Origin of the sequence: Phytohabitans kaempferiae (assembly GCF_042433955.1) — a bacterium.
Taxonomy (GTDB): domain Bacteria; phylum Actinomycetota; class Actinomycetes; order Mycobacteriales; family Micromonosporaceae; genus Phytohabitans; species Phytohabitans kaempferiae.
In genome coordinates, this window is record NZ_JBHLUH010000046.1 from 1 (window position 1) to 57,380 (window position 57,380).

47 protein-coding genes, 1 tRNA gene, 4 pseudogenes and 2 CRISPR repeat arrays (1 of these 54 running past the window's edge) are annotated in these 57,380 nt (G+C 70.2%); of the genes and pseudogenes, 23 read left to right on the forward strand and 29 right to left on the reverse strand.

Annotated features, from left to right (window positions below; genetic code table 11):
- Positions 1–318: 318 nt before the first annotated feature.
- The 4 genes from ACFFIA_RS22300 to ACFFIA_RS22315 form a co-directional block, all read right to left on the reverse strand.
- Positions 319–759, reverse strand: a complete 441-nt coding sequence (locus tag ACFFIA_RS22300) for a transposase (RefSeq protein WP_377253559.1) — start codon at positions 757–759, stop codon at positions 319–321.
- A gap of 94 nt (positions 760–853) precedes the next feature.
- The gene (locus ACFFIA_RS22305; RefSeq protein WP_377253560.1) at positions 854–1,666 is read right to left on the reverse strand and encodes an ExeA family protein; all 813 of its coding nucleotides are present in this window, start codon (positions 1,664–1,666) and stop codon (positions 854–856) included.
- A complete protein-coding gene (locus ACFFIA_RS22310) occupies positions 1,666–1,845 on the reverse strand; it encodes a hypothetical protein (RefSeq protein ID WP_377253561.1) in 180 nt (59 codons plus the stop codon). Before ACFFIA_RS22310 ends, ACFFIA_RS22305 begins: the two co-directional genes overlap by 1 nt.
- Positions 1,842–2,042 (reverse strand): hypothetical protein, encoded by a 201-nt coding sequence (locus tag ACFFIA_RS22315; protein ID WP_377253562.1) that lies wholly within the window; start codon positions 2,040–2,042, stop codon positions 1,842–1,844. Before ACFFIA_RS22315 ends, ACFFIA_RS22310 begins: the two co-directional genes overlap by 4 nt.
- Positions 2,043–2,238: 196 nt before the next feature.
- Here ACFFIA_RS22315 and ACFFIA_RS22320 point away from each other — a divergent pair, with 196 nt between their 5' ends.
- From ACFFIA_RS22320 to ACFFIA_RS22330, 3 genes are read left to right on the forward strand one after another with little or no spacing between them, the layout of a single operon-like run.
- Complete coding sequence (locus tag ACFFIA_RS22320; RefSeq protein ID WP_377253563.1) at positions 2,239–3,486, forward strand: tyrosine-type recombinase/integrase; 1,248 nt, start codon at positions 2,239–2,241, stop codon at positions 3,484–3,486.
- A complete protein-coding gene (locus ACFFIA_RS22325; RefSeq protein WP_377253564.1) occupies positions 3,483–4,448 on the forward strand; it encodes a tyrosine-type recombinase/integrase in 966 nt (321 codons plus the stop codon). Before ACFFIA_RS22320 ends, ACFFIA_RS22325 begins: the two co-directional genes overlap by 4 nt.
- Complete coding sequence (locus tag ACFFIA_RS22330) at positions 4,448–5,455, forward strand: tyrosine-type recombinase/integrase (RefSeq protein ID WP_377253565.1); 1,008 nt, start codon at positions 4,448–4,450, stop codon at positions 5,453–5,455. Before ACFFIA_RS22325 ends, ACFFIA_RS22330 begins: the two co-directional genes overlap by 1 nt.
- Here the strand turns inward: ACFFIA_RS22330 and ACFFIA_RS22335 are convergent.
- The 3 genes from ACFFIA_RS22335 to ACFFIA_RS22345 form a co-directional block, all read right to left on the reverse strand.
- Positions 5,401–6,702, reverse strand: coding sequence for a DDE-type integrase/transposase/recombinase (locus ACFFIA_RS22335; RefSeq protein ID WP_377253566.1), 1,302 nt, complete (start codon positions 6,700–6,702; stop codon positions 5,401–5,403). The genes ACFFIA_RS22330 and ACFFIA_RS22335 overlap by 55 nt on opposite strands.
- Before the next feature lie 62 nt (positions 6,703–6,764).
- The gene (locus ACFFIA_RS22340; RefSeq protein ID WP_377253567.1) at positions 6,765–7,184 is read right to left on the reverse strand and encodes a helix-turn-helix domain-containing protein; all 420 of its coding nucleotides are present in this window, start codon (positions 7,182–7,184) and stop codon (positions 6,765–6,767) included.
- Positions 7,185–7,517: 333 nt separating this feature from the next.
- Positions 7,518–8,750 carry an ISL3 family transposase gene (locus tag ACFFIA_RS22345; RefSeq protein WP_377253568.1) on the reverse strand — a complete coding sequence of 411 codons (1,233 nt, stop codon included), beginning with the start codon at positions 8,748–8,750 and terminating at the stop codon, positions 7,518–7,520.
- Positions 8,751–8,981: 231 nt separating this feature from the next.
- On the opposite strand from ACFFIA_RS22345, the gene ACFFIA_RS22350 reads away from it, so the two are divergent.
- A protein-coding gene (locus tag ACFFIA_RS22350) for an IS3 family transposase (protein ID WP_377253569.1) occupies positions 8,982–10,177 on the forward strand; the annotation gives its coding sequence in 2 pieces (ribosomal slippage) (positions 8,982–9,234 and positions 9,234–10,177; 1,197 coding nt in all).
- Here ACFFIA_RS22350 and ACFFIA_RS22355 read toward each other — a convergent pair.
- Positions 10,141–10,839 (reverse strand): hypothetical protein, encoded by a 699-nt coding sequence (locus ACFFIA_RS22355; protein ID WP_377253570.1) that lies wholly within the window; start codon positions 10,837–10,839, stop codon positions 10,141–10,143. The two genes, ACFFIA_RS22350 and ACFFIA_RS22355, sit on opposite strands and share 37 nt — an antisense overlap.
- 126 nt (positions 10,840–10,965) lie before the next feature.
- On the opposite strand from ACFFIA_RS22355, the gene ACFFIA_RS22360 reads away from it, so the two are divergent.
- Positions 10,966–11,208: a hypothetical protein gene (locus tag ACFFIA_RS22360; RefSeq protein ID WP_377253571.1), complete on the forward strand. Its 243-nt coding sequence runs from the start codon at positions 10,966–10,968 to the stop codon at positions 11,206–11,208.
- A gap of 147 nt (positions 11,209–11,355) precedes the next feature.
- Positions 11,356–11,748: an RNA polymerase sigma factor gene (locus ACFFIA_RS22365; protein ID WP_377253572.1), complete on the forward strand. Its 393-nt coding sequence runs from the start codon at positions 11,356–11,358 to the stop codon at positions 11,746–11,748.
- Here the strand turns inward: ACFFIA_RS22365 and ACFFIA_RS22370 are convergent.
- A pseudogene (locus ACFFIA_RS22370) lies at positions 11,642–12,112 on the reverse strand (helix-turn-helix domain-containing protein); the annotation flags it as partial. The gene ACFFIA_RS22365 and the pseudogene ACFFIA_RS22370 sit on opposite strands and share 107 nt — an antisense overlap.
- A 463-nt stretch (positions 12,113–12,575) precedes the next feature.
- On the opposite strand from ACFFIA_RS22370, the gene ACFFIA_RS22375 reads away from it, so the two are divergent.
- Together ACFFIA_RS22375 and ACFFIA_RS22380 are read left to right on the forward strand one after the other, a co-directional pair.
- Positions 12,576–13,430: a helix-turn-helix domain-containing protein gene (locus ACFFIA_RS22375; RefSeq protein ID WP_377253573.1), complete on the forward strand. Its 855-nt coding sequence runs from the start codon at positions 12,576–12,578 to the stop codon at positions 13,428–13,430.
- Positions 13,427–13,627, forward strand: coding sequence for a DUF397 domain-containing protein (locus ACFFIA_RS22380; RefSeq protein ID WP_377253574.1), 201 nt, complete (start codon positions 13,427–13,429; stop codon positions 13,625–13,627). Before ACFFIA_RS22375 ends, ACFFIA_RS22380 begins: the two co-directional genes overlap by 4 nt.
- Positions 13,628–13,661: 34 nt before the next feature.
- Here ACFFIA_RS22380 and ACFFIA_RS22385 read toward each other — a convergent pair whose 3' ends face one another.
- The gene (locus ACFFIA_RS22385; RefSeq protein ID WP_377253575.1) at positions 13,662–13,859 is read right to left on the reverse strand and encodes a DUF397 domain-containing protein; all 198 of its coding nucleotides are present in this window, start codon (positions 13,857–13,859) and stop codon (positions 13,662–13,664) included.
- A gap of 126 nt (positions 13,860–13,985) precedes the next feature.
- Here ACFFIA_RS22385 and ACFFIA_RS22390 point away from each other — a divergent pair, with 126 nt between their 5' ends.
- The 4 genes and pseudogenes from ACFFIA_RS22390 to istB all read left to right on the forward strand — a co-directional run bounded on the left by ACFFIA_RS22390 (position 13,986) and on the right by istB (position 20,910).
- Positions 13,986–14,516, forward strand: a complete 531-nt coding sequence (locus ACFFIA_RS22390; RefSeq protein WP_377253576.1) for a DUF6879 family protein — start codon at positions 13,986–13,988, stop codon at positions 14,514–14,516.
- On the forward strand, positions 14,513–15,385 hold the full coding sequence (locus tag ACFFIA_RS22395) for a helix-turn-helix domain-containing protein (RefSeq protein ID WP_377253577.1): 873 nt from the start codon (positions 14,513–14,515) through the stop codon (positions 15,383–15,385). The genes ACFFIA_RS22390 and ACFFIA_RS22395 overlap by 4 nt, the downstream gene beginning before the upstream one ends.
- A 57-nt stretch (positions 15,386–15,442) precedes the next feature.
- Positions 15,443–18,523: direct repeats of the CRISPR family, unit length 28 nt; unit sequence GGACCATCCCCGCGTGCGCGGGGAGCAC.
- 190 nt (positions 18,524–18,713) lie between these two features.
- Positions 18,714–20,110: pseudogene (istA, locus tag ACFFIA_RS22400) on the forward strand (IS21 family transposase).
- The gene (gene istB, locus ACFFIA_RS22405; protein ID WP_377253578.1) at positions 20,110–20,910 is read left to right on the forward strand and encodes an IS21-like element helper ATPase IstB; all 801 of its coding nucleotides are present in this window, start codon (positions 20,110–20,112) and stop codon (positions 20,908–20,910) included. The pseudogene istA and the gene istB overlap by 1 nt, the downstream one beginning before the upstream one ends.
- A gap of 117 nt (positions 20,911–21,027) precedes the next feature.
- Positions 21,028–22,277: direct repeats of the CRISPR family, unit length 28 nt; unit sequence GGACCATCCCCGCGTGCGCGGGGAGCAC.
- 524 nt (positions 22,278–22,801) lie between these two features.
- On the opposite strand, the gene ACFFIA_RS22410 is transcribed toward istB, so the two are convergent.
- The 3 genes from ACFFIA_RS22410 to ACFFIA_RS22420 all read right to left on the reverse strand — a co-directional run bounded on the left by ACFFIA_RS22410 (position 22,802) and on the right by ACFFIA_RS22420 (position 25,642).
- Entirely contained in the window at positions 22,802–23,137 is a 336-nt protein-coding gene (locus ACFFIA_RS22410; RefSeq protein WP_377253579.1) for a transposase, read from the reverse strand.
- Positions 23,038–23,709, reverse strand: a complete 672-nt coding sequence (locus ACFFIA_RS22415) for an IS5 family transposase (protein WP_377253580.1) — start codon at positions 23,707–23,709, stop codon at positions 23,038–23,040. Before ACFFIA_RS22415 ends, ACFFIA_RS22410 begins: the two co-directional genes overlap by 100 nt.
- A gap of 631 nt (positions 23,710–24,340) precedes the next feature.
- Positions 24,341–25,642 carry a hypothetical protein gene (locus tag ACFFIA_RS22420; RefSeq protein WP_377253581.1) on the reverse strand — a complete coding sequence of 434 codons (1,302 nt, stop codon included), beginning with the start codon at positions 25,640–25,642 and terminating at the stop codon, positions 24,341–24,343.
- Between the two features lie 91 nt (positions 25,643–25,733).
- Between ACFFIA_RS22420 and ACFFIA_RS22425 the strand changes: the two genes are divergently transcribed.
- From ACFFIA_RS22425 to ACFFIA_RS22435, 3 genes are all read left to right on the forward strand, one after another.
- The gene (locus ACFFIA_RS22425) at positions 25,734–26,141 is read left to right on the forward strand and encodes a transposase (protein WP_377253612.1); all 408 of its coding nucleotides are present in this window, start codon (positions 25,734–25,736) and stop codon (positions 26,139–26,141) included.
- A gap of 210 nt (positions 26,142–26,351) precedes the next feature.
- Positions 26,352–26,990 carry a hypothetical protein gene (locus tag ACFFIA_RS22430; RefSeq protein WP_377253582.1) on the forward strand — a complete coding sequence of 213 codons (639 nt, stop codon included), beginning with the start codon at positions 26,352–26,354 and terminating at the stop codon, positions 26,988–26,990.
- A 736-nt stretch (positions 26,991–27,726) separates the two neighbouring features.
- Positions 27,727–28,539 (forward strand): pPIWI-associating nuclease domain-containing protein, encoded by an 813-nt coding sequence (locus ACFFIA_RS22435; protein ID WP_377253583.1) that lies wholly within the window; start codon positions 27,727–27,729, stop codon positions 28,537–28,539.
- Between the two features lie 637 nt (positions 28,540–29,176).
- On the opposite strand, the gene ACFFIA_RS22440 is transcribed toward ACFFIA_RS22435, so the two are convergent.
- From ACFFIA_RS22440 to cmk, 4 genes are all read right to left on the reverse strand, one after another.
- A complete protein-coding gene (locus ACFFIA_RS22440) occupies positions 29,177–30,394 on the reverse strand; it encodes a tyrosine-type recombinase/integrase (protein WP_377253584.1) in 1,218 nt (405 codons plus the stop codon).
- 112 nt (positions 30,395–30,506) lie between these two features.
- Positions 30,507–30,583, reverse strand: a tRNA-Pro gene (locus tag ACFFIA_RS22445).
- A gap of 213 nt (positions 30,584–30,796) precedes the next feature.
- Complete coding sequence (der, locus tag ACFFIA_RS22450; RefSeq protein ID WP_377253585.1) at positions 30,797–32,176, reverse strand: ribosome biogenesis GTPase Der; 1,380 nt, start codon at positions 32,174–32,176, stop codon at positions 30,797–30,799.
- Positions 32,173–32,862 (reverse strand): (d)CMP kinase, encoded by a 690-nt coding sequence (cmk, locus tag ACFFIA_RS22455; RefSeq protein ID WP_377253613.1) that lies wholly within the window; start codon positions 32,860–32,862, stop codon positions 32,173–32,175. Before cmk ends, der begins: the two co-directional genes overlap by 4 nt.
- Positions 32,863–33,007: 145 nt before the next feature.
- On the opposite strand from cmk, the gene ACFFIA_RS22460 reads away from it, so the two are divergent.
- The 7 genes from ACFFIA_RS22460 (at position 33,008) to ACFFIA_RS22490 (ending at position 38,124) form a co-directional block, all read left to right on the forward strand.
- The gene (locus ACFFIA_RS22460; RefSeq protein WP_377253586.1) at positions 33,008–34,090 is read left to right on the forward strand and encodes a hypothetical protein; all 1,083 of its coding nucleotides are present in this window, start codon (positions 33,008–33,010) and stop codon (positions 34,088–34,090) included.
- Positions 34,091–34,095: 5 nt separating this feature from the next.
- On the forward strand, positions 34,096–34,440 hold the full coding sequence (locus tag ACFFIA_RS22465; RefSeq protein WP_377253587.1) for a tRNA-binding protein: 345 nt from the start codon (positions 34,096–34,098) through the stop codon (positions 34,438–34,440).
- Positions 34,430–35,086, forward strand: coding sequence for a class I SAM-dependent methyltransferase (locus ACFFIA_RS22470; protein ID WP_377253588.1), 657 nt, complete (start codon positions 34,430–34,432; stop codon positions 35,084–35,086). The genes ACFFIA_RS22465 and ACFFIA_RS22470 overlap by 11 nt, the downstream gene beginning before the upstream one ends.
- Positions 35,087–35,125: 39 nt before the next feature.
- Entirely contained in the window at positions 35,126–36,154 is a 1,029-nt protein-coding gene (locus ACFFIA_RS22475; protein ID WP_377253589.1) for an ROK family protein, read from the forward strand.
- On the forward strand, positions 36,151–36,660 hold the full coding sequence (locus ACFFIA_RS22480) for a nucleoside deaminase (protein WP_377253590.1): 510 nt from the start codon (positions 36,151–36,153) through the stop codon (positions 36,658–36,660). The genes ACFFIA_RS22475 and ACFFIA_RS22480 overlap by 4 nt, the downstream gene beginning before the upstream one ends.
- Before the next feature lie 3 nt (positions 36,661–36,663).
- Entirely contained in the window at positions 36,664–37,551 is an 888-nt protein-coding gene (locus ACFFIA_RS22485; protein WP_377253591.1) for a TIGR03619 family F420-dependent LLM class oxidoreductase, read from the forward strand.
- A gap of 63 nt (positions 37,552–37,614) precedes the next feature.
- Complete coding sequence (locus tag ACFFIA_RS22490) at positions 37,615–38,124, forward strand: MarR family winged helix-turn-helix transcriptional regulator (RefSeq protein WP_377253592.1); 510 nt, start codon at positions 37,615–37,617, stop codon at positions 38,122–38,124.
- Between the two features lie 9 nt (positions 38,125–38,133).
- Here ACFFIA_RS22490 and ACFFIA_RS22495 read toward each other — a convergent pair whose 3' ends face one another.
- The 8 genes and pseudogenes from ACFFIA_RS22495 to ald all read right to left on the reverse strand — a co-directional run bounded on the left by ACFFIA_RS22495 (position 38,134) and on the right by ald (position 50,777).
- A complete protein-coding gene (locus ACFFIA_RS22495; protein ID WP_377253593.1) occupies positions 38,134–40,446 on the reverse strand; it encodes an LLM class flavin-dependent oxidoreductase in 2,313 nt (770 codons plus the stop codon).
- Between the two features lie 366 nt (positions 40,447–40,812).
- Complete coding sequence (locus ACFFIA_RS22500; RefSeq protein WP_377253594.1) at positions 40,813–43,917, reverse strand: discoidin domain-containing protein; 3,105 nt, start codon at positions 43,915–43,917, stop codon at positions 40,813–40,815.
- A 192-nt stretch (positions 43,918–44,109) separates the two neighbouring features.
- A complete protein-coding gene (locus ACFFIA_RS22505) occupies positions 44,110–44,856 on the reverse strand; it encodes a pseudouridine synthase (protein WP_377253595.1) in 747 nt (248 codons plus the stop codon).
- Positions 44,840–45,757, reverse strand: coding sequence for an SMC-Scp complex subunit ScpB (scpB, locus tag ACFFIA_RS22510; protein ID WP_377253614.1), 918 nt, complete (start codon positions 45,755–45,757; stop codon positions 44,840–44,842). The genes ACFFIA_RS22505 and scpB overlap by 17 nt, the downstream gene beginning before the upstream one ends.
- Before the next feature lie 551 nt (positions 45,758–46,308).
- Positions 46,309–47,418 (reverse strand): annotated as a pseudogene (locus ACFFIA_RS22515) (segregation and condensation protein A); the annotation flags it as partial.
- Positions 47,419–47,460: 42 nt separating this feature from the next.
- Positions 47,461–48,390 (reverse strand): ParA family protein, encoded by a 930-nt coding sequence (locus ACFFIA_RS22520; protein ID WP_377253596.1) that lies wholly within the window; start codon positions 48,388–48,390, stop codon positions 47,461–47,463.
- A gap of 345 nt (positions 48,391–48,735) precedes the next feature.
- A complete protein-coding gene (locus ACFFIA_RS22525) occupies positions 48,736–49,665 on the reverse strand; it encodes a site-specific tyrosine recombinase XerD (RefSeq protein ID WP_377253615.1) in 930 nt (309 codons plus the stop codon).
- On the reverse strand, positions 49,662–50,777 hold the full coding sequence (ald, locus tag ACFFIA_RS22530) for an alanine dehydrogenase (RefSeq protein WP_377253597.1): 1,116 nt from the start codon (positions 50,775–50,777) through the stop codon (positions 49,662–49,664). The genes ACFFIA_RS22525 and ald overlap by 4 nt, the downstream gene beginning before the upstream one ends.
- A 335-nt stretch (positions 50,778–51,112) precedes the next feature.
- Between ald and ACFFIA_RS22535 the strand changes: the two are divergent.
- A pseudogene (locus ACFFIA_RS22535) lies at positions 51,113–51,427 on the forward strand (NINE protein); the annotation flags it as partial.
- A gap of 132 nt (positions 51,428–51,559) precedes the next feature.
- On the opposite strand, the gene ACFFIA_RS22540 reads toward ACFFIA_RS22535, so the two are convergent.
- The 4 genes in view from ACFFIA_RS22540 to ACFFIA_RS22555 are tightly spaced (at most 48 nt apart) and all read right to left on the reverse strand, a layout consistent with a single transcriptional unit that may run on beyond the window.
- The gene (locus ACFFIA_RS22540) at positions 51,560–52,114 is read right to left on the reverse strand and encodes an NUDIX domain-containing protein (protein WP_377253598.1); all 555 of its coding nucleotides are present in this window, start codon (positions 52,112–52,114) and stop codon (positions 51,560–51,562) included.
- Positions 52,115–52,154: 40 nt separating this feature from the next.
- Positions 52,155–53,933 (reverse strand): CTP synthase, encoded by a 1,779-nt coding sequence (gene pyrG / locus ACFFIA_RS22545; protein ID WP_377253599.1) that lies wholly within the window; start codon positions 53,931–53,933, stop codon positions 52,155–52,157.
- 48 nt (positions 53,934–53,981) lie between these two features.
- Positions 53,982–56,309, reverse strand: a complete 2,328-nt coding sequence (locus ACFFIA_RS22550) for a hypothetical protein (protein ID WP_377253600.1) — start codon at positions 56,307–56,309, stop codon at positions 53,982–53,984.
- Positions 56,306–57,380: the 3' portion of a glycosyltransferase family 4 protein gene (locus ACFFIA_RS22555; RefSeq protein ID WP_377253601.1), read on the reverse strand. The gene runs 32 nt beyond the window's last position; the window shows 1,075 of its 1,107 coding nt (coding positions 33–1,107); the start codon falls outside the window, past its right edge; its stop codon occupies positions 56,306–56,308. Before ACFFIA_RS22555 ends, ACFFIA_RS22550 begins: the two co-directional genes overlap by 4 nt.

Consider the following 57,380-nt stretch of genomic DNA (forward strand, 5'->3'; position numbering starts at 1 on the left):
ACCAAGCCACAGACCGGAAATCATCACCAGTCACCCAGAAGTGACAAAGCACTACTAACGGCCTGCCAAGCCCGAATCTCGGTGGGACAGCGCGAATCGCGACATATCCGGACGCGGGAGGGGTATTTACGGTGGCTGTCAACCAAGGTTCCGTACAGGCAGCTCACCCGTGCACACTGTGGAGTGTGGACAAGGCGACGATTGAGCCGCCCTGGATCTTCCGGAGAGAGAACCAACTAAGATCGTTTTCTCTTCTGTCGTCGCTCACGGAATTCGGTTCTGGCACGGCAAACGTGGGCGTGGTAGCGCTCCGTGTGGTTAGTGGGGTTCGAGGATTCTGAGGCGGAGGAGGTCGAACTTGGCGCGGCCGTACATCGATCTCTTGATCGTCTTGATGCGATTAACGGCGCCTTCGACAGCGCCGGAGCTGTAGGGAAGGGTGAGGCCGGCGGTGACGGCGTCCAGGTCGCGCTGCAGTCCTTTGGTGAAGGTGTGCAGGGTGGGTAGGTCGTCGGCTTGGACGTCGGCGATCCATTGTGGAAGGTCGGCGCCGCCTAGGGTGCGGATCATGCGGGCGAAGCGGCTGACGTGTTCGCGCACGGCCGTGAGGGTGGTGCTGCGGGAGCAGATGGCAGCGAGGCGGGCGTGGTCGTCGGGGTTGAGTTTGGCCGGGTCCATCATGATCCATTTGGTTACCTGGCGTGGTTTGGGTGGTGCCGGCGGCTTGGAGGGCTGTTGCCCGTCGTTCGGCGTGAGCATGTAGGCGTCGTTGCTGGTGAGCGTGTTCAGTCATGAGAAGGCCCCGCCGGGCGGGCCCGGCGGGGCTTTGGTGGTCATGGTGTCGGGTTGGTGATCATTCTGTCGTTACTTCGGTCACGGCGGTGCGTGTGCTGCTCTCGTCGACGATGGCTTTGCCTTCGGTGAGGGCGGCGATGAGGGCTTGGTTGGCCAGGTTGTTGACCATGCGGGGGTAGCCGCGGCTGGTTTGGTGGATCAGGGTGATCGCGTCGTCGGAGAACAGGGTGTCGGTGCGGCCGGCCAGTTTGAGGTGGTGCTTGAGGTAGCTGGCGGTTTCTTCCAGGGCCATGCCGGTCATCTGGTAGCGGACGGCGATGCGTTGGTCGAGGGCGGCCAGTTCGCCGAACTTGATCCGCCGGCGCAGGGTGGGTTGCCCGATGAGTAGGCAGGCGAACGGGGATCGGGAGTCCATGTCGTGGTTGGTGAGCATTCGGACTGCCTCGAGCTGGGCGTGGGAGAGCAGGTGGGCTTCGTCGATGACCAGCACGGGGGTTCTGCCGCGTTCGGCGTGTTCGGTGGCTAGGGCGTCAGCGGCTTGGGGGATCAGCGCTGCGGTGTGGAAGCGGGGTGTCTGGCCGAGGGCGGTGACGATGGCGAAGTGGATGCCGCGGGCGCCGACGGCGGGGTTGCCGAGGTAGATGACGACGTGCCGGACCGGGTCGAGGCCGGCCAGCGCGGCGCGGACGGCGACGGTTTTGCCGGCGCCGACCTCGCCGGTGATCACGCCGAGGGCGTGTTCGGTGACGGTCCAGGTGATGCGGGCGACGGCTTCGGCGTGGGCGTTGTGCCGGTGCAGCATGCTCGGGGCCAGGTCCCGGCCGAACGGGAGCCGGGTGAAGCCCCAGTGGCCTTGGAGTTTCTGCAGCATCAGGCCTCATCGCCTTCCGCGCTGGCGTTGGTGAGGCGGGTCAGCAGGTCGGCTTTGGCGCGGTGGTAGGCGGCTTTCTCGGCGGGGTCGGCGTTGGTGCCGGCTTCGGTCAGGCGGCGAGCCCAGGCCAGCAGCTCGGCGATCTGGCCGGCGACAATACCGGATGGTGTGTCGGTCACCGGTCCACCTCCTTGCGGCCGGTGGCTGGGCGGCTGTCGTCGAACAGGGCGGCGTAGTTGATCCGCGATTCCAGGCGCTGGGTGTGGTCTTCGTCGATCAGGCGCAGGTAGTCGATCCCGGTCGCCGGCGGGGTGTCGGTGTCGGGGTGTTCGGGGCGGGCCTTGGGGTGCGAGTGCCGGCCGATGCGGAACGCCACTGCTTTGCCGTGGCTGCGGCCGCGGTGGCGGACCTCGATATCGGTGAGGTCGAACGGGTCTTATGCCGACCTGGATGTCATCCTGATGTTCGCCTCTTCGGGCAGGTCGAGGCCGGCGGAGGTTGGCATAACGCGGGCAGCGGATTTTGCGTCATGCTGGCACCAGTGAGGTTGTCGGATTTCGGTAGGTGGGCTTGTGAGCCCTCACGTCCGTCGCGAGATTCCGGCCAGCGGCCCGCTGGCTGATCGCATCGTGGGTTTCGCTGGGTGGCTGGCCGACTGCGGGTACGCGTCATCGTCGATACGGCACCACGTTTACCTGGCGGCGGAGCTGAACGCGTGGCTGGCCGGGCAAGATCTGTCCGTAAAGGACCTCACCGAGTCGGTGGCGACCCGCTTCTGGGAAGACCTTCGCGCCTCGGGGAGCTACCTGGTGAAGGGGACGTCGCCTGAACCGCTGCTCGGCTATCTGCGTGGCATCGGCGTGCTGCCGCAGCAGGCCGGCGGCCCCGTGGGCGCGGCGGGTGTCCTGCTGCTGGAATACGACCGGTATCTGCGCCTCGAGCGCCGGGCAGGCGAGGTGACGATCGCCCACTATCTGAGGTACGCCAATGAGTTCCTGGGCGTTGCGGGTGGGCTGCTGGACGGGCCGGAGTTCGACGCTCGCCTGGCGGCCCTGGACGGCGCACAGGTCCTGGATGTCGTGTCACGCCAGGTCGCCCGTCACCGGCTGCCCTCGCTCGGAGCGGCTCTGACGGGCGACCGGGCGTTCCTGCGGTTCCTGGAGTATGCGGGACACACGGCGCACCGGCTGGCCGCTGCGGTTCCGAGGGCCGCCCGCCAGCCGTCCCGGCTGCCTGCCCAGGTTGATCCCGCGACGGCGGCCGCGATCCTGGCCAGCTGCGATCGCGGCACCGAATGCGGATGCCGTGATCGCGCGGTCCTGCTTCTGCTGCACCGCTACGGCCTGCGGCCGGTCGAGGTGACCCGCTTGGAACTGCCGGACCTGCACTGGCGGGCCGGCGAGTTCGTCGTTCACGGCAAAGGCGGTCGTGTTGACGTCCTGCCCCTTCTCCGCGACGTCGGCGAGGCGATCGTGGAGTACCTGCAGATCCGCCGGCCCGCGCCTGCTGGCACCGCAGCGGTGTTCCTGTCCGCTCGCGCACCGGTGCAGCCGATGCGCAAGAACTCGATCGGCGCGCTGGTCGGGCGGGCCTGCGCCAGGGCCGGTGTTGCCAGGATCGGGCCGCGGGCGTTTCGGCACGCGGTCGGGCACGACATGCTCAACAGCGGCGCCTCGCTGGTGGAGATCCGGGACGTGCTGCGTCACCGTGATATCGAGACCACGAGCGCGTATACCCGGGCGGACGTCTCCGCGCTGCGACCACTGGCACGCCCCTGGCCAGGTGTCGGCAGGCAGCGGGCCGCGGAGACGGCCCCGTGACCCGGCCCGCGCCCGCCGCCACGCTCAGCGTCCTAGCCGAGCAGTACCTTGCGTTGCGCCGCCGCCTCGGCTTCGAGATGGACAAGCCGGGATTCCTGGTCCGCCGGTTCGCCGAGTACTGCGACCACGCCGGCATCACCCGCGTGACAAACCAGGCCGTCCTGGCCTGGATCGAGCTCGCGCAGCCCGTGGCCCCGTCCTACCGGTGGCTGCGGCTCAACGCGGCCCGCGGGTTCGCCATCTACCTGCACACCCTGGACCCCGCGCATCAGGTTCCGCCAGCGGACCTGGTGCCCTGCCGGCAAAGCCGGCCCGAGCCATGCATCGTGACCAGTGAGGCGATCCAGACGCTGATGGAAACGGCCGGACAGCTGAGGCCGCAACTGCACGCGGCCACCCTCCAGACCCTGACCGGGCTGATAGCGGCCACCGGGATGCGAACCTGCGAAGCCGTCCGCGCCGACGACGGCGACATCGACCCGGCCGAGGCCGCGATGACCCTGCACGGCAAGAACCGCAGGGACCGGCGGATACCGCTGCATCCCACCACCCTGGACGCGCTCGCTGACTACCGGCAACTCCGCGACCGGCTGATACCCGGCTATGCCGGGCCGAGTCTGCTGGTCAACACCCGCGGACACCGGCTGAACGCCGACCAGGTCCGCACGCACTTCACCCACCTGGTCGACCGGGCCGGCCTTGGCGACCTCTCGCCCCGCCCGACGCTGCGCGCCCTGCGCCACACCTTCGCCGTCACCACGCTGACCGGCTGGCTGAACGACGACATCGACACCCAGGCCAGCCTCCCGCTGTTGCAGGCCCACATGGGACACACCAAGCCGCGGCACACCTTCTACTACTTGCAAGCCGTCCCTGAACTACTCCAAGCCGCCAGCGATCACATGCTCCGGTCCGCAGTTCGCGAAGCCCGCCGTCAGCCCTCACCGCATGAGGAGACATGATGAGCGACCTGGCCCCGATCCTGCAGGGATTCTTCCGCGTCAAGCTGATCCAGCACAAAGACGCCAGCCCTCACACCATCGCCAGCTACCGCGACACCTGGCGGCTGCTGCTGCACTACGCCCAGCGGGCCACCGGCACGCCGCCGGAGAGGATGCGGCTCGCTCAGATCGACTACGACCTGATCACCGGCTTCCTGCACCACCTGGACACCGAGCGCGGCAACGCAGCATCCACCCGCAACAACCGCTTGGCCGCGATCCACTCGATGTTCCGCTACGCCGCCCTGCACGCGCCCGACGACGCCGAGGTGATCCAACGCGTGCTGGCCATCGAATCCGCCCGGACCGGCGACACCTCGATCCCCTGGCTCACTCCAGAGCAGACGGCCGCCATCCTGGCCGCCCCCGACCGCAGCACCTGGACAGGCCGCCGCGACCACACGATGATGATCGTCCTGCTGGCCACCGGCCTGCGCATCTCCGAGCTGCTCAGCCTCACCCGCGACGACGCGCGCATCCGGCCCACCGGCTCACACGTCCGCTGCGTGGGGAAAGGTCGCCACGAACGATCAACCCCGCTCGACCCCGCCAGCGCGGCTGAGCTCGGCGAATGGCTGGAGCACACCAGCGGTCAGCCCGCTGACCCGTTGTTCCCCGCTCGCGGGCGAACCACCCGGAACCTGACCCGTGACGGTTTCCAGGCCCGGCTGAACAAATACCAGAAAATTGCGGCGCAGGACCAACCGTCCTTGGCCGGGAAACACCTGTTCCCGCACCTGTTCCGCCACACCCGGGCCATGAACATGCGCATCGCCGGCCACGACGTCAGCATCATCGCCCTCTGGCTCGGGCACCAGGATGTGTCCTCAACGATGAAGTACCTTCACGCCGACCTGAAGCTCAAAGAGCGGGCCCTCGACCGCACCGCAGCCGCCGAACAGCAACAAGGCCGCTACCAGCCCAGCGACACCGTCCTTGACTTCCTCGACAGCCTCGCCGCCCGGTGACGCAAATCCGCTGCCCGCGTTATGCCAACCTCCGCCGGCCTCGACCTGCCCGAAGAGGCGAACATCAGGATGACATCCAGGTCGGCATAAGACCCGTTATCACGACCTCGTGATAACGGGTCGAAGACCAGCTCGACCTTGCGGCCGATGAGCAGCTCGTCGACCCGGTAGCGGTTGTTGTGCAGCGACACCACGGCGTTCTTGTTCACGGTGCGGTGCTCGGACCACAGGAACGCCTCCCGCAGCTGCGCCGGCGTCGGCAGAGGCAGCGGATCCGGAATGCCATCGCGCCAGCGTCGCAGCGGCGCCGCGCCGGTCTCGGAGTGAACGGCCGGGTGGTAGACGGTTTCGATCCACGCGGTGGCCAGCCGGTTGAGCTCGGCCAGGCCCTCAATCTTCGCCGCGACCTGGTCGGTGATCTCGACCAGGAACTGGTCCCGGACGGTGCGGAACCAGCGTTCGATCTTCCCTCTGCCTTCCGGCTGCCCGGGCCGGGAGTGGACCAGCTTGATGCCGAGGCTGGCGCAGGCACGTAGCAGCCAGGAGTCCACAAAGGATGATCCGTTGTCGACGTAGATCGACTCCGGGACACCGCGGGATGCCAGGGCCGGGCGCAGCGCCACCGCCAGGCGCACGGTGTCCTCGGCGAACCCGAACCGGGCTGCCATCACCGCCCTGGACCGGTCGTCCAGGAACGCGAACAGATACGTCTTGCGGCCGGCGATCACCGGCCCGTGGAGCACGTCGCCGACCCACAGTTCGTTGCACCGGTCGGCTTCGAACCGGCCAAACGCCGCCGGGCCGGCACCCGGCAGGTCCCGGTCGAGCTCCAGGTGCTTGAAATGGCGTTGCAGCGTGCGCTCCGACGGCGCCCACCCGGACTGCGCGCGCAGGATCCGCATCACCTGGGCGGCGGTGCGGTCCGGGTTCTCTCGTTTCAACCCGGCGGCCATCGCCAGGACCTCCGCCGGGGTGCGCGGCTGCACCCGCGCCGGGGTCGGCACCAACGCCTCGAACCCGCCGCGACGCCACCACCGACACCAGCGGTCGATGCTCTGCCTGGATACCCGCACCGGCTCGCCAAACGGCCCCTGGTGAACGCGTGCGGCCAGTTCCCGCACCAGCTTGCCGCGCTGACGCGTGGACAGGGCCGGGTCGATCACCTCCTGGATCAACTCGTAGCGGAACAAGCCCACCCGGCGGGCCCGTTCGGCCCGGCGCCGCAGCTCCACATCCGGATCAGTCAACTCCAACCTCCTCGACACGGTCGACAAAGCACCGCGTCGAGGCTGCTAGCCCTTGATCGACTTCACCAGAGGCGACTCGTGTTGATCAACTCCACAGTGGAGCCGGGTGCGAGCAACCCACCAGACGTGACCGCGCAAGCCACCTGCCACGGCGACAACCCGAACACCACCGATGCCCACCGGCGCACCACCGCCCCGGCCGCAGCCACGATCACCGCAACCGCATCAGCCAGCAGCGAACCCGCCGGCTCCGGCAGTCGCGGATCGGGATCCAACGCGCACAGCAACACCGTGAACGCCTCGCGCAATGGCCCCGCCCGACCAACGAACCGGCGAAGCCAGCCCCGTACCGTCGTCGCCGGCCGCCCCAGCCGCTCAGCAACCCGGCGATGCCCCCACCCCGCCGCCGCCCACACCAACGCCGCACCGATCACCGCCACCACGTCCGCCCGCCGCGCCAGCACACCAACCGGCAGCAACACGTGCGTCCCTCCGCAACCGGCACAACGCGCCCGGCGAGGCCGAAGCCGCCACCGAACCTCGCCCCCGCCCCGGATCACCCGGGCCCGCGCCCACCCCCACGGACCCAACTGGCCGCTGCACGCCGGGCACGCCAACCCGCCCCCAACCAGCCGCCGCTCGACCTCACCCGCGTCCTTGCCTACCGTGAGCATCGGTGCCTCCGCGCACCACACCGCGGCCCTCCCGGACGCTCCGCCAAGAGAAGACCGGGAGGGCCGCTGGCCTACCAGACCCGCTCACGTTGGCGTCGCACACGAAAAAGGGCAACCCCACCAGGGCCACCCACAACCCGCTCACGCCGAACGACGCGCTCCTACCCCCACGTGTTCACGCCGAGCGGCGGGCAACAAGGGCTTGTCGGGTCGGGATGGGCGTAGGTAGCGGCGTAGGGTCTGGATGCTGCCGCGGTATCCGCGTTGGCGGATCTCTTCCAGCAGTGTGGCGGTGTCGGTGTGGCTGTCGTGGTAGCGCTGTTGCAGGTAGGGCTTGAACGGGTCCAGGACGCTGTCGCGGCGGGTGCCGGCGAGTAGGTCCTCGACGTGGGTGGCGTTGGCGAACCGGCGCACGGTCTGGATGTCCAGGCCGAGCCTGCGGCTGATTTCGGCTCGTGAGCAGCCGTCGGCCAGCAGTTGCTGGACGGCTTTGTAGCGTTCCCGGGTGCGGGTGACCAGCCGTATCTCGGTATCCGACTCCGGTGTGGCCGGCACCGCCGGCGCGGTGGGTGGCGGGTCGGGTGTGATCGGGTCGGGTTCGGCGAGGTGTCGGCGGTGCGTGATGACGGTGTTCAGTACGGCTTCGCCGAGATTCATCCAGAGGTGGAACCGGTCGGCGACCTGGATCGCGTCCGGTGCCCCAATCCGGACGCCGTCCGCGTACGCGCCAGCACGGTCACGACACACGATGTGCGCGCCGGGATGCTCACGCAGCCAGGCGGCGAGCGTGTCCGCGGTGCGGTCTGGCAGCACATCGACCGGCTGGTGGGTGTCCATGTCTATCAGCACCGTGGCGTAGACCTGACCACGCCTCAGGGCGAAGTCGTCCACTCCGAGCACCCGAGGCGCTACCGTCGGCGAGGTTGGCGGGGTGGCACGCAGCAGCCGCAGCAGGGTGCTGCGGCTGGCCGGGATCGCGAACTTGGCCGCGAGTCTGGCCCCGGCACGTCCGGCCAGCGCGACACTGATGTGTCGCAGCATCGCCCGTAGCGGCGAGCTGCGCCGGCCACGCGGCACGGTCAGCTCGGGTACCTGCTCGGCGAACGTCCGCTTCGAACAGGCCGCGTTCAGGCAGTTGAACCGCCGTACCTGCAACAGGATCCACACCGGTGTTGCGCCCAGCGGAGTGTCCGCCAGCCGCCGTCGGTATCGCTCACGCACCGACCTCGAGACCACCTGGCAGGCAGGGCAGGCCGCCTCGTCAGTATCAACTTTGGCGTGGATATGCACCGCGTCGGGCCGGTCCTCGACCCGCTCGACACGCACCTGGCGCAGGTGACGCGGCAACACGCCGACCGGTTGCTGATCTTGCACCGCGACATGATCCCGGCCAGCGCTCTCCAGGTAAAGCGTTGCTGCTCAACGCCTCCAAGCGAACAGCAACCGATCAAACTCCATCATAGACAGATGCCCGCTGCTCACACGACCACACCCACGCTGCGCCCACGTTTGCTGTGCCAGAACCGAATTACGTGAGCGTCAGACCGCTACAGGTGGGGAATTACGTGAGCGCCGACACTCTTCTGGAGGTAAAGGGGAATGGTGATGGCGAGGCAGCGCAGGTCGTTCACGCCGGAGTACAAGGAGCAGATCGCTCGGATGGTGGTGGAGGAGTCTCGGGCGATTCCGTCGGCGGCGCGGGAGATCGGCGTGAACGAGCAGACGTTGCGTAACTGGGTGAACGCGTACCGGCAGGCACACGCCGGCGAGGAGCCGCCGTTGACGATTTCGGAGCGGGCCCGGCTGCGGGAGTTGGAGAAGGAAGTTCGGGAGCTCAGGCTGGAGCGGGAGTTCTTGGGAAAAGCCGCGGCGTTCTTCGCCAGCGAGTATCGGTAGAAGCTCGGTACGAGCTGATCGACGCGGAGAAACGCGCTCTCGGGTTGGACGGCCGGCCCAAGTACGCCGTCGTGCAAATGTGCAAGTGGTTGGGGGTTTCCAGTTCCGGATATTACGAGTGGCGGTGTCGGCCGCAATCGGCGACTGCGGCACGCCGGGAGAAGCTGAAGCAGTTGGTCGTGGAGATTTTCGAGCTGTCGGACGAGACGTACGGTTACCGGCGGATCCATGCCGCGCTGCTGCGGTCCGGTCACGCCTGCTCCGCGGAGCTGGTCCGTGCCCTGGTGGGTGAGCTGGGCCTGGTGCCGTGCCAGCCGCGGCCCTGGCGGTACAGCTTGACCGATCAGGACCCGGCGGCCGGGTCGATCCCGGATCTGCTGCACCGGGACTTCACCGCGTCTGCGCCGGGCGAGAAGATGGTCGGTGATATCACGTACATTCCGACCTGGGAGGGTTGGGTATTCCTCGCCACGGTGATCGACTGCTACACGAAAGCGGTGATCGGCTGGGCGATGTCCGACAACTACAAAACTCCGCTGATCAGCGCTGCGATCCGCATGGCTGTCCGTAATCACGATATCAGGGAAGGCGCGATATTCCACTCCGACCGTGGCAGCAACTACACGTCCGCCGAATTCGGCAAGGTCCTCCGTAAGCATGGGATCCGGCAATCCGTCGGGCGCACCGGAACTTGTTACGATAACGCGATGGCCGAGTCGTTCTTCGCGGCACTCAAGAACGAGCGGGTGAACCGCACGCAGTACCCGACCAGGAAACGCGCCATGGAGGATGTTGCGCGATACATAGAAGTCCGATACAATTCCCGACGTCTCCACTCGGGTCTCGGCTATAAGACTCCCAACGAGGTCTACAGCGAGTACCTGAACGGGCAGCGTGCGGCGTAATTTCGACCACTAAACGTTTGTCCGGAATTTTCGGGGCGGATCAGATCGGCAAATTTCGGATCACGAGGGAGTACCGCGTGGTCGTGGTAGCCATGCGGGTCTACCTGGTCTCGATCGTCCCGCTCGGCCTTCTGCTCGGGCTCACCACCGTTGGGGCGTTGCCCTCCGACGCGGTCAAGTTCGCCGTGTTCCCGCTCCTGGCCATAGCGCTGGCGTTCGCCGTGGCGTATCGGCTCCAGTATCCCTACGTCCGGAAGTCCTTCAACGACGCCAGCCGCCGCGGGGACGGATACCAGATCGGCTATCAGGGGACCTACTACAAACTGCTCCTCCTCGACGCCCTCACCGGCTTCAGAGCCAGCCGGCGCTGAAGCCGGCAGATGCTGGTAGTAGCAGGTGACCCGCCGGTCAACGCGCTGGTAGGTGAACCACACGGCCCCCGTGTCGGTGGCGGACTTCGACCCGGTGAACATACGCTGGTACTCCTGCGCCACGCCGATCGCGACGACCTGGGACCGGCCGGTAGCCGCGGCCTTGCCCATCAGCGGCATCACCTGGTCGATCTTGCGTTCCCGCCACCGGCTGTCCGCCAGCAGACCCCGGCGGGTCTCCTCTGTGGGGTGGTAGGGCGGGCGCAGCGGTTTGCGGCTGTCGTTTCCCATCGAGGGATTGTGCTCATGTCGCGGCACTCCGCTGGACGCCGAGCTCATGGCCTTTCCCACGCCCGAGCGGTCGCCAAGAGCAGGTCGTCGCGGGCGCCAGCCACCACCCTCGGCACGATCCTGTTCGTGTCCGCGGCTGGGACCAAGGCAGAGAAAAGTCGACCGGCCGGACACGCCCGCGCCTATTTCGCCAACGCGTTTCGCCAACGCGACCTGTGGCTGCTCACGGCGACCTCGGGCCTAACCCCGAACGCCATCGCCTACGCATGCGCCGAGGTCAGCATCCTGGCCGGTGTAGTCCAGGCGCGCGCCGGCGCGGTCAGCGGCCTCCTCCTCGCGCTATGGGCCGGGGGCAGCGTCACCGGCTGACTGCTATCCGGCTCGCGCGCCTGGTCCGGACCGAGCCGCCAGCAGTTGGTGCTCATCGAGACGGCGGTGACACTGCTGTCGGTGTCGGTCCTGAGATTTTCCGGCTGGGGCTGATCCGTTGGGGTCGTTGGCGGCGACATTGAGGGTATGAGCGCGAACGCTGAGGACAGTGATGCGGATCTGCTGCGCGCTGTCGCGGACGGTGATGAGGGGGCGTTGCGGTTGCTGTTCGACCGGCACGCGCCCTGGCTCGCCGCCAGGCTGCGGCGGCGGTGCCCAGATCCCGACGCGGTCGACGATGTTTTGCAGGACACGTTCGTCGCGGTGTGGAAGGGCGCGAAGCGGTGGCGCGGCGACGGAGAGGCCGGGGCGTGGCTGTGGGGTATCGCGGCGCGCCGGTTGATCTCCCGGCTGCGCCGGTGTGGACCCACCAGCCCACCTGCGTGTCCGAGACCGGATCGTGCTGGCGGCGGACGACCGCCTCCGCATACTCCGGCGTCCGTAGCAGGTCCGGCACCAGCACCGGGCCATAGCAACTGACCCTCTGTGCTGTCGACTCCAGCCACAGGTAGTCCAACGTGGACACGTCGAGGTCCGGGCCGGCGAAGTCGTCCTGCCACCGCGGCAACCGAAACACGGACCGCGCCAACGCCAAGAGATGATCACGCTCGACCCGGTCGTACACCCCGTACATATCCAGCAACGCGGCCACCAGGTCGAACTGGAACACCCGCCGCCCAAGCTCGAAAGCGGCCAGGTCGGCGAACTCCGCCCTCAGATAGCTGGCGGTATACCTGAGCGTCAGGCCACGGTCCTCACGCAACTCGCGTAACCGGCCGCCCAGCCACCGCGACCGCAGCGACGACTCATCCCGATCACGACGCGACGGCATGAGAGCCTCCATGTTGGACCACCGCGACCAGACGCGCCGAGTTGGTCCCTCCAAAGGGAAGCCGACCGTTCTGCCGCGAACTCCGGCGTACGCCGCCAGCCGCCATCACGACGGCGGCCGTGCCGACTGCCCCTGCTGGCCGTGACCTCGCGCCTATGCGATCGTCGGTTCGGCAACCCTGGCGACCGCTGGACGACAGCTTGCCGAGGACAAGGGCGTTCCCTGCATGTCGGACACCCACTGGTTCGTGTAGGTCAGCCAGTGAACGGCCTGCGACGCTGAGACCGCGCCAACCGCGCGCCAGAGGGGGCTGGTGCCGGGCGACGTGAGCCTGGCCGATCGCCGCCAACGACGCAGCACTCACGCGCTTAGTCGGTGTCATATGACTAGTCTTACCGCTGAGACTAGATCCAGACAAGTTGTCTGACGAGATTTTCGTGAAGCGCCTCGCGGCGGGTGTGGCATGCTGTCCGCCGTGACGAATGGGCCGACCCTGCGCAGACGTCGCCTTGCCCGTGAGCTGAGCCGTCTCCGTGAGGCCGCCGGCCTCACGATCGAGGCGGCCGCGGACGGTGCCGGCATATCCATGTCGCACCTGTCTCGGGTGGAACGTGCACAGGTCGCTGTCCGGGTACCCGTGGTCAAGGCACTGCTGCACACATACCGCGCCGACGCGGGGACCGCGGCCTACCTGGTGGACGTGGCAAAGGATGCGGCCAGCCGAGGGTGGTGGCATCGATACGCGCGTAGCATCCCCGAGGAGTACGCCACCTACATCGGCTTCGAGGCGGACGCGGACCGGATCTGGAACTTTGAGCTGGTCTCCATCCCCGGCTTGCTTCAGACCGAGGAGTACACACGGGCTGTTCTTCGCGGCGGCGCCGCCCGCCTCGCGGACGAGGAGATAGACCGCCGGGTCGAGGTCCGACTGCAGAGGCAAGCCCTGTTGACCCGCCCAGACCCGCCGACGCTCTGGGTTGTTCTCGACGAGGCGACCATCCGGCGGGAGGTCGGCGGCCGGCAGGTCATGGCAGACCAACTTGGCCGGCTCGCGGATGTAGCGGCTCTGCCGCACATCGACATCCAGATACTGCCGTTCGGCATCGGCGCCCATCCAGGCACGCCAGGCTCGTTTGTCGTCCTGCGATTCGCGGATACGGCAGACTCAGACGTGGTCTACATCGAGACCATGGCCGGTGATCTCTATCCTGAAAGCGACGCGGACATCGCCAGCGCCGTCATGACGTTCGACCGGCTCCGCGCCATGGCGCTCAGTCCTGACGACTCAGCGACGCTGATCCGCGGCGTGGCGAAGGAGCTTTCGAGATGATCGACTTCAGCAGAGCCGTATGGCGCAAGAGCACCAGAACCCAGCAGAGCGGCCAATGCGTCGAGATAGCGGCCGTAGATCAGGTGATCGGCGTACGCGATTCGAAGGACCCCACCGGCCCGGTCCTTGTCTTCACCCGGCCGGCGTTCGCCGCCTTCCTCCAAGCAGCAGCAGGCGGCGAGTTCGAGGTGGGTTGACCCGCCGCCTCACCGGCGGGGCGGCATCCGACCGCTAGCGACTGCCGAAGTCGCCGTCCTTCGCGCCGTCCACGAAGGCCCGCCACTGTGAACGGGTGAAGACCAGGACAGGACCGGTCGGATCCTTGGAGTCGCGTACCCCGACCACCTCGGCGAGCGGCGCGAACTCCACGCAGTCGCCGTTCATGCTCTGGGAACTCTTACGCCAGACAGCGCTGGACAGGTCGTACATCCCGCCTCCGTTCGTCACTGAGCGGTACGGATCGAGCGTCCCACGTGTCCGACGCTCTGACTAGTCCCCAATCTCGACTAGGATCGAGTGCTGAGGCGGCGTACAGGGACGGCGATGCTAATGACCATGGATGATCTGACCCAGCTCCTGCGACAGATCGAACGGTCCGCGTTCCGGCTGGAGACGCGCAGCGAGTACAACGCGGCCAGCGAGGCCGCGCTGTTCCACGCCTTCTTCGAAGGACACGAACTGCCACCGCGAAACCCGGAGACCGATCCCTGGCTACGGATGACCGCCGACAGCGTCAACGCAGGGCGAAGCTGGCGCCGCGTGCACGTAATTGAGCGGCCCCTGTCGCGCTACCTACAGTTCGAGCTGATCGGATACCTGGGCAACCTGCTCGCCGGCGAGGACGTCCGGATCGCCAGCCGCGACGGCCGGCCCGGACCGCTCCACAAGCTGAACCAGGACTTCTGGATGCTCGACGACGACGTCTTCGTCATGCACTACGACCAGGGCAACCGACTCGTCGACATCGAACCCGCAACAAACGCCGCCACCTTCCGCGAGCAGCGAGACCTGGCCCTGGCCCACTCCATCCCGCTCGCCGACTACCTCCCAACCGTCCGCGACGAACTGCTTAGATCATCCTGGTGAGCGCCCCCGACCGTCGCGAACTGGCGACCCGACTGCGAGACCTGCGCAAGGCCGCCGGTCTGTCCACCACGCAGCTCGCGGCCCAGCTCGGCTGGTCGCAGTCCAAAGTATCCAAGATCGAGAACGGGCGCACCAAGCCAGCGGTCGCCGACGTCAACGCCTGGCTCACCGCAGTCGACGCACCAGCCAGCCAGCGGCCCGAGTTGCTCGACATGGCCGAGTCGATCCAGGTCGCCTCGATCATCTGGGACCGCACCCTCGGCGGCGGAAGAGCAGCCCATCAACGCGAGATCGGCCTGCTCCGCGACCAAGCCACCGAGGTGCGCGTCTTCCAGAACGGTGTGGTGCCTGGGTTGCTCCAGACCGCGGCGTACGCACGCGCCGTCCTCAACCTGGCCGACATCTTCCAACTCGGCGATACCACCCGCGCTGCCGCCGCACGGATCGACCGACAAGCCGTCCTCTACGAGGAAGGCCGACGGTTCCAGTTCGTCATCACCGAAGCCGCACTGCGCTTCCGACCCGGTGACGTTGGCATGCTCGTCGCCCAGTACGACAAGATCCTGTCGACCTGCACACTCCCCACTATCGACCTGGCAATCCTCCCAACCGGAACACTGTCCTCAACGGTCCACGCCCACCCGTTTGTCATCTACAGCCTCCCCGAGAACTCGACCGTCGTCACGATCGAGACGTACACACGCGAGCTGACACTGACGGATCAGGAGGAGGTTGGTTCGTACGAACGTGTGTACCGCAATCTCCAGACCGACGCGATCCAAGGTGCCGAGGCACAGCGGTTCCTCGTTTCGCTTCGTGATAAGGCCGCAGCCAGCATGGCCGCCGGTCCCAAGGATCGATCGATCTGAACAAGCTTCGCCGCCGCCTTCCTAGCGCACCAAACCAAGTCAGGCCCGCTGCCGCCGGGATCATCCCCGCGTGCGCGGGGAGCACGCCAACACCGTGCTCACGATCACGCAGAAGCTGGGACCATCCCCGCGTGCGCGGGGAGCACTGGCGCGCCAAGGGCCACGCCCGCGGCCCATGGGACCATCCCCGCGTGCGCGGGGAGCACCCGAAGCCGAGTTGTCCAATGTGTATCGCGGCAGGACCATCCCTGCGTGCGCGGGGAGCACTCGACCGGTGTGCCGGAAAAGAGGGCGAGGTACGGACCATCCCCGCGTGCGCGGGGAGCACTGAGACCCGTTGATCCGGCCGACTGTCCATTCGGGACCATCCCCGCGTGCGCGGGGAGCACGCCAGGAGCTGACCAATCCCGGATACGGACAGGGGACCATCCCCGCGTGCGCGGGGAGCACACGTACTCGCCCGGCACCACGAAGCCGGCACCGGGACCATCCCCGCGTGCGCGGGGAGCACGTCGAGGCGGGCCTGGGTGCGCTCGTCGGCCGGGGACCATCCCCGCGTGCGCGGGGAGCACGCTTGCCGCGCTGGAACGCCTCCACCGTCTCGGGGACCATCCCCGCGTGCGCGGGGAGCACTGCAGGGTCGCTGCCTGCTCGGCCATCGTCGTGGGACCATCCCCGCGTGCGCGGGGAGCACGGCGGTGCCCACCGTCGTCCACGACACCCCGTCGGACCATCCCCGCGTGCGCGGGGAGCACACATCTCGACGCTCGCCGGCCTCACGGTGGAAGGGACCATCCCCGCGTGCGCGGGGAGCACTTCTACAACGCGGCCGTCGCGAACGGGGACCTGGGACCATCCCCGCGTGCGCGGGGAGCACTCTCCTTCAACGCGGCCAGCAGCATGAGCCGGAGGACCATCCCCGCGTGCGCGGGGAGCACATCCTCTCGCGTTCTTCGATCTCACGGTCTTTCGGACCATCCCCGCGTGCGCGGGGAGCACCTTGCACTGGCCGAGGAGGACGGCACGATGGAGGGACCATCCCCGCGTGCGCGGGGAGCACGCCCTCGGACGCGTCGAGCACGGCCGGGCGCGTGGGACCATCCCCGCGTGCGCGGGGAGCACAGCCTGGCCCGGCAGATCGGTGGCCGTGTGGCCGGACCATCCCCGCGTGCGCGGGGAGCACGCCACCTACCCCGCCGTGGACTGGCAGCAGCTCGGACCATCCCCGCGTGCGCGGGGAGCACCCTACGATCCACTCCACGCGCGTCGGACCAGTGGGACCATCCCCGCGTGCGCGGGGAGCACGGCGCGGTGCTCTGGGTGGCGCTGCTGGTCGTGGGGACCATCCCCGCGTGCGCGGGGAGCACGGGTTCCCCGGCCCGGCGGACCACTCGCGCACGGGACCATCCCCGCGTGCGCGGGGAGCACGGGACACCTACGGAGCGGGCATCCAAAAGCGCAGGACCATCCCCGCGTGCGCGGGGAGCACCTCGCCACCCTCGTCGGCGCCGCCCTCCTCGGCGGACCATCCCCGCGTGCGCGGGGAGCACGACCTGTTCGACGCGCTCGGCCGCGGGCGAGCTGGACCATCCCCGCGTGCGCGGGGAGCACTTGAGCCGGATCTCCCAGTCCACATCGGACCCAGGACCATCCCCGCGTGCGCGGGGAGCACCTGCTCCCCAACCCTGTCGACCGGGGTAGCTGGGGACCATCCCCGCGTGCGCGGGGAGCACGGCAAGATGTCCGGCGACATCTACGCCAACAACGGACCATCCCCGCGTGCGCGGGGAGCACGGGCCGGGCTCGGTGCCGCCGTCGGCCCAGATCGGACCATCCCCGCGTGCGCGGGGAGCACAGCGGGCCTGTCGGTCCACGCATGCGACCGCGAGGACCATCCCCGCGTGCGCGGGGAGCACTCGCGGCACCAACGGCCGGGGCGACGGTCGCCGCGGACCATCCCCGCGTGCGCGGGGAGCACGCGGCGTCGTCGCGGCGCGTCCCGCGCGGCACGGGACCATCCCCGCGTGCGCGGGGAGCACCGGTCGGGTAGGTCTTGCGCATACCTCTCCTCCGGACCATCCCCGCGTGCGCGGGGAGCACGTGGCTGGCGTACCGATCGGCGCGTTCTTCGTGGGACCATCCCCGCGTGCGCGGGGAGCACTCGAAGCCCTTGAGGATCTCGTCCAGCGACTGGGGACCATCCCCGCGTGCGCGGGGAGCACCCGATGCCAAGGTGTGGGCGATTGCCACCACGGGGACCATCCCCGCGTGCGCGGGGAGCACCTGGTGCGTCTCTTCGCGGAGGAGGGCATTCCAGGACCATCCCCGCGTGCGCGGGGAGCACGCCTTCCGCGGCGATTCGGGCGTCGGCCACGGCGGACCATCCCCGCGTGCGCGGGGAGCACTCGAAGTCCACGCCGCCGATCCACATCGACAACGGACCATCCCCGCGTGCGCGGGGAGCACTCGAGCGCCGCCGTCCGCCCGAAAAACCCGTACGGACCATCCCCGCGTGCGCGGGGAGCACGCACAACGCCGCAGGCCAGGAAAGCGGTCCAGAGGACCATCCCCGCGTGCGCGGGGAGCACGTCCACTCTGGCCACGCGGGCACCGGGCCAGGGGGACCATCCCCGCGTGCGCGGGGAGCACGGCACCGACGCGGACGGCGTCCAGCCGGAGATGGGACCATCCCCGCGTGCGCGGGGAGCACGGCTGCGTCACCGCCCCGCCATCCGTAGGGTTGGGACCATCCCCGCGTGCGCGGGGAGCACGTGCAGGGCGAGCGCGTCGAGGTCGACGGACACGGACCATCCCCGCGTGCGCGGGGAGCACCCGCTGCTGCGGTGCTGGGACGTGCGGGCGAGCGGACCATCCCCGCGTGCGCGGGGAGCACAAGATCTGGCGCTCATCGACGCCGTGGATGAGCGGACCATCCCCGCGTGCGCGGGGAGCACAGGTCTCGGCGGTGGCCTGCATCTCGGTCTCCCTGGACCATCCCCGCGTGCGCGGGGAGCACCGTAACCACACGCGCCCTTGTGCGCCCTCCCCCGGACCATCCCCGCGTGCGCGGGGAGCACTTGGCGCGGAGCTGGTCGAGGTGGGCGCGGACCGGACCATCCCCGCGTGCGCGGGGAGCACGGCCGCCCGGGGGTGATGCAGCGCCTGGGCAACGGACCATCCCCGCGTGCGTGTCCGTGGCCATGGCAAAGTCTCCGGTAGTGGCCACGTGAATGTCCCCACCTCGCAGGGGATTTGTTGATCTTTGGGTCCTCCAGGGCTGGACTTGTCGTTGCGAGCGTCAAGTTCCCGGCCCTGAAGGACACCTCTATTGAAGACTGCGAGGCAGGAGTTGGACATCATCAACGCGTACGAGGAGACGGGTTCTCTTCGTGCGGCGGCTGCGTTGTGCGGCACGACCCACAAGACGGTCAAGCGTGTGTTGGATCGTCGGGCGGCGGGTCAGGAGCCGGGCCGCCGCAAGCCCCGGTCGGTGCCGGTCGGGCTGGCCGAGCCCTACCAGGATCTGATCTTTGACAAGGTGAAGAGCACCGACGGGCGGATCACGGCCAAGCGGCTGCTGCCGGTCGCGCGTGCGGCGGGGTATGCGGGGTCGGCGCGCACGTTCCGGCGGGCGGTCGCTGAGCAGAAACGCCGGTGGAAGCGGGTGCGACGGGTGTATCGGCCGTGGGTGCCGCAGCCGGGTGAGCATTTGCTGATCGATTACGGGACCGTAACGTCCGGTCCGAACAAGGGATTGAAGCTGTTCTGCGCTGTGCTGGCCTGGTCGCGGTGGCGGTTCGTGCGGTTCACCCGCGAGGAGTCCTTGGAGACGACGTTGCGGTTGTTGGCCGAGTGCTTCGAGGCTGCCGGCGGGGTGCCGGCCGTGGTCCTCGCGGACCGGATGGGCTGCTTGAAAGGCGGCGTGGTCGCCAACGTGGTGGTGCCGACCGCGCAATACGTCAGGTTCGCCGCGCACTACGGGTTCCGGCCCGACTTCTGCCAGGCCAAGGATCCCGAGTCCAAGGGTGCGGTCGAGGCCGTGGTGCGTATCAGCAAGTCGGATCTGGTGGTCCCGGCCGACGACTTCGGCGGTGACCTGAGCGTGGCTAACGCCGCGGCGGCCGCCTGGTGCGAGGAGGTCAACGCCTGCGTGCACGCCGAGACGCAGGCGGTGCCCGAGGCCAGGTTGGTTGAGGAACGGCCGGTGCTGCGGGTTTTGCCGTCTCTGCAGCTTTCGGTCCGGCGACCGGTGATGCGCAAGGTGGACAAGCTGTCGACGGTGCGCATCGGGTCGGCCCGCTACTCGGTGCCCCATCGCCTGGTCGGCCAGCACGTCGAGGTCGTCACCGTCGAGGGCCGGCGCGCAAACCGCAACGCGCGGTGCGGCCGCGCACCCAGGTGGAGAAGGCGTTTGTGGCATTGGGGGAACCCGCGGAGGCGTTCCTACGCGCCGCCGCCGCGGCCGGCACCGCCCGGCTGGCCGCGCACCTGGCCGACATCGTCGCGCTCGAGGCCGCGCACGGCCGCGACCAGGTCGTCGCCGCCCTGGTCCGGGCGACGCAGTTCAAGCGGTTCACCGCCGACGACCTGCGCGGCATCCTCGCCGCCGGCCCGGCCGCGCCTAAACCCACCGCCGCCGGAGCAACGCTTTCGGCGGCGCTGCCGCCGGTCCCGACCCGCGCCTTGGACGCCTACCGCGCCGACGCCCTACGGCAGGTGGCCTGATGCCGCCCCGCACCCGCACCAGCACCCCGCCCGCCGCCGAAGCGGCGCCGCTGCCCGCGGATCTCGTCGATGGCCTGCGCCGGTTGAAGCTGGGCACGATCCGCCGCCAGGCCGGCGAGGTACTGGCCACCGCGAAAATCCAACGCTGGAGTCCCGAAGAGGTTCTGCGCACCCTCATCAACGCCGAGATCGCCGCCCGGGATGCCTCCAACCAGGCCAACCGGCTCAAGGCCGCCTCGTTCCCGGTCACCAAGACCCTCGACGAGTTCAAAGTCCAGGTCTCCTCGGTGCCGCAGCCAACGTTCGACTACCTGGCCGCGCTGCAGTGGATCGGCGCCGCGCACAACCTCTGCCTGGTCGGGCCCGCCGGCACGGGCAAAACACATCTGCTGATCGCGCTCGGGCACGCCGCGGTCGAGGCCGGCTACAAGGTGCGCTACCTGTCCGCCGCCGAGCTGGTCGAGCAGCTCTACCGCGGGCTGGCCGACAACTCCGTCGGCCGGATCATCGACACCCTGCTACGCAACGAACTGATCATCGTGGACGAGATCGGCTTCGCGCCCCTGGACGACACCGGCACCCAACTGCTGTTCCGGTTCGTCGCCGCCGCCTACGAACGCCGCGCCCTGGGCATAGCCTCACACTGGCCGTTCGAGCAGTGGGGCCGATTCCTGCCCGAACACGTCACCGCGACCAGCCTGCTCGACCGGCTGCTACACCACGCCACCGTCATCGTCACCGAAGGCGAATCGTTCCGCATGCGGGAGGCCCGCAACCGCACCACCAGGAGCCGACCATGACCTGACACGGCCACAGGTGGGGACATTCAGACGGCCACCAGTGGATACATCAGCTTGGCCGTTGACAGCGTGCGCGGGGAGCACAACCACCAGTGAGCCGGCGTACCGACCGCCGTGGGACCATCCCCGCGTGCGCGGGGAGCACTAGCCGGCGGCGATCGCCGCGGCAATAAACGCCGGACCATCCCCGCGTGCGCGGGGAGCACGCGATGAGGGTCAGGATCAGCTCATTCACTCTTGGGACCATCCCCGCGTGCGCGGGGAGCACGAGCGGCTGAACGCCTACCTCACCGCGCGCCGCGGACCATCCCCGCGTGCGCGGGGAGCACGAGCCCCCCGGTCCGCAAGACGCTCGACACGGGGGACCATCCCCGCGTGCGCGGGGAGCACCACGAGCCGGGCGACTTCACCGTGCACGAGGCGGGACCATCCCCGCGTGCGCGGGGAGCACAGGGCTCGCCTCCGCCCCTTTGTGCGTCGCGCGGGACCATCCCCGCGTGCGCGGGGAGCACGATGCCCTTGGCGTAGAACTCGTGCACCGCAAACGGACCATCCCCGCGTGCGCGGGGAGCACGGCGGGCTGGTCGGCGCTCACTGCGCGACCTCGGGACCATCCCCGCGTGCGCGGGGAGCACGTGATCGCGGCGAGCTTGGGGTTGGTCTCGCTGGGACCATCCCCGCGTGCGCGGGGAGCACATTCAGCACGATCCGCGCGCCCGTTCCGGCGTCGGACCATCCCCGCGTGCGCGGGGAGCACACGTCCGTCGTTGGCGCGACGGTCAACAGCAACGGACCATCCCCGCGTGCGCGGGGAGCACCTGCGCAGCGGCAGCGTCAACTGGGCGGGGTCGGGACCATCCCCGCGTGCGCGGGGAGCACATCGCCGAGCGGGGCTCTCAGGTCAAGGTTCTGGGACCATCCCCGCGTGCGCGGGGAGCACTACCCGCCGATCTGGAACATGATCGGAGCGCTGGGACCATCCCCGCGTGCGCGGGGAGCACGTGCATCTCGCCACGCCGAGCGTGCCCATCACCGGACCATCCCCGCGTGCGCGGGGAGCACGCGCACTCCGCCATGCTGGCCGCGGAAAACGGGGGACCATCCCCGCGTGCGCGGGGAGCACCATCCCGGATCGGGCGGGACGTCTACCTGCCACGGACCATCCCCGCGTGCGCGGGGAGCACTGTCCAGGCTGTACCCGACATAGATGTTGAGCGGGACCATCCCCGCGTGCGCGGGGAGCACTTGAAGGTGAGCCGGTCGAACGACCACGTATTGGGACCATCCCCGCGTGCGCGGGGAGCACGGTGTGGTAGCCGGGTACGCGGTCGCACCAGCCGGACCATCCCCGCGTGCGCGGGGAGCACACTTATTGACCTGGGGTTTTGTGGGGCGCTCGGCAGATTTTCGTTCACTTCGTTGGCGGGCTCGTCTGATCTGACCGGCAGGAGTTTAGCGCCCAGCTCCTCGACAGGGCCGTGCTCATGGGTTGCGGTCGCCGTTGTCCAGAATCGCCGAGCTTTGACCTCTCGACCTTCTCGATGCCCGCTTCGGGTTTCAAAAGGCTCCATGACCGGCACACCCAGGGCCAGGTAGGTCAAGGTTGGATCGTGTCAAACGAGCCGGCACCGAGCCGAAGAAGGAACAGCACAAGACGCCCCCATCCAGTGCTGCCCGCGACTCGCATCTGGACCAAGACCGAACAACGGCCCGCCGTGGACACGTCTACAGTGGCCGGCAGATCTCGTACCACTCAGGCTCATCACACTCCGATTCCTCGATCACCAGACGGCGCCGAGTCAACTCCTCCCAGTCAAGGCCGATGTGCCACACGCCTACAAGCACTGGCACACCACACTGAACGAGGCTTAGAGCCGTTTGAATAACTGCGTTAGGCCCTTCGCGGAGCAAGATGTTGGTGGCGGGCTTGGAGGCGGGCCAGGCGTTTGGTCATGACGATGACCATGGCCCACTGGACCATCGCGGCGTGGTGAGCGGGCAGTTTCTCGTAGTCGCGGACGGTGCGGCGGCAGCGGTTGATCCAGGCGAACGTGCGCTCTGCTACCCAGCGGCGGGGTAAGACCTGGAAGCCGACTTGTCCGGCGAGTTTGCGGACGATGTCGATGGTCAGGCCGAGGGTGGTTTTGCCCAGGTGACCAGGTGTCCGCTGTATCCGCCGTCGCACCACAGCTTGCGGATGCTGGGAAAGCAGGCCCGCACGGTCCATAGCAGCAGGCGGGCCGCGTCGCGGTCTTGCACGGAGGCGGCGGTGACCAGCACGACCAGCAGCAGGCCGGTGGTGTCCACCACGATGTGCCGCTTGCGGCCGTTGACGTTCTTGCCGGCGTCGTAGCCGCGGCTGGTGCGGGCGACGGTTTCGGCGGCGCGCACGCTCTGGGAATCGGCTGCCGCCGCTGTCGGGTCGGCGGTTCGGCCCTCGGCCAGGCGCAGTCGGGTGCGTAGCCCGTCGTGCATGCGGGTCAGGGTGCCGTCACGGCTCCACTTGCGGAAGTAGTAGTAGACGGTGTGCCAGGGTGGGAAGTCCGCCGGCAGCGCCGGCCACTGGCAGCCGGTGCGGTCCACGTACCGGATCGCGTCCACGATGTCGCGGCGCGGGTAGCAGACCGGGCGGCCGCCCTTGGTCGTGGTGCCGCCGACCGGGATGTACTCGGCCATGATCTGCCACTCGACGTCACTGGTGTCCGACGGATAGCGGCGCGGCCGTTCGGTAGGCAGATGATGGACAGCCGACGCCGGCGCGGTGGATGCGCCGGCGCCCGCGACAAGGTAGAAATCCATGGCAGGGGTCGTTGGGGTGAGGCGTGGTTTGGTCGCCAGTTCTCGTACCTAACGACCCCGCCCCACGTCAGCACGACACGCCGTCCCAACCCCGCCGACACAGACCGGCGTGCCCTGCCCTCCCACCGCGTCAGTTATTCAAACGGCTCTTAGCTCAACGGATCAAGGGCCTGCCGCCACCATCGGATCCACCCGATGGCCGGACCCGCCCCGTCACATCCGATAGAGATCAAGACACCCTCACAGGCCAGCAGCCAGACCAAGCTGCCGCCGGTCAACCGCGCGCAGGCGGTAGTGACCTGTGTCTCGTGCTGGGGTCTCGGAAGGCTCAGTCCACGGTCAAACGACGGTCAAATGATCTTCAGACTATCCACTGGGGCTTGAGGACTGACCAGACGACGTGCGGAAACAGTGTGGACCAAACGTGGCAGAATAGGAACCGCGTTTTCCCTGTTCAGGGGCAATCCGTGACTATCACGGCGGTTCGTTTCCGCGCCGCGCTGACAAGATCGTGAGCGCACTCTGCGCCTTCGTCACGCTACGTGACCACTTGGTGCGATGGCACGGGCACGCGGCACTAGCGCCCACTCTGCTGGTGGCTCCCGCAGTAGTAGACGTAGCGCAGGCATGTCTACGCGGGCAGCGCGGGAAACACCACCACCGAGCCGTCCTTGTCGCGGACGATCTCAACCGCCACGTCGGTGGCGCGGCCGTTGACAACAACTCCGTCGCCCAGCTTGTGAATCCGGTTTGCCGCGCGCATGAGGCGATCGACTTCACCCGTCGTGAAAACAGGCAGTAGACCGTGCGGGCGTGCCAGCTCGAGCGCCGACAGGCGTTCCAGCACACCGGCGATGTTCGACTCCAGTTTGTCGAGGCGCTGCTGGTCAGCCCTGAGGGCCCGGGTGAAGTTCTCGAACAAGTTGCCCGGGTCGCTCTGCGCATGGTCGACGGCCTGCAGGATGATGACCCGCCGCTTCAGTGCTACGGCCAAGGCGGCGAGTTCGAGGTGGGCGCGGAAGGTGCCGCCGTGCTCGTCCACGCCAGGGAACGACTTGGTCAGCAGGTCGATCTCGACGGCCTTGCCGTCGGGCAGCTTGTCCAGTGCGTTCTGCCAACGGGCGAGGCGGCGGTCGGTGGCGGCCAGCGCCTTGCCGATGGCATGCACTGCCGAGTCAAGTCCGAGCGAGACACCGAGTTTGCCCTGGTCGAGCAGGATGGCGGTGGCTTTGTCGATGGCGTCGCGACAGCCGTCGAGTTCGCTGCGCTCGTCATCGAGCTTCTGCTCGTGCAATTGCTCCAGCAACTCTGTGATGCGTTCAACCGCCTGCTGCCGCCTGTAGTCGGCATGCGCGCTCAATCCGACCGCCACGGCCATGAGCACGAGCGGCGCGGCCACGGTGAGCGCCGCGCTGCCGGCGACAGCTGCGCCGGCTGTCGCGCCGGCTCCACCGACCGCGCCGGCCGCTGCCACCTTACCGACTGGCACGAACGTCGCGTTCGCGGCGATACCCGTCGAGTTCACGAGTGTGCCGTAGATGCCACCGGCCGCCGCCTTCGACGCCATCGGGCGAACGATGCCCTGACCGAACTGGGCGGCAACCTTCGCCGGAACCACCATGCGATACAGGCCTTCGCCGGCAGCGGTAGCAGCCACCGAGGAACGTCGCGCTGATTGTGTGATGAGCTGCGACAGGTGCTGCGCCAACGGACTCGCGGCATCGAGCGGGATACCCCGGCTGCGGTCGAGGTCGCCGGATAGCGGATGTAGCTCAAGTGTGGCAATCGGCTCGGCGACAAGTACGGCCAGCACACTGCGCAGTTCCGCCAAGCGCTCAACCGTCATCGGCTCGTCTCCGATCATCGCCGACACCCGGCCGTCACCGGTCGCCAGCGTCCACACTGGCACGATTGCCTTGTCGTCGTTAGTCATCGTCTCCCCCTGGTCCCAGCAAAGCTTAGGGGGCGTCCTAGATGGATAGTGGTCTGGCCTACGGCATGATCTTTCTTCCGTGGTACAGGAGATGATTCGTGCCTGGGCGCCGGACGATTTCTGGCGGATGGCGCAGCCGTTGATCCCGCCTCAGCCAGTACGTCCGCAGGATGGCGGTAAGCGGCGGGCCGATGACCGAGCGATGCTGGCGGCGATCGTGTACCTGGTCCAGGCGGGCTGTTGCTGGCGGAAGCTGCCCGCGCAAATGTTCGGCATCAGACGGTCGCCCCGCATCGCCGGTTCACGCAGTGGACCGCGGACGGCCTCTGGCAACGGCTACATCAGCAGTTCCTGCACCGGCTCGGCGTGGTCAGCGAGATCGACTGGTCCCGGGCCGTGGTCGACTCGATCACGGTCCGTGCGGAGAAAGGGGGGACCTCACGGGGCCAAACCCGGTCGACCGCGGCAAACCCGGCAGCAAGATCTATGTGTTGTGTGACCGCCGTGTACCGCTGACCTGCCTAATCTCCGCCGCGAACACCCACGATTCCCAGCCGCTGATCCCGCTGCTGGACTCGGTCGCGCCCGTGCGGGCAGCGCGAGGCCGCCGGCGTCGGCGGCCGGCCAAGCTGCACGCCGACAACAGCCAGCATCACCGCGGGTGAAACCGTGTCGCGCTGTGCGGCCGGTTAGGCTGACACTCGACCGCATGAACGGGGACGTTGATCGGGCGGCGTACAAGGCGCTGTTGGAGGCGAAGCTCAAGCCGTGGCGGATCCGCGCGACGCTGGCCTTCGCGGGCGTCTACCAGATCGCTCACGAGATGATCAAAGAGTCGGTGATCGACGAGGTCCGATCGTTCTACTGCACTGGGTTCAATGAGGCCGGCATGACCTACAACGAGGCCGGCTACGAGGCCGAGGTGCTTGCGCTGGATCCGAAGAAGCGCAAAATGCGCGCGTCCCTGCTGTGGCTGGTACACGCCGAGGCCATCTCTCTGCAGCAGGCGGACCGGCTCGATGCGATCTACGCCCACCGCCACGATCTTGTCCACGAGCTTGGGAAATACATTGTCGATCCGGCGTTCGAGCCGGACATGCAGCTTTTCACCGACGCCGTGGAGATTCTGCGCGATATCTTGCGATTCTGGACCCGGATCGAGATCCGCCTCGGCACGTTCAAACAGTTCGGCGATGTCGAAGCCGATGAGGTCACACCGGGACGTCTCTTCTTGCTCCAGCTCTGCATCGGTGCATACGCGGACGGCCTCAAGCAGGAACAGGCCGCCGAGCAGCACGCGTCAGTAGCCGAAGTCCCAGACCGACAGCATCACCCCGACACGGCCTGAGCCTGCAACGCAGTCCTCGCCTGGATGACCTCGACCATGCCGCTCGGCAGATCGCTCGGGGCTCGATGAAGCCGCAACGTCGGCGGAGCGTCGACTCCCCTGCGCGTCCAGCCGAAGGCGAGCGCTGCAAGATCGGTTGAGTGAAGACCAGGTCATGAACCTGATTCAAGATCGCCTTGCAGGACTACCGCAGGCCAAGACGGCCGAGAAGTACGGCATCAGCGATGAGTAGCGTGAAGCGGCTCATGCGGATACATAAGGCAGGTGCAACGACCGTTGACCTTGCGGTTGCCGGACAGCACGAACCTGCGGGCTGATCTCCTCGGTCGGGCAACCACGCTCCTACGCGGGGTTTCGGGGAGGGCAAGGCTCGCCGAAGGCGACCGCGAAGCGGCTTGGCCTTGCCCTCCCCGAAACCCCGCGTGCGCTTACCTGCCCGGCCAAGATCAGGAACGGCTGCTCTCCAAGGGAGGGACGGGCGCGGGGCGAGCCACGCTCGTCTTTTGGTTTGGAAGGTCTTGGAGCAAGAAACCTGGCAGCAGAGGGAGCGCTGCGCGCGGGAGCATACGGTTCGTACCACGGCAGACGTGCGTATATAGAAAACCAGCTATCGACGGACGGCACAGCTCACGCCGGCGGCACGTGTACATCCACAGCCTTGGGTACTAAGTGCCGTACACTTGTGCGACGGAGGTGCGCAATGGTGCGTCGGATCACCCCGTCCCAGGCTAGAAGCATGATTCGTCAGGCCCAAGCCAAGTCTCGTAAGGCAATCAGCGACTACAACACAGCCGTGCGCGGTCTTCAGCGCGCGGTCGACAACTACAACCGCGAGGCGCGGGCACACAACGCTCGCGTACGCGCCAATCAACAGCGGCTTCGGTCCGAACTGGCCCGCTTGAGCAGCCAGCGATCAACCACGCGCTACACGGTCACACAGACATCTACCTATACCTTGCACACCGCGTTCCGCCAGGTTGAAGTGGAGGCCGACTACTGGGATGACCGCGGGCAACTCTTGGCCGATCTGGCCGAGGCGGAGACCGCGAACAGCGCACGGGTAGCAAACACCCTCCTCGGCGCAGCGGTCGATGAGGAGTTGGAAGACACGGCGCTTACCGACGAACTTTCGGCAGTCTCGGCGGATCTTGATCAGCGCTGGCGTGGCGCACTGTTCGCACTTAACCCTCGCAACCCCGACGCTGCCCGACACTTCTGCACCAGCTCGCGTGAGGTCATCGTGCAGATGATCGACATCAAGGCTCCGGATACCGCCGTGCTCGCGGCGAATCCAGGGGCGCGGCTGCCGGATGGCCGGGTGGCTCGCAGAGAGAAGATCAACTACCTTCTCGCAAAGTACGGTGCGAACCATGCCAGCCTGGGCAACTTCGTTGAGACCGACATCAACGACGTGTTGAACCTGTTCAAGGTGTTCAACTCGAGCACGCACGGCGAGGCGGGCAAACTCGACATGACGGCCCTGCGCGCGCTCAAGGTGCGTGTTGAGGGTGCCGTTCGTTTTCTCTCGACTGTGATTCGGGGAGCCTGACGGAACTGGACGTGGAGATGCCGCCGCCGCTGGAAGGCAGCAGCAGCGGCATCCTGCCCGGCCTTCCGTACAAACCTGGGCCGTGAGTCGCCGGAAGCAGAAACCGGGAACGGCGGGGTGCGAAACCGCGGCATCGGTTACGCACGGCTGCTCCAGCTCCGCAATCCGCTTCTCGATTAGTCCTACCGACTCGAACAGGCCCATGGCCGCGTCGGCAAGCTGCCGGTAGACGTCAGCGAAACGCTCGGCCTGCGGTGCCTCGATGTAGCACGGCCCACCGAGCCCATCCTGGTAGCCGACGGGCGGGTATGGGTGCGGCAGCTCGAACAGGCAGAACGGGCCGGTCAGCCCGGGTGAAGCGCGACATCCGTTGGTAGACGCGAATTTCGGCTCGTCCGCCCTGTTGAAGATCGCGCAGATGCCCAAGCTGCACAAGTCTAGGGCAAGCAAAAGCCCCGCCCTCCGGGTGGAGAACGGGGCTGACGTACTTCCCTCAACCGACCTGCTAGACCTGGCTCTCTCGTCTTCCGTTCCTCGACTGGCGTTTGCTGACGCCCCAGCCTCAAGGGCATGGCTTCACAGTCGCGCCAACAACGGTGTGGCCGCCGCGAGGAGCGGCGGCCACAACCATCGCCGGCTACGCTGTCCGCCGGATACGGCGGCGGGCAGCGGCCAAACGTCGCGTGGGGTTGGACGCCACCTTGGGTTCACGGCCGACGCCCGCACGGGCAGGGGCGAAGATGGCCGTCTCCATCAGCTCGGCCGCCCTGCGCGCGCTGTGGTCCAGGACGTGGGTGTAGATCTCGTCGGTGGTCCGCTGGTCAGCGTGACCGAGCCGGTTCTTCATGATGTGCTGCGGCACGCCCGCATCCGCCCCCGCCGTGGCCGAGGTATGCCTGGCATCATGCAGCGCGATCACCGGCACACCACTGGCCCGGCAGCACCGCTCCCACTCCTGGGTCAGATACCGGGGGTAGTAGGGCCGGCCGTCCTCGCGGCAGAACACATAGCCGCCGTCGTCGTAAAGCTCCGCGGCTGCCCGCTTCTCCGCCTCCTGGCCACGCCGGTGCGCACGCAAGGCGGCTACCGCGGTGGGCCCGAGGGCGACGGTGCGCTTGCTCCTGCCCTTGGGCGTCTTCTCGATGGCACCATGCCGGGAGGTCGTGGTCCGCTGCCAGTGAACAGCGACCACACCACCGTCCAGGTCGACGCGGTCCCATTTCAACCCGAGCAGCTCACCGCGACGCAGGCCACCGACGATGGCCAGGACCCACGCCGCGTACAGCCGATGTCCGGTGTGCTGGGACAGGAACCGGGACGCCTGGGCGGCGGTCCACACCCCTTTGCGGCCCGGCGTCTCCCGCTCGGCCTTGAGCGGCTCCCGCACCCCTTCGACGACGATCCGCAGATCCTTGAGCGCCTTCATGAGGACCTTGTGCACGTTCCGGACCGTGGTCGGCGACAGCGGCCCACCGCGCCTGCTCCCCCGCTTGAGCAGCGTCTTGTACAGGTCGTGGATGCTCCGCTTGGTGATCGTGTACACCTGGTGACTGCCCAGGTGCGGGACGATGTAGCAGCGCACGATGTCGCGGTAGTTGCCCAGAGTGGTCTGCTGGACATCCAGCTCCCGCTCACCGAGCCACGCCTCCAACTCGGCGGCCAGGCTCCCGTCCGCGGCCAGGTCGGCACGAGCGTAGGTCTTGCGGGCCTCGGTCTCCGCCGCCTGCGCGGCGGCCTGGGACAGGAAGCCCTTGCGGTTCATCTGCCGGCGGCGCCCATCGGCGGCCGGCGGTAGGTCGATGGTGAACATCCAACGGGTCTGGCCACGGGCCAACCGGTAGCTGTAGATAGCCACGGGTCGATCTCCTCCGCTAACGGGGCGAGGACACGACCGACTATGCGCGATCACCGTTAGCGGAACCGTTAGCGGAAACCAGGCAAGATCTTGAATCTTGCCTGGTCAACCCTGGTCGGGACGGCCGGATTTGAACCGACGACCCCTTGACCCCCAGTCAAGTGCGCTACCAAACTGCGCCACGTCCCGTTGCCGTCGAGCGGACTCGCCCGCGGCAGCCGGTACAGCGTAGCGCAATCGTCCCGGCGTCGCGCACACGCCCCACCGCCGGCGGCGGCGTGCCGCGATCACCGGCGGCTGGCGAGGCCGGCGGAAGCAGAGCAAAGACACACCCGCCGCGGTCCGACACCACCGCCACCACGTCGAACCGGAGACGAACGCCCCAAGCCGGGGCGGGCGGTGTCAGCCGTGGGCTTTGCCGCGGCCGCCGGGGCCGGTGCGCTTGCGGGGGCGTACCGACACCTCGACCGGGCTGCCCGCGAAGCCGAACTCCTCGCGGAGCTTGCGCTCGACGAACCTCTGGTAGCCCGCGTCCAGGGGGCCTGTGGTGAACAGCACGAACCGTGGCGGCCGCGTGCCGGCCTGGGTCGCGAAGAGCACGCGTGGTGCCCGGCCGCCGCGCACGGGATGGGGGGTGGCCTGCACGAGCGCGGTCAGCCACTGGTTGAGCTGGCCGGTGGGTACCCGGGTCTCCCAGCTGTCCAGGGCCGTGCGCAGCGCGGGCGCGAGCTTGTCGACGGCGCGGCCGGTCTTGGCGGAGATGTTGACGCGCAGCGCCCACGGGATGCGGCGCAGCTCGCGGTCGACCTCCTTTTCCAACTGGTAGCGGCGGTCGTCGTCGACGAGGTCCCACTTGTTGAACGCGATGACCAGTGCCCGCCCGGCCTCGGTGACCATGCCGAGGATGCGCTGGTCCTGCTCGCTGATCGGCTCGCTGGCGTCGAGCAGCACGACGGCGACCTCGGCGGCCTCGATGGCGCCGGCGGTGCGGAGGCTGGCGTAGTACTCGGTGCCGCTGGCCCGCCCGGCCCGCTTGCGCAGCCCGGCGGTGTCGACAAGCTGCCAGGTCTCGCCGCCGATCTGGACCAGGCTGTCGACCGGGTCGACGGTGGTGCCGGCGACCGAGTCGACGACCGCGCGTTCCTCCCTGGCCAAGCGGTTGAGCAGGCTTGACTTGCCGACATTGGGGCGGCCGATCAGCGCGACGCGGCGCGGGCCGCGCGGGCCCGGCTCGGTGACCGGGGGCGGCTCGGGCAGGGCTTCGAGCACGGCGTCGAGCAGGTCGCCGGAACCTCGGCCGTGCAGGGCAGAGACCGGGTAGGGCTGGCCGAGGCCGAGTGACCACAGCGCCGCCGACTCCAGTTCGATGTTCTGGTTGTCGGCCTTGTTGGCGACCAGCAGCACCGGTTTGGCGCTGCGCCGCAGCATCTTGACGGCGGCCTCGTCGACGTCGGTGGCGCCGACCGTGCTGTCGACGACGAACAGCACCACGTCGGCGGTGGCCACGGCGGCCTCGGCCTGGGCGGCGATGGCGGCGGCGCGGTCTTTGGCGTCGGGCTCCCAGCCGCCGGTGTCCACGACGGTGAACTGCCGGCCGGACCACTGCGCGTCGTACGGCACGCGGTCGCGGGTCACACCGGGCGTGTCCTCCACCACCGCCTGGCGGCGGCCGATGATGCGGTTGACCAGAGTGGACTTGCCGACATTGGGTCTGCCGACCACGGCGACGACCGGCACCGGGCCGGTGACCGCCTCCTCCTGGGGAACGGCCTCCAGGCTCATGCCGCACCCCCGAAAGCACCGGAGGAACGCCCGTCGAGCATGCCCCGCAGCCGGGCCACGACCTCGTCGATGCCGAGCTCGGTGGTGTCCAGCACGACCGCGTCGGCGGCCTGCTGCAACGGGTCGGCGGCGCGCGTGGAGTCGAGGCGGTCGCGGCGGTCGAGGTCGGCCGCGGTGGCGACCAGGTCGGCGGCGTTCTCCGCACTGCGGCGGCGGGCCCGGGCGTCGGCGGACGCGGTCAGGTACACCTTGAGCTCGGCGTCCGGCGCGACCACCGTGCCGATGTCGCGGCCCTCGACCACGATCCGGCCGACGGCGGCGATGATCTTGCGCTGCTGGGCCACCAGCAGCTGGCGTACCCAGGGGACGGCCGCCACCGCGGACACCGCGGCGGTCACCTCGGGGCCGCGGATGGCGCGGTCGACCGGAGTGCCATCGACGCACACGTGGGGCTCGGTGGGGTCGGTGCCGACGTCGAGGTCGAGCTCCCCGGCGACCTTGGCCACCGCCTCGGCGTCATGGGGGTCGATGCCCGAGGTCAGAACCGCCCAGGTCACGGCCCGGTACATGGCTCCCGTGTCGAGGTACTGCGCGCCCAGCGTCGCGGCGAGCCGGCGGGAGACGGTGGACTTGCCCGAACCGGACGGGCCGTCCACGGCCACCACACACCGCCCGGACCCCACCATCTCCGACACCACGCCTCCTCGCGCACAACAACCTGGGCCACTCTCAATCATGCCCGGTCGCCCGGACGCGCATGCCAGCGCCACCTGTCTCCGCGCGTCACTTAGTACGCTGCAACGACATCATGCCCCTGGGGAGGGTCAAGACATGCGCCAGGCCGCCAGGTCAGCGACCGCGTTGTTCGTGCGCTCCCGGCGGCGGCAGATCATCCTCGCCGCGCTGCTCGGCGTCACCGGTGTCACGCTGCTGGTGGCGGGCAAGGACGTCACCGGGTACGGGCAGGAGATCCTGGTCAACCTCGGCGCGAGCCTGATCATGGTGGCGCTGTCATTCGTGGTGTTCGACCCGATCTTCGAGGACATGCGGCGCAACGCGGTCGAGCAGCACCGCACGCTCAACCACGACCAGCTCGTGTCGTACATCGCGGCGGCGCAGACCGAGGTGGACATCCTCGAGACCTGGACCGGGCTGCTGGAGGAGCGCCACCGCGAGCGGTTCCTGGCCGCGCTCACGCTCGCGCTGCGCAACGGTGTCGAGGTGCGCGTGCTACTGCTGGATCCGGAGTCGGCGGCGGCCGAGCAGCGGGCCGAGGAGCTGCACCACACGCAGGTGCCGGTATTGATCATGGATAACCTGCGTCACCTCTACCACCTGCGCCGCGGCCTCGACCCGCTCACCGCCCGCCAGTTGCAGGTGCGCGTCTACGACGCCTCCCCCTCGATCCAGCTGTACCGGTGGGACGAGAAGGCGTTCATCTCGTTCTTCCCGGTCGGGGTGCGGGCCTACGACGCGCGGCAGATCGAGGCGTTCATGTCCAGCCCGCTGGGCGAGTTCGTGGCGGGCCGCTTCGAGGAGTTGTGGACCGACCGCACCACGCGGCGGATGGACGAGTTCATGACGCTGTCGGTGACCGTGCGCCTGGACACCGCCGATCTGGCCACGAGCGAGGCGCACTTCGTGCGGCTGGAGGACGACTGGTTCGTGGACGGTTCGGCGCTGCTGGACCACCTCACCGACCACGGTGCCCGCCAGCTCAGCCTCGCGGTGGGCGGTGGCGGGCCGGGCGGGGTCTTCGACCTGGTCCGCCTCGATCCGCACGACAGGTCCCGCCGTGCCACGGTGATCGCCCTCTTCGACGCCAAGTACGGCAGCCGCCACGACCAGGTGGTGATCCTGCGTCTGGTGCCGCGTGGGGTCGGGGGCGCCCCTGGTCCCTCGCTGGCACACTGAGATCCGTGACGGACGAGCTGATCGAATACCCCGACTTCGCCAAGGTGGAGATGCGGGCCGGCCGGGTCCTCAAGGTCGAGGAGTTCCCCCGCGCGCGTACGCCCAGCTACAAGGTGCTGGTCGACTTCGGCCCGGAGGTGGGCGAGCGGTGGTCGAGCGTGCAGGCCGCCCGTGACTACCGCCCTGAGGATCTGCTCGACACGCTCGTCGTGGGCGTGGTCAACATGCCCGCGCGCAACATCGCCGGTTTCCAGTCGCAGGTGCTCATCCTGGGCGTGCCGGCCCAGGACGGGGGCCTGTCGCTGCTTCGCCCGGACCGGGGCGCCCAGCCCGGTGGCCGTGTCTACTGAGCAGGCGACCCGTTCGCTGGCCGGCTTCTTCGAGCAGGGCTGGGAGCGGATCATCGCGACCCAGCCGCCGGCCGTACGCGCCCACCTGGACGCCGAGCGTCGGCTGGCCGGTTCGCTGCTGCCGGCGTACCGAGGGCTGGTCGAGGTGGGCTGCGCCGACGGCAGCCTGCTGCGCCCGGCCGCGGCCGGTGCGGGGCTCGACTACCTCGGTGTCGACCTGGCCGAGGGCGCGGTGGCGGCGACCCGGGCGGCCGGTGGCATGGCGGTCCGCGCCGACGTGGTCGACCTGGGCACGCTCGGGCTGCCGGGCGGGCCGCTGCTGGTGGCGTTCCCGTTCAACGTCTTCGGAGACCTGCCCGACCCGGCCCGGGCGCTTGACGCGGTGGCGGCGGCGGGGGCGGACGCGCTGGTGCTCACGTACGACACCTCGGCTCTGGCGGCGGCGGTGCGCGGCGAGTACTACGAGGCCTGCGGGCTGGTCGGTGACCTGGTCGGCGACGAGGTGGGCGTGCATTTCGCCGCCGTGCCGTTCACGTCGTCGGTCTACCGCCGCCCGGTGCTCACCTCCTGGCTGGCGGCGCGGGGGTGGCGGGTGAGCGTGCGCGCGTACGGCGCCGTGGGCCTCGCCTACCACGCCGTACGCTGATTCGGCACTCCCCCGTCCGCGCGGCAAGTCCGTAGGATCATGCTCGTGCGACCTCTAGCGAATGGTGTGGTTGTCGGCCTCGATGTCGGTGGCACGGCCACCAACGCCACGGTGGTGGACGAGAGCGGCCGGTTCCTGGTGGACCGTCTCGTGGAGACGCCCAGTTGCGTGCTCGACGGGCCTGCCGCAGCGCTGGACGCCCTCGCCCGCTCGGTCGACATGGTGCTGGAGCTGACCGGCACCGACCTCGGCGCGGTGCGCGCGGTCGGGCTGGACACGCCTGGTCCGTCCAGCGCCGACGGTGTGCTCTCGGCGAAGGGTGCGACCAACTTCGCGCTCCCGCAGTGGTACGGCTTCGACATCCGCTCGGCCCTGGAGATGCGCCTCGGTCTGCCGGTGGTCTACAACAACGACGGCAACGCGGCGGCGCTGTACGCGCACGTGGCCCACTTCGGCGCTGACGCGCCGCACCGTTCCTCGATCTCCGCGATCGTCGGCACCGGGCTTGGCGGCGGCGTGATCGAGTCCGGGCAGGTGGTCAAGGGCGCCACGGGGATGGCTGGCGAGTTGGGGCACGTACACATCCCGATGCATGGGTTGCTCGCCGACGACCAGCCGCTTCCCGCGTGCAACTGCGGTTTCGCCGGTGACGCGGAGAGTGTGGCGTCGTTGACCGGGATCATGAAGAACCTGCTGCCGTACTGGCTGACCCGCCATCCCGACCATCCGCTGGCCTCGGTGCCGATCAAGGATGCGGCCAAGCAGGTGCGCGGGCTCGGCGAGCGGGGTGATCCGCTGGCCCGTGGGATCTTCGAGCAGCAGGCGATGGCGCTGGGGCGGCTGTTCACGATCGCGGCCAACTTCACCGACCCCAACGCGTATTTCGTCGGTGGTGGTGTGGTCGAGGCGGCGCACGACTTCCGCGACTGGTTCCTCGACCGGGTCCGCGCGCACACGCAGCTTCGCGAGGAGCAGGCGAAGGCGACGACGTTCGCCCTCGTACCCGATCTGGACATGGCCGGGGCGCGCGGCGCCGCGCTGGCGGCCCTCGGCCTGGTGGCGACGTGACGGGGGTCGAGGAGTTGGCCGCCCGCGCGGTGCGGCTGGCGCTCGACAACGCCGCGGTGGGCCAGCTTCCGTTCGGCGCGCTCGTCGTCCGTGACGGTGCGGTGCTGGCCACCGGTGTCAACACCGCGCTGCACGACCGCGACCCCTCCGCCCACGCGGAGGTGACGGCGGTACGCGCGGCGTGCGCGCTGGTCGGCCAGGTGCACGTGAGCGGCGCGATCGTCGTCTCCAGCTGCGAGCCGTGCGCGATCTGCCACGCGGTCGCGGCCACCGCCGGCGTCGAGCGGATCTACTACGCGGCGGCCAAGGAGGAGGTGCCCGACCTGGGCTATCCCGCGCCCGACGTGCACGGTGAGCTGCTGGTGCGCATGCAGCGGCTGTTTCGCGAGGCCGCGCCGGACCAGATCGTCCACGTGCCGACAGAGGGCGCCGGCGAGCCTTTTCGCCGATACCTCGAGGTGCGGCGGTCGCGAGGGCCTGGGCCAGAGCAGAGCGGAGCGTGGTGAGTGGTGACCAAGCTGGGCCTGTTCGTCCCGAACTTCGGCCCGACCGCCACGCCCGACCTGTTGCGGGGCTGGGTCCGGTTCGCCGAATCGCACGGCTTCGACCTGGCGATGATGTCCGACCATGTGGCGCCGACGCGGGACGTGACCGACCTGTATCCGTCGCCGTTCTACGATCCGTTCGCGACGCTGGCCTGGCTGGGCGGGCTCACCGAGCGGCTGGAGCTGGGCACGACGGTCGCCGTCGTCCCGTATCGCCATCCGCTGCTGACCGCCCGCATGGCCAACAACATCGACCAGTTTACCGGGGGCCGGTTCATCCTCGGCACCGGTGTGGGGTGGTCGGAGGCGGAGTTCGCGGCGGTGGGCGTGCCGTTTCGCGAGCGGGGGCGGATGACCGACGAGTATCTGCGGGTCATCACCGACGCCTGGGCCAACGACGTGGTCTCGTTCGACGGCGAGTATGTCAGCTTCCGCGACGTCGCCACCGGTCCGCGCTCGGCGCGGGCGCCGCATCCGCCACTGTGGATCGGTGGCTGGGGCCCGGCGGCGGTGCGGCGCGTGGTCCGGTTCGGCGACGCCTGGCATCCCAACCAGCTTGATCTGGAACGGGTCGAGGCGACCCTGCCGCTGCTGCGTGAGGAGGCCGAGCGGCAGGGGCGGGCGGTGCCGGCGTTCTGTCCGCGGATGCGCGCCCAGGTGACCGAGGGCGCGCTGCTGGAGACGGGCCGGCCGTTCGGCCGGGGAAGCCTGGCGCAGATCCGGGGCGACCTGGCGACGCTGATCGAGCTGGGCGCGGCGTACGTCGTGCTCGACACCAGCCCCGACCATCCCGGCGACCGCCGCCCGCCGGAGCGTGACTGGGAGACCCTGGCCGCGGTGGTCGCCGCGTAGGCGCACAAATGGTTTGTGTCACAACACATATTGGGATCAACACACCCTGTTAGACTGGGGGTCATGTCCGTCGAGGCCGCCCGCCAGCGCGGGTCAAACTTCGGCTGGTCGCTGGGCATGGTGCTGCGCCGCTGGCACGAATACGTCGAGGAGGCGCTGAAGGACCTGCCGCACGGCAGCCGGGGCTACCACATCCTGGCCGTGGTCGTGCACGAGGAGGTGCCGACGCAGGGCGCCCTCGCCTCCCGGCTGGTGATCGACCGCAGCGTGCTCACATATGTGATCGACGACCTGGAAGGCGCTGGCCTCATCGAGCGGCGGCTCGACCCGCGCGACCGCCGGGCCCGGCGGATCGTCGCCACCGAGCGGGGGCGGCAGGTGCTCGCCGAGGCCGAGCGGCGGGTCGCCCACGCCGAGGATCACGTGCTGGGCGGCCTGCCCGAGCAGCAGCGCGCCGCCTTCCGTGACGCCGCCGAGCGGGCCGCCGAGGCGATCCAGGAGGTTGCGCCGGGCACCGATCCCTGTGCCGCGGTGACCAGCGTCCTGGCCGAGCCTGACCAGCCAGGACGCTGATCTCGCCGCCTACGGCATCGGCTCCTTGGCGGGCTCGGCCGGGTTCGCCGGCGGGATCGGGAAGTTGCGGTCGAAGACGTTGTCGGGGTCGTAGACGGCCTTGAGCTCGCGCAGCCGCCCGAGGGTCGGCTCGGGGAAGGCGTCGAGCAGCCGCCGCGGGTCGGTGTCGGTCTCGAAGCTGAGGTACATGCCGTCGAGCTGCGGGTACAGCTCGGCCCAGAGCTTGTCCAGCCGCTCCCGGTGCTCCGGTGCGGCGGCGGCGAGCACGGAGAAGTTCTGGCTCCGGTGCGGGTACGCGGTCGCGTCCCGGGGCACGTCGTTGACCGCACCGCCGACGCTGCGGATCTGCATCGCCAGGACGTCGCCGGAGTGGACGATCGTGTGCAGCGTGGCCGCCGCCTCCGCGGTGATGTGGTGCAGCAGCCCGCTGCGCGTGTCCTCCAACCCCTGGCCGTGGTGGCGGTTGTGCGCCGGCGCGAGGATCGCCGCGTACGGCACGAGCTGCGCCTGCTGGTCGAGGATCGGGCCGACCTCCAGAAACGGGCTGAGCACCGCCTGCGCCGCGTCGACGTCGTCGCCGGCGTGGACGAGCGTGATCTGGGCGAGCGGCGTGGGCCGGCGCCGGCTGTGGTAGATCGACAGGAAGCTGGTCAGCTCGCGGGGCGCCGCCTCGACCAGGCTCCCCCACCGCTCCAGCAGGCCGGCGGTGTCGGTCGCGTCGGCGACGAGGTGGGCGTAGACGACGGTGTCGACCTCGTCCGCCTCCAGCTCCAGGGCGGTCACGATGCCGAAGTTGCCGCCGGCGCCGCGGATTGCCCAGAACAGGTCGGGATGGTGCTCGGTGTCGGTGCGTACCAGCCGGCCGTCCGCGAGCACGATCTCGGCGGCCACGACGTGGTCGATGGTGAGGCCGTGCCGGCGGGACAGGTAGCCGACCCCGGCGGTCGTGGCGAGCCCGCCGACCCCCACGTCGCCGTAGTCGCCGGAGCTGATCGCCAGGCCGTGCGGCGCCAGCGCCTGGGCCACCTCGCCCCAGCGGGCGCCGGGTTCGAGGCGGATCCGCCGGCTGGCCCGGTCGAGCACCTCGATCTTGTTCAGCCGGGACAGGTCGATGACGATGCCACCGTCGTTTGTGGAGCGTCCGCTGATGCCGTGGCCGCCGCTGCGTACCGACAGGGGCACGTGCTGTGTGCGGGCGTAGCGGACCGCGTCGGCGACCTCGGCGGCGCTGCCCGGCCGGAGCACGAGTGCCGGCGAGCCGCGGCGGATGTAGGTGTGCCGGACCCGGTCGTACTCCGGGTCGCCGGGCTCGACGGCCTTGGCGGCCAGCGCCGGGGGCAGCGCGTCGTAGTCGACGCCGGGCTGGCGCTTGGCCAGGGCGATGGCCGGGCGGGCCGGTCCGGTCGAGGTGCCGGCCGAGGCCCGCTCGCGGGCGACCGCCTCGCGCAGCGCCGGGGCGATCTCCTGCCCGAAGGTCTGGATGAGGCGGGGGTCGTCGCGGCCGACGAGGAACGCGCTGAACCCCTCGTCGAGGACGAGCGGCAGCAGTTGCTCGACCCACTGCTCGGCCGGCCCGCGCAGGAAGCCTCGGCCGTGCGGCGAGACCTCGACCTGGAAGAGGTTGAGCAGCCGGCGGATCTGCCGCGGGTCGCGTCCGGCCGCGACGGCAGCCTCGTCGATGAGCCGGTTGGCGGTGACCCGGTCCGGCGTGCGGATGTACTCCAGGGTCGGCAGCCAGCCGTCGGCCTTCTCGCCGGTCAGCGCGAGCATCCGGGGCTGGTAGGCGCCGAGCCAGATGCCGACGTCGTGGGCCGGCGCCGGGCCGCGCCGCATGCCAGGCACCGGGTAGTGCTCGCCGTCGTGGCGCAGCGGGCCCTGGGCGCCCTCGTCCCAGACGCCGCGGATGATGTCGATCGCCTCCCGCAGCGCCGCCACGCCCTGCCCGGCGGTCAGCCGGCGCACGCCCATGCCCTCGATCGCGTCCCAGAACGCTCCGGCGCCCAGGCCCAGCTCGAACCGCCCGTGTGAGAGCAGGTCCAGGCTCGCCGCCGCGCGGGCCAGGACGGCCGGTGGGCGCAGCGGCAGGTTGAGCACGTTGGCCGCGACGCGCAGCCGCTGGGTGCGGGCGGCGACCCAGCTCAGCAGCGTCCAGGTGTCCAGGAACTCGGCGTTGTACGGATGGTCCTGGAAGGTGGCCAGGTCCAGGCCGGCCGCCTCGGTCAGCTCGGCCAGCGCCACCACGCGGTCGGGATCGTGCGCGCTCGGCGTGACGAACGTGCCGAACAGCAGCTCATGGCCGTAGTCGGGCATCGCCGCTCTCATCTCCCCATCGTTTGCCGTACAGGATGTCTGCCTGGCAGATATTTTGTGGACCAACCTATAGTACGTCGCGGCGGCGCCGGCCCACCTTGAGCTGCGTCACACACGGGCCCGCGATGGTCACGCCCCGCTGTGCTCACCCGTCCTGGTCACACGACTGATCGCCGCACCACCACCCCCGCCCTCGCGCCACGCCGCGTCGTGGTCGTCGGTGCCGGCTTCGGTGGCCTGTTCGCCATTAAGGCGCTGCGCCGCACTGGCTGGTGAGCTTTCTGGGCCAGGGCCGGCCGCAGCGCATCGCCACCGCCCAGCAGATCGACGCGCGCAACGCCCTGCACCGGCGGGACACCGCCCCGCGGCCGGCCCTCGTCACACCCCGGCGACCGTGATCTCGGCCGCCGCCGTCCACGGTGAACCGTTCACTTCGGACAGTGCCCGCACGCGGATGTACCGGGCGGAACGCGTGGTGAAGCACGCCTCCCGCTCGGCGGTGCCGTCGGGCCATGTGCCGCTGGCCGCCGGCGTGGTCCACACGTTGGGGTCGGTCGCCGTGTACACCTCGTACCGCGCGATCCGACCGTTGCGAAGGTTTTGCCTTGGCAGCACGTGGACGCAGCTGACCGAGCGGATCGCGCCGAGGTCCAGCTCGATCTGGTGCGGATGCGGCGGCGACGCCCCCTGCCACCGCGTGTGCCAGAAGGTGGCCGGATTGCCGTCGAGCACGTTGACCGCGCGCCCGTCCTCACCGGCGGTCTCCTCGCTGTCCACCGCCCGCACGCGGATGCTGGACTGCGGCAGCCGCGCGATCACACCGACCGCCAGCTCGGCCACCGTGGTCCAGGCCCGGTTGTTGACCTCGCCGAGCGCGCGCAGCCGCACGTACCGCGCGGGCCTGGACGCGAACGCGGCCGCCTGCTCGGCCGTGGAGTTGACGAACCGGCCGGTCGCGACCGGCGTACCCCAGTTGGTGCCGTCGGTGGAGACGTGGACCTCGTAGGCCGCGATGCGGCCGTAGTCGAGGTTTTGCCGCGGCAGGTAGAACAGCGTCGTCACCGCGTACGTCCTGCCGAGGTCGAGCTGGATCTCGTGCGGATGCGGCGGCGAGGCGCCCTGCCACCGCGTGTGCCAGAACGTGGCCCGGTTGCCGTCGATCGCGTTGGTGGCCCGCCCGTCCTCCCCCACCGTCTCCTGGCTGTCGAACGACCGGACCCGCAGGTTGGCCCGGGGCACGCGGATCGCGGAGGCGAAGGACGCCGTGTAGGTCGTCGCCGTCGTGGGCGCGGTGATCACATGGGTCTGGCCGCCGCGGTCGCTCCAGTTGGCGAAGGTGTACGTGGTGCCGCCGAGCACCTGCGGTGTGACCGCGCTGACCGAGGTGGCCGACCCCTGGATGACCGTACGCGTGAACGGGGTCACCTGTGCCGTCGAGCCCACCGCGACCCGCAGCCCGGGCGGGCTGCTCGCGAACGTCAGGTTTACCGTGCGCGGGTTGAGCCGCACGCTCGTGGTGCTCGCCAGCCCGCTCGCGTCGGTGGCGGTGAGCACGAGCTCCAGATAGGACGGATACTCGTGGTCGGGCGCCGGGAACGACGCGCCCGCCACACCGACCCAGTCCTGGTAGGCGTGGACGTGGCAGTTGGTGGGCGCCACGCAGTGGTGCTGCAACAGCCGCCAGCGCAGCGCCGACGCCGGCAGCGTGCCCTGCTGCGGGTCGGTGGCCCGGCCGCTGAACGTGATCGTGTCGCCGACCTTCCAGGTGAGCGAGGCGGCCGGGCTGTCGATGACGGCGACCGGCGCGCCGTTTCCCGACTGGATCGCGACCGTACGCGTGCCGCTCGCGCCGAGCGTGTCGTAGACCCGAAGCCGCGCCGTGTACGGCCCGCCGGCCGGGTAGGTGTGGCTCGCCCGCGCGGTGGTCGCGTCGACCGTGCCGTCGTCGGTGAAGTCCCACTCGTACCGCAGCCGACCCTGGTCTGCCGGGTCCACATCGGACGACGCCGAGCCGTCGAACTGGACGGTGAGCGGCGCAGCCCCCGACGTCGGCGTGGCGGCGATCGTGGCGACCGGCGGCTGGTTGCCGGCGAAATAACGGATCCGTCGCACCGTGCCCCCCGCGATGTCCACATAGTATAGTTCGCCGCCGGGACCGATCGCGAGGTCGACCGGGGTCGCCGCGCCGGACACGAAGGTCAACCGGTTGGCCGGGTCGGGCAGGCCGGCGGAGGTCGCCGAGGGGAGCATCGCCCAGATGCAGTTGCGCGAGTAGTCGGCGAAGAAGACCCCACCTCGGTACGCCGCCGGATAGGGCCCGGCGCTCGGATAGAACTGCACGCCGGAGATGGACGAGCCGCCGATGGGGCACGCCTCGCCGGCCACCACCGGCGCGAAGTGGCCGTACGCGTAGTAGGGCGCGGTCGTGCCACCGGCGGTGTAGAGGCTCTCGCAGAGTGGCAGGTTGGCGCCGTCGTACCCGTCCTGCCGGCCAGCCCCCTCGAAACAGGGCCAGCCGAAGTTGGTCACGCCCGTGACCGGGTCGACCAACCGGTTGAGTTCCTCCCACGTCCCCCAGCCGACGTCGCCGAGCCACAGCTCGTTGGTGCCCGGACGCATCGCGAACCGGTACGGGTTGCGCAGCCCGTGTGCGACGATCCGGCGCGCGTTGACGTCGGCGCTGGCCCCCAGCGGGTTGCCCGGCGCGGCCAGGCCGGTCGCCGGGTCCAGGCGCAGGATGGTGCCGTCGAGCCCGGTCGGGTCGGCGGTGCCGCGCACATCCTGGGCACGCAGCGCACCCCCCTCGTTGGGCGGGTCGGAGCAGGGATTCGGCGGCGAGCCGAGCTGGCCGTAGTCGACGAAGTTGTAGCTGGCCCCGTCGCCCGCCGACACGTAGAGCATCCCGTCGGCACCGAACCGCAGATCGCCCACCGAGTGGCTGGGGTACTGCTGGCACCAGTCGTGGATGAACACCTGCTCGCCGCCGGTCATCACGTTGCCGGCGGCCTGGAGCCGGGACAGGCGCGCGGTCACGACGCACCGCCCACCGTTGGCACCGCCGACCGCACCGCAGTTGTCGTTCCACACCGGGGCGCTCTGGCCCGGCGGCGCGTCGTACGTGTAGAGCACGTAGACCCACGGCTCAGTCGGAAACCTCGGATGCAGCGCCAGCCCCAGCAGCCCTCGGTCATTCTGGTTGTGCACGTTGGCCGCGAGGTTGGCGAACGTGGTCGGCGTCGTATCCGCCAGGTTGTCGTAGACGACGATCCGGCCGCCCTTCTCCGCCACGAAGACCCGCCCGTCGGGCGCGAACTCGATGTTCATCGGCAGGGTCAGCCCGGAGTAGACGGTCTGCTCCTGGAAGCCCGACGGGAGCACCGCCGCCGCGGCCGCGGGCTCCGGTGCGCGCTCGATGACCGCGAGCGCGCCCACCGCCAGCGTGGCGGTGACAAACGCGGCCGTGACACGGCGATGCGACGGCATGACACCTCCCCATAGCTCGGTGTCGTCGCGATGGGGCCGGATCGCGAGCCGCGGGGCAGGACGCTCCGGAGAGTCGGAGCGTACCCATCACCGCCGATGGGTCGAGTCGCCCGTTCGCACGGCGTCAGCGGCCGCGAGTACCGATCCGGCTACCCGTTCGCGGGGCCGGTCGTGGGAGGGACGCCGCGGAAGCTACTCGTCTTCGACGGCGCGGAAGAGGGAGGCCACCTCGGGGTTGGACAGGCGCCGCGTGCGGCCCACCTTGAGATCGCCCAGCCTGATCGGGCCGATCGCGGTGCGGATGAGGCGGGACACCGGATGCCCGACCTCCTCCATCAGCCGCCGCACGATGTGCTTGCGTCCCTCGTGGATCGTGATCTCCACCTGCGCGGTGCGGCCGAGCGTGTCGACGATCCGGAAGGCATCCGCCTTCACCGGCCCGTCTTCCAGCTCCACGCCGGCCAGCAGCCGCCGCCCGACCGTGCGCGGCAGCGGGCCGGCCACCTCGGCCAGGTAGGTCTTCGGCACGCCGAACGAGGGGTGCGTCAGCCGGTGGGCGAGCGTGCCATCGTTGGTCAGCAGCAGGAGCCCTTCGCTGTCGGCGTCGAGGCGCCCGACGTGATAGACCCGCTGCTCGACCGTACCCAGATAGTCCGAGATGGCGTCGCGGCCGCGCTCGTCGGCCATGGTGGAGACCACGCCGCGCGGCTTGTTCATGGCGATGTAGACAAGGCGCGTGTCGGCGACGACCCGCTCACCGTTGACGTAGATCTCCGCCGTCACCGGGTCGACCTTGTCGCCCAGCCGGGCCACTCGCCCGTCGACCACCACCCGGCCGCGCGCGATCAGATCCTCACTGGCCCGCCGCGAACCCACACCGGCGGCGGCGAGCACCTTCTGCAGGCGCTCGCGCCCATCGTCGTCACGAGGCTGTGGCATCGGCGACCTCCTCGACGTCGTCAGGCAGGAAGGGGGCGAGCGGGGGCAGGTCGTTGACCGAGTTCAGACCCAGCTTTTCCAGGAACAGTGTGGTCGTCCGGTAGAGGAACGCGCCCGACTCAGGCTCCGTGCCACATTCCTCCACCAAACCCCGAGAGACAAGGGTACGGATGACGCCGTCACAGTTCACCCCCCGGATCGCCGAGATGCGGGCACGGGTGACCGGCTGCTTGTACGCCACCACGGCCAGCGTCTCCAGCGCCGCCTGGGTCAGCCGCACCGACTGCCCGTCGAGGACGAACCGCTCCACGTAGGGCGCGTACTCCGGGCGCGTGTAGAGCCGCCAACCTCCCGCGACCTTGCGCAGGTCGAACCCATGCCCCGCGGCCGTGTACCCCTCCGCGACGGTCACCAGCATGGCGGCGATACGTTCGGTGGGCTGTTCGAGGATCTGGGCCAGCACGATCTCGGTCACCGGCTCGTCGACGACCAGCAGGATCGCTTCGAGCGCCCCCTTGAGCTCCGCGTCGTCGATGAGCGCGAGGGCCGACTGCTCCTCGACGCCCGCGACCGCCGCTTCCGCCGCGGCAATGGCTTCGGTCGCGGCAGGCTGGCCCGCGCCCGCAGCCGGCGCTTCGTCGGTGGCCGGCGCCTCGGCATCGACGGCGGCGGGCGCTGCCGTCTCCACCTCGTCGCCGGCTGGCGAAGCGGGGCGGTCGGCGGCGATCCGGTCGGCGTCCGGGGAAACAGCTGCCGGCGCCTCGTCGTCGGACGCACCGGTGCCGGCCTCGGCGCCATCGCCCTCGGCGGCGGCGACCGTGGCGTCGGCCTCGGCGGCACCGGCGATCGACTCGGCCTGGGCGGGGACGGCGGGCCCAGGCTCGTCGGCCGCAGCGGTCACCGCCTCGGCCGCCGCCGGCGAAGTGGGCGCGCTGGCGTTTTGCTCCGGTGCCGGCGAGGAGGCGTCGGTGTCAGCGTTCCCGTCCGATTCTCCGGCACCGCCCGGCTCTTCGGTGTCCACACCGGACGGCCTCGGCTCGGCCTCCACGGCCTCGGAAGTCGCTGGCTCGGGAGCCGCGTCGGTCAGGGCGGCGTCGGGATCTGCCGGGGAAGCCCCAGCCTCCACAGGGGACTGAGGTTCTTGCGAGCCCTCGGCGTCTGCTCCAGGCTCAGGCTTCGGCTTGGGGCGCTCCCACGGTGGGATCCACGAGGCGGCCTGGTCGGCGAGGGTCTCGCGCCGCTCGTCACTCACGACGGCTCCTTCACATCATCACCCGCGTCCGAAGAGGAATCCCCGCCCGCGGCCGGGCCGCCCCCAGCCGGGCTGCCCGCAGGCGCATCGCCAGCCGACGCCACAAAGCCAGGACCGCCCGAACCCGCGTCCGAAGCGGAAGCCCCACCGGCAGCCGAGCCGCCCGCGGGCGCATCGCCAGCCGACGCCGCGGCGTCAGGGCCGTCCGAAGGCGTACCGCTCGCGTCCGGGCCGGCCCAAGGCGCGGCGTCCGCAGCCGGGCCGCTCGGCAGCGCATCTGCTGCCGACCCGCCGGAGGACACGTCGGCCGCCGTCGCGGAGGCGACACCGTCCGTGGGGGCACTGGCCGCAGCGGGGTCGGCCGTGGAAGCGCCGTCGGGAGAGGACGCCTCGTCCGAAGCCGCTCCCCCGGGCGGCGTGCCCTCGGCGAGGGCGGGCGAGCCCGCGTACTCGTCGATGTCGAGGTCTCCCCCGGCGTCGTCGCCGCCGGTCCAGCGGACCGTCAGCTCCCCCAGCGCCTGGACCTGGGCGAAGCCCACCAGGCCCTCGCGGTACAGCTCCAGCAGTGCCAGGAACCGCGCCACCACCTCGAGTGTGGACTGGCAGTCGGCGCACAGCACCTGGAAGGTGGCTGTCCCGGCCAGGCGGAGGCGGTCGCGGAGGAGGGCGGCGTGCTCGCGGACGCTGACCCGCACGTCGTGCACGTGGGCGATCGACACCACCGGCGTGGGCTTGGGGGTCATCGCCTTGATGGCGAGGCGGAGCAGGCGTTCCGGGCCGATGCCGAGTACGAGGTCGGGCAGCGCTTCGGCGTAGCGGGGCTCGAGGGCGACGGCGCGGGGGTAGCGGCGGGCGCCGGCCGACTCCATGGCGGCGATGTGGGCGGCAGCTTCCTTGAACGCCTTGTATTGCAGCAACCGCGCGAAGAGCAGGTCGCGCGCCTCCAGCAGCGCCAGGTCCTCCTCGTCCTCCACCTGGGCGGCGGGGAGCAGCCGGGCCGCCTTGAGGTCGAGCAGCGTGGCCGCGATGATCAGGAACTCGCTGGCCTCGTCGAGGTCCCAGTCGTCGCCCATCGCGCGGATGTACGCGATGAACTCGTCGGTGACCTTGGAGAGGGCCACCTCGGTCACGTCCAGCTTGTGCTTGCCGATCAGCTGGAGCAGCAGGTCGAACGGCCCGGTGAAGTTGGCCAGCCGCACCGTGAACTTCCCATTGGAAGCGGCATCGGCATCCGTAGCCGGCGGGGCGCCGTCGTCGCCAGAAGCAGGCGCGACAGGCGCAGCGTCAGGCGACACCGGCTCCGAATCCATCACCTGACCGTATTCCACGGTCGACGTCATTGCCTCGGGAGGTTACCTCTCCGCCTGTGCGGCGATGACCTCGCGGGCCAGCTGCCGGTAGTTGCGCGCGCCGGACGAGGCCGGGTCGAGCGTGGTGATCGGCGCCCCGGCCACCGTCGACTCGGGGAACTTGACCGTTTTGGTGATCACGGTCTGGTAGACCTTGTCGCCGAACGCCTCGACCACACGCTGCAACACCTGGCGGCAGTGAGTGGTGCGGCTGTCGTACATGGTCGCGAGGATGCCCTCGAGCTCGAGGTCGAAGTTGAGCCGCTCACGCACCTTGTCGATGGTGTCGAGCAGCAGCGCCACGCCCCGCAGGCTGAAGAACTCGCACTCCAGCGGGATGAGCACGCCGTGCGCCACGGTCAGCGCGTTGATGGCGAGCAGGCCGAGCGAGGGCTGGCAGTCGATGAGGATGTAGTCGTACTCCTTGCGCACCGACTTGAGCACGCGCGCGAGCGCCATCTCCCGCGCGACCTCGTTGACCAGCTGGATCTCGGCGGCCGAGAGGTCGATGTTGGCCGGCAGCAGGTGGAGGCCGGCCACGTCGGTCTTGATGAGCACGTCTTCGACGGTCACGTCGTCCTGCATCAGCAGGTTGTAGACGGAAAGGTCGAGGTTGTGCGGGTTGACGCCGAGGCCGACCGAGAGCGCGCCCTGCGGGTCGAAGTCGACGAGCAGCACCTTCCGCCCGTACTCCGCGAGCGCGGCGCCCAGGTTGATGGTGGTCGTGGTCTTCCCCACGCCGCCCTTCTGGTTGGCCATCGCGACGATGCGGGCCGGACCGTGGCGGTCGGTGGGCATCGGCTCGGGGATGGGACGGCGCATCGTGTACGCCGCGGGGTCCGCTGGGCCAAGCTCAGCGCCCAGGTCCATCGCGTGCTGCTCCGCGCGCAGCGTCGAGGTCCACGACTCGACCTGCTCACCGTTACCAGCCATGGCCTGTGCGCCCCCTCCCGACGACTGCTCGGCGCCGGAGCCGACCGATCCCCCGCTGCGCCGCCACACGAGCCCGGGTCGTTGCCCGACTGTACGCCACTCCCCTGGTCAGGGCTGGGGCGACACTCCGGGCCATGGGCGGCCGCTCCACACTAACCAACGCACGGCCGCGGTGGTGGACACGGGCGGGTCCGGGCCGGACTGGACCATAGCAAGCGACCCCCTCCAGGTGGAGGGGGTCAGCCGTCACCGCCCATGTTTGCGGGATTCCTGAGCGGCGAGTCAGTTTAACTCAACCTGGGCCGCCCGTGACGCGCGCGACACCAGCGCAAATGTAAAGCGCTCTCACCGGGCGCGAGGATGTGCGGTCGCGTACACCTCGCGCAACCGTTCGACTGTCACCAATGTGTACACCTGGGTGGTGGTCACCGACGCGTGGCCGAGCAGCTCCTGCACGACCCGCACGTCGGCACCGCCGTCCAGCAGATGTGTCGCGTACGAATGACGGAGCGTGTGCGGCGACACCGCCCTGGCCCCCTCGACCGGCAGCCCCGCGCGGGCGGCGGTGCGGTGCAGGATCGTCCACGCGCTCTGCCGCGACAGCGGGCCGCCGCGGGCGTTGAGGAAGACCCTGGGGGTACCTCGGCCGGCGGCGGCCAGCTCGATCCGCGCGCCGGTGAGGTAGGCGCGCAGGGCGGTGCAGGCGTACCCGCCGACCGGCACCAGCCGCGTGCGCCCGCCCTTGCCGTGCAGCAGCGCGGTCCCCTCGTCGAGGTCGAGGTCGTCGACGACCGCGCCGACCGCCTCGGAGATGCGGGCCCCGGTGCCGTACAGGAACTCCAGGAGCGCGCGGTCCCGTACCTCCAGAGCGCTGGCCTCGCCCGTGGCGCCGAGCAGCCGCTCCACATCGGACACGTCGAGCGCCTTCGGCAGCCGGCGGGGCGGGACGGGCGGACGGACGTCACGGCTGACGTCGTCGGCCACCAGGCCCTCGCGCACCGCGAAGCGGTGCAGGCCGCGCACCGCGCTGGCCGCGCGCGCCGCCGAGGCCGCGGAGAGCGGCGGATGCTCGCTGTCGCCGCCCCGCAGGGCGGCGACATAGCCGGCCACATGGCCGGGCGTGACCGACTCCAGGTCGGCCACGCCACCCGCCGTCAAGGTGGTCACGTAGCGGTCCAGATCCCGCCGGTACGAGGAGAGCGTGTTCGCGGACAGCGCGCGCTCCACCGTCAGGTGGTCCAGGTAGGTCCGTACCGCCGTCGCGAGCCGCGCTATGCCAGCACCTCCTCGACGGAGACGCTGGCCATCCCGTGCGACTCGGCCACCGGGCCGTACGTGACGTGGCCGTCGTGCGTGTTGAGGCCGTGCGCGAGTGCCGGGTCGCTGCGCATGGCCTCCCGCCAGCCCTGGTTGGCCAGTTCCAGCGCGTACGGGATGGTGACGTTGGTGAGCGCGTACGTGCTGGTGTGGGGCACCGCGCCGGGCATGTTGGCCACGCAGTAGAAGACCGAGTCGTGCACCCGGTACACGGGGTCGGCGTGCGTGGTGGGGCGCGAGTCCTCGAAGCAGCCGCCCTGGTCGATCGAGATGTCGACGAGCACGCTGCCCGGCTTCATCCGGCTCACGAGGTCGTTGGAGACTATTGTCGGGGCCTTCGAGCCGGGCACCAGCACCGCGCCGATCACCAGGTCGGCGTCGACGACCGCCCGCTCGATCTCGTACTGGTTGGAGGCGACCGTCTGCAGGTGCCCCTGGTAGATCGCGTCGGCCGCGCGCAGCTTGTTGACGTTGCGGTCGAGCAGCAGCACCTCGGCCTGCATGCCGAGCGCGATCGCGGCCGCGTGCATGCCGGAGACGCCGGCGCCGATGACGACGACCTTGGCCGCGTACACGCCGGAGACGCCGCCCATCAGCACGCCGCGGCCGCCGCCGGAACTCATCAGGTGGTAGGCGCCCACCTGGGGCGCGAGCCGCCCGGCCACCTCGGACATCGGGGCGAGCAGTGGGAGCGCGCGGTCGGGGGCCTCCACCGTCTCGTACGCGATGCCGGTCACCTTGCGGTCCAGGAGCGCGTCGGTGCACTCCTTGGAGGCGGCGAGGTGCAGGTACGTGAAGAGCACCTGCCCGGGGCGCATGCGGTGGTGCTCCTCGGCGATCGGTTCCTTCACCTTCAAGACCAGTTCGGCGGTGCCCCACACGTCGTCGGCGGTGGACAGGATCCGCGCGCCGGCGGCAGCGAACTCGTCGTCGGTGATGGTGGACCCGAGGCCGGCGCCGGATTCGACGTAGACCTCGTGGCCGGCGCGGACGAACTCGTTGACGCCCGCGGGGGTGATCGCCACGCGGTACTCGTGGTTCTTCACCTCGCGTGGGATTCCGACCTTCACGATGCCAGTACCTTTCCCCGGGGCGGCGTTCCCGGGCTATGGCCGCGACGGCCCCATTGCCGCCGCGATCCCGCGCCGCTGTTACGCTCTGTCACCGGCTGCGTCGCACGAGTGCCGGTCTGGGGCTCTCGTCCGCTGGAGGCTGCATCGCTGGTGGCGATGGACGCCGCCGTCCGCGGCAGTCTAGGGCCGCACCGTTTCCGGGATCAGGCGACATGATGACAGCCGGTGAACAGGCAGCCTGACGATCTGTCAGCGTTCGGCCCTACCCGATCGGACACATTTCTCAGCCTACCGTCTCACAGAGTGGACCCTGATCCCGACACGATCCGGTTGGATCACTATGGTGGCGCCTCATGACCACTCCTCCGTACCAGCCGCAATACCCCGGCCAGCCGCAGTACGACCAGTCGCAGTACGGCCAGCCGGGCGTCGAGTACTCGGACAAGAGCAAGCTCGTCGCGGGCCTTCTCGGCATCTTCCTCGGTGGCCTCGGTGTCGGCCGGTTTTACACGGGCCACATCGGCATCGGGGTTGCCCAGCTCCTGGTCGGCTGGTTCACCTGCGGCCTGTGGGGGATCATCGACGGCATCCTGATCCTCGTGAACGGTGGCACCGACGCCCAGGGCCGCCGCCTGCGCGACAACTGACCTCATACGCCCACCAAGCCGCCGGTCCGAGGTACTCCCCTCGACCGGCGGCTTCGTCCTGTCACGGCCCTCCGCGCGGAGCGCACACGCCAATCCGGCCCGATCAGCGGGCAGCGGGCGTGGCGGCCACCTTCAGCGGGTGAGCAGGTGTGAGGCGGCCAGGATGCCGGCCACCGTCGGCCCGTTGGTGATCTCGCCGGCCAGGGCCATCGAGACCGCCTCGTCCAGCGGGAAGCGCCGCACCTCCAGCTCCGCCTCCTCGTCGTGCCGCTCGTAGCCGGAGGCCGCCGGGGTCAGGTCGCGGGCGAGGAAGATCCGGATCCGCTCGTTGGAGCAGCCGGGCGAGGTGTGCAGCTCCAGCAGGTGCTCCAACCGCCCGGCCACCAGGTCGGCCTCCTCGACGAGCTCGCGGGCGGCCACCTCGGGCAGCGCCTCCCCCGGTACGTCGGCCAGCCCGGCCGGGATCTCCCACAGGTGGTGTCGCACGGCGTGCCGGTACTGCCGGATCAGCACGACCCGGCGCTCGTCGTCGACGGCGACGACCCCGACCGAGCCGACATGCTGGATGTAGTCGCGGTCGGCCGCCCGACCGCCGGGCATCACCACCTCGTCGGTGACGACCCGGAAGACCGGCCCCTTGTACCGCTCGTGCTGCGCCTGGACCTCGTACGTGTGCGAAGCGGTCACCGCCGCCGCCCCGAGGGACGGCGGCGGATGGTGGCGGCGGTCATGACGGGGTCGCGGCGGTCGCCGGCTTGGTCGCGGGGGCCGAGGCCGGGCGCGAGTTGCGCTGCGAGCGGGCCGGCGTGGACGCCGGCGGCGACGGCTCGACGATCTCGACCGGGAGCTGGTCGGCCTGGGAGTACGCGACCGCGGCCTTCACGAACGCGGCGAACAGCGGATGCGGCCGGGTCGGGCGACTCTTCAGCTCGGGGTGCGCCTGGGTCGCCACGAAGAACGGGTGCAGCGACGGGTCCAGCTCGATGAACTCGACCAGCCGCCCGTCCGGCGAGGTGCCGCAGATGCGCAGCCCGGACTTGGTCAGCGGCTCGCGGTAGGCGTTGTTGACCTCGTACCGGTGGCGGTGGCGCTCGCTGACCTCGTCGGTGCCGTACGCCTCCCCCACGATCGAGCCCTCGGCCAGCTGGGCCGGGTAGGCGCCGAGCCGCATCGTGCCGCCCAGGTCGCCCTTGCCGGCGACGATGTCCTCCTGGTCGGCCATGGTGGCGATCACCGGATGCTTGGCCTTCTCGTCGAACTCGGTCGAGTTTGCCCCGTCGAGCTTGGCCAGGTGGCGGGCCACCTCGATGGTCATGCACTGAAGGCCGAGGCAGAGGCCGAGGATCGGGATGCCGTTCTCCCGCGCGTACCGGCTGGCTCCGATCTTGCCCTCGATGCCGCGGACGCCGAAGCCGCCGGGGATCACGATGCCGTCGACGCCGGACAGGGCCGAGGCGGCGCCGGAGGCAGTGACGCACTCGTCGCTGGGGACCCAGCGCAGCAGCACGCGCGCCCGGTGGCCGAACCCGGCGGCGCGGATCGCCTCGCTGACCGAGAGGTAGGCGTCGGGCAGGTCGACGTACTTGCCGACGATCGCGACGGTGATCGTGTGGTGCGGGTGGTGCACACGCTGGAGCAGGTCGTCCCAGCTGGCCCAGTCGACGTCGCGGAAGGAGAGGTTGAGGCGGCGCACCACGTACGCGTCGAGGCCCTCGCGGTGCAGCACCTTGGGGATGTCGTAGATGCTCGGCGCGTCCGGGGCGGCGATCACGGCTTCCCGGTCGACGTCGCAGTACAGCGACAGCTTGTGCTTGAGCTTGTCGGGAATCTCGCGGTCGGAGCGGCAGACGATCGCGTCTGGCTGGATACCGATGTTGCGCAACTGGGCGACCGAGTGCTGGGTCGGCTTGGTCTTCAGCTCGCCCGAGGGCGCCAGGTAGGGCACCAGCGACACGTGCAGGTAGAAGCAGTTGTCCCGGCCGATCTCGTGGCGCACCTGGCGGATCGCCTCCAGGAACGGCAGCGACTCGATGTCACCGACCGTGCCGCCCACCTCGGTGATCACCACGTCGGGCGTGCGGCCGTCTTCGTCGGGCGCGGCCATCGCCCGGATGCGCGCCTTGATCTCGTTGGTGATGTGCGGGATGACCTGCACGGTGTCGCCGAGGTACTCGCCGCGGCGCTCCTTGGCGATCACCGCCGAGTAGATCTGGCCGGTGGTGACGTTCGCCTTGCCGGACAGGTCACGGTCGAGGAAGCGCTCGTAGTGGCCGACGTCCAGGTCGGTCTCGGCGCCGTCGTCGGTGACGAAGACCTCGCCGTGCTGGAAGGGGTTCATCGTGCCGGGATCGACGTTCAGGTACGGGTCCAGCTTCTGCATCACGACGCGCAGCCCGCGTGCGGTGAGCAGATTTCCGAGGCTGGAGGCGGTGAGTCCCTTGCCAAGCGAGGAGGCGACGCCCCCGGTGACGAAGATGTGCCTGGTCGTCCGTGCTGAAGGGGCCAAGGCCTGCTCCCGTGGGATAGTCCGTCCGGTCTTGCGGACTAGCGTTGATCAAGTGTTGATCGCGCCATCCACGGGATTCCACGGTAACACCTTCGCCGCCAACCGCACGCCGCCGCCCTGCTCGTGTCGCTGATCACTGCCTGTCGCGGGCTCGCCGGCGGCCTCGGGCGCCCCGGGCTGGACCGGCGCGGCGGCCTCGCCCCCGGGCGGCGCCAGCGGCGGTTGAGTGCGGTCGGAGGCGTGGTCCAGTACGCGCAGTGACGCCAGCGCGGCCATGGGTACGGTCAGCGCCGCCACCGCCCCGGCCACGTCGAGCCCGGAGCCGCCCAGCACGCCGCCGATCACCGCCGCCGTGGCGATCCCCGCCATCGCCGCCCGGATCGCGGGGTATATCCCGAAAAGGCGCTTGAGTCCGCCCCACGGCCGCAGCAGCGCGAACCACACCAGCACCGCCCCCACCACCGCCAGTACGGTCAGCGGGCTGTCCAGGGCGCCCACGGTGGACGCGGCGGCCCGCTGCACCGCCCGGCCGCCGGTGCCGTCGCCCAGCGCGGTGAGGAAGCGCCCCAGCCGGTCCCGCTCGGCGTCCGGCCGGCTCAGGTCGAGCAGCGCGAAGCCGGCGGTCACCACCACACCGGCGAGCGTCGCCCAGGCCAGCCGCCCGAACGTCAGCCAGCCGCCGGTGCTGATCACCACCGCGATGCCCACGCCGGCGGTCAGCGCGATCGCGCCCACCGCGTCGGCGCCCAGGTACGGGCTGCCGGCCAGCAGCACGCCCGCGCCGCCGACGATCCCCATCACCCACGGGCGCCAGGTACGGCGTACCCGCTGGGCCAGGCAGCCGGCGACCAGCAGCGTGCCGGCGGCGAAGATCCCGAGCCCGACGCGGCCCAGCCCGGCGTACCGGCCGCTGAGCGCCGAGTAGCCGGCCACGCCGTTGAGCTGCAACCGGGCACCGGTGACCAGGTCGACGGCGACGACCACGGCGGCGATCGAGGCGACCATGGCCAGCGGGCCGAGCGTGCGCCGGTACACGGGCGTGAGCCGCACGACCGCGGTCCCGGCGGCCAGCAGCGCGAGGGTGACCGCGGTGAACAGCAGCCCGGGATGCTCGGCGCGCCACCACGGCACCGCGTCGGCGACCAGCGCGGCCGGGATGGCCAACGCGGAGGCGACCAGCAGCACCTCGATCACGGCGACCACCGGCCTGGGTACGGCCAGCGACCGCGCGGTCCCGCCGCCCCGCCGGATCAGCCCGTGAAACCCGAACCGCGGCGACGCCGACGCCACCGGCCCCGCCGGCAGCCGGGCCCGCCGCAGCAGCGGCACGACCGCGACGGCCAGCGCGAACTGCACCGCCGCCAGCACGCCGAAGAACCAGGTGGCGATCCGCCGCTGCGCCCCCGCCTCGCGGTCGGCGTCGGCCGGCTGGGTCACCGCCACGCCGAGCTCGGCCGGCCGCCCGGGGACGCTGCGCGCCGGCTGCCCGGCGAAGACGCCCTCGGGCAGCGCCCGGCCGGTCGCGGTGAGCGCGGTCGGCGCGAGGTCGACGAGCTGCAGGTAGCCGTCGCGCCCGGTGCTGGCACTGGTCAGCCAGCCCCGCTCCCAGCCCGGGCCGTCGGCGATGACCACGTGCAGGCGGCGCGAGTCGTCGGTGTCGGAAAGGCCGGCCACGATCACCAGCGAGTCGGGCGGGCGGGCGGCCAGGACGCGGGCCAGCAGCGCGTCGGCCTGCCGGGCCTGCGCCTGGCGGGAGACCGGGTCGGTGGCGGCGACCGCGCCGGCCGCCACGATCCCGAGTACGCAGTCGTCGAGCAGCTCGGCGGGGCGCTGCGGCAGCTCCGGCTCGTACCGGTCGACCCGGCCGAACGGGCGGGCCGCCGCGACCGCCGCCCCCGTACCGACCGCGACCGTGCACCGCACCGACTCGGCCAGCGCACCGGGCACGGCCCCGTACGGCAGCCGCTCCTTGTTGTGCCGCACCACGTTGCGCTGGTCCGGCAGGTACGCGCCGATCCCGTCCGGCCGCTCCACCTCCACCGGTACCTCCGGGCAGGCCACACCGGGGCTGGGCGGCGCGGCGGGGCCGGCGCTCCAGAGCGCGCGGTTGCCGGCCCCGAGCGTGACCCAGCCGTCGAGCGGGCAGGTGGGCTGGTCGGCCGACTGCACCGAGAGGGAGGCGATCGAGCCGCGCTCGGCCATCTGCCAGAGCGTGGGCGTGTTGGTGGCGCTCAGGTCCTCCCAGCGCAGCCCCGGCACGCCCGCGATGATCACGTAGTCGACGGTGGGCGGCGGGTCGGCGGGCGCGGCCTGAGCCGGGGCCGCCAGGGCGCAGACAAAGCCGGCGACCAGGGTGAAGACCGCCCACCGCCTCATGACGGATGCGCCGTCTCCGCCGCCACGACCTCGGCGTACACCGCCTGGATCGCCTGGATCGTGCCCGCCTCGTCCGGCCAGGTGTCCGCCTGCGCGGGGCCGCGCCCGGCGTACTCGGCGCGCAGCCGCGGGTCGGCCAGCATCTCGCGTACGGCCGTGTCGACCGCGTCGACGTCGCCCGGGGGGACGAGCCGCGCGGCGTCGCCGACCAGGCCGGGGACGCCACCGACCGCGGTGGCCACCAGCGGCGTGCCGGCCCGCAGCGCCTCCTGCGCGAACAGCTGACGCGCCTCCCAGTCGCTGGTCACCACCGCCAGATCGGCGGCGGCCAGCAGGTCGGAGACGTCGTCGCGGTGGCCGAGCAGCGTGACCGGCGCCCGCAACTCGGAGATCCGCGCGGCCAGCGGCATGTACGCCGGCCCGCTGCCGGCGATCACCACGACCGGCGGCGGGGTCAGATCGCGCCACCGGGCGGCGGCGTCGATCAGCACGTCGTACCGCTTCTGCGGGTGCAGCCGGCCCACCGACAGGATCAGCGGCTGCTCGCCCGTCACGCCGAACTCAGCGCGTACGGCGGCCCGGGTGCGGCGCGGCGGCGGCAACACCGGCGCGGCGACCGGGCACAGCCGGGCGTCCCGCGCGCCGAGGTCGGTGGCGGTCTCCACCAGGTCTTCGGAGGCGCCGAGCGTGACCTTCGCGGCGCGGGCGACGGCCCGTGCGGCCAGCCGCGACGCGGTGCCCCGCAGCCCCGTGGCGATCACCGCGTTGTGCCAGGTCACCACCAGCGGCGGGCGGGGACGGCCGAGCGCGGCGACGAAGCCGGCCCGCAGCCCGTGCGCGTGTACGACGTCGACCGGGCCCATCGCGCGGCGCAGGTCGCCGACCGCGCGGGCGTCGGTGAGCCGCGGGTTGGGCGGGATCTCGACGGCTTCGAACCGGGCGCCCGCCTCGGCGAACCGGAACCGCTCGTCGGTGGCCGCCGGCCCGCACACGGTGACGGTGGCGCCGCCAGCGACGAGCCCACGCGTCAGCGAGGCGACGTGCTGCCCCACGCCACCGGTGGCGGACGCC

Excerpts from the sequence above, each read along its gene's own strand:
- ACFFIA_RS22300 (WP_377253559.1), bottom strand. The coding sequence starts at position 759 with ATGCTCACGCCGAACGACGGGCAACAGCCCTCCAAGCCGCCGGCACCA.
- ACFFIA_RS22305 (WP_377253560.1), bottom strand. The coding sequence starts at position 1,666 with ATGCTGCAGAAACTCCAAGGCCACTGGGGCTTCACCCGGCTCCCGTTC.
- ACFFIA_RS22330 (WP_377253565.1), top strand. The coding sequence starts at position 4,448 with ATGAGCGACCTGGCCCCGATCCTGCAGGGATTCTTCCGCGTCAAGCTG.
- ACFFIA_RS22355 (WP_377253570.1), bottom strand. The coding sequence starts at position 10,839 with ATGGGAAACGACAGCCGCAAACCGCTGCGCCCGCCCTACCACCCCACA.
- ACFFIA_RS22365 (WP_377253572.1), top strand. The coding sequence starts at position 11,356 with ATGAGCGCGAACGCTGAGGACAGTGATGCGGATCTGCTGCGCGCTGTC.
- ACFFIA_RS22380 (WP_377253574.1), top strand. The coding sequence starts at position 13,427 with ATGATCGACTTCAGCAGAGCCGTATGGCGCAAGAGCACCAGAACCCAG.
- ACFFIA_RS22385 (WP_377253575.1), bottom strand. The coding sequence starts at position 13,859 with ATGTACGACCTGTCCAGCGCTGTCTGGCGTAAGAGTTCCCAGAGCATG.
- ACFFIA_RS22390 (WP_377253576.1), top strand. The coding sequence starts at position 13,986 with ATGGATGATCTGACCCAGCTCCTGCGACAGATCGAACGGTCCGCGTTC.
- istB (WP_377253578.1), top strand. The coding sequence starts at position 20,110 with ATGCCGCCCCGCACCCGCACCAGCACCCCGCCCGCCGCCGAAGCGGCG.
- ACFFIA_RS22410 (WP_377253579.1), bottom strand. The coding sequence starts at position 23,137 with ATGGACCGTGCGGGCCTGCTTTCCCAGCATCCGCAAGCTGTGGTGCGA.
- ACFFIA_RS22415 (WP_377253580.1), bottom strand. The coding sequence starts at position 23,709 with ATGGATTTCTACCTTGTCGCGGGCGCCGGCGCATCCACCGCGCCGGCG.
- ACFFIA_RS22420 (WP_377253581.1), bottom strand. The coding sequence starts at position 25,642 with ATGACTAACGACGACAAGGCAATCGTGCCAGTGTGGACGCTGGCGACC.
- ACFFIA_RS22425 (WP_377253612.1), top strand. The coding sequence starts at position 25,734 with ATGATTCGTGCCTGGGCGCCGGACGATTTCTGGCGGATGGCGCAGCCG.
- ACFFIA_RS22430 (WP_377253582.1), top strand. The coding sequence starts at position 26,352 with ATGAACGGGGACGTTGATCGGGCGGCGTACAAGGCGCTGTTGGAGGCG.
- ACFFIA_RS22435 (WP_377253583.1), top strand. The coding sequence starts at position 27,727 with ATGATTCGTCAGGCCCAAGCCAAGTCTCGTAAGGCAATCAGCGACTAC.
- der (WP_377253585.1), bottom strand. The coding sequence starts at position 32,176 with ATGAGCCTGGAGGCCGTTCCCCAGGAGGAGGCGGTCACCGGCCCGGTG.
- cmk (WP_377253613.1), bottom strand. The coding sequence starts at position 32,862 with ATGGTGGGGTCCGGGCGGTGTGTGGTGGCCGTGGACGGCCCGTCCGGT.
- ACFFIA_RS22460 (WP_377253586.1), top strand. The coding sequence starts at position 33,008 with ATGCGCCAGGCCGCCAGGTCAGCGACCGCGTTGTTCGTGCGCTCCCGG.
- ACFFIA_RS22475 (WP_377253589.1), top strand. The coding sequence starts at position 35,126 with ATGCTCGTGCGACCTCTAGCGAATGGTGTGGTTGTCGGCCTCGATGTC.
- ACFFIA_RS22490 (WP_377253592.1), top strand. The coding sequence starts at position 37,615 with ATGTCCGTCGAGGCCGCCCGCCAGCGCGGGTCAAACTTCGGCTGGTCG.
- ACFFIA_RS22495 (WP_377253593.1), bottom strand. The coding sequence starts at position 40,446 with ATGAGAGCGGCGATGCCCGACTACGGCCATGAGCTGCTGTTCGGCACG.
- ACFFIA_RS22500 (WP_377253594.1), bottom strand. The coding sequence starts at position 43,917 with ATGCCGTCGCATCGCCGTGTCACGGCCGCGTTTGTCACCGCCACGCTG.
- ACFFIA_RS22505 (WP_377253595.1), bottom strand. The coding sequence starts at position 44,856 with ATGCCACAGCCTCGTGACGACGATGGGCGCGAGCGCCTGCAGAAGGTG.
- ACFFIA_RS22520 (WP_377253596.1), bottom strand. The coding sequence starts at position 48,390 with ATGGCTGGTAACGGTGAGCAGGTCGAGTCGTGGACCTCGACGCTGCGC.
- ACFFIA_RS22550 (WP_377253600.1), bottom strand. The coding sequence starts at position 56,309 with ATGAGGCGGTGGGCGGTCTTCACCCTGGTCGCCGGCTTTGTCTGCGCC.